The sequence below is a fragment of the Actinomadura meyerae genome (genome assembly GCF_900188445.1).
Classification (GTDB): Bacteria; Actinomycetota; Actinomycetes; order Streptosporangiales; family Streptosporangiaceae; genus Spirillospora; species Spirillospora meyerae.
In genome coordinates this window covers 1-45037 of record NZ_FZOR01000056.1, presented here as the reverse complement: position 1 = coordinate 45037, position 45037 = coordinate 1, and the positions used below count along the sequence as shown (strand labels likewise).

At 66.7% G+C, this 45037-nt stretch carries 38 protein-coding genes, 2 tRNA genes and 1 pseudogene; 21 read left to right on the top strand and 20 right to left on the bottom strand.

The features are described 5' to 3' along the window. Window positions 1-631: 631 nt before the first annotated feature. Genes CHF16_RS35825 through CHF16_RS39890 form a run of 3 tightly spaced genes read right to left on the bottom strand, consistent with a single transcriptional unit; the run spans window position 632 to window position 9226 of the window. The gene (locus CHF16_RS35825; RefSeq protein ID WP_245869744.1) at window positions 632-6172 is read right to left on the bottom strand and encodes a DEAD/DEAH box helicase; all 5541 of its coding nucleotides are present in this window, start codon (window positions 6170-6172) and stop codon (window positions 632-634) included. Further along, the gene (locus tag CHF16_RS39895) at window positions 6165-7133 is read right to left on the bottom strand and encodes a hypothetical protein (protein ID WP_143228262.1); all 969 of its coding nucleotides are present in this window, start codon (window positions 7131-7133) and stop codon (window positions 6165-6167) included. Before CHF16_RS39895 ends, CHF16_RS35825 begins: the two co-directional genes overlap by 8 nt. Then, complete coding sequence (locus CHF16_RS39890; RefSeq protein ID WP_143228261.1) at window positions 7130-9226, bottom strand: hypothetical protein; 2097 nt, start codon at window positions 9224-9226, stop codon at window positions 7130-7132. Before CHF16_RS39890 ends, CHF16_RS39895 begins: the two co-directional genes overlap by 4 nt. A 582-nt stretch (window positions 9227-9808) precedes the next feature. Here CHF16_RS39890 and CHF16_RS35820 point away from each other — a divergent pair. After that, window positions 9809-10318: a very short patch repair endonuclease gene (locus CHF16_RS35820; protein WP_089330626.1), complete on the top strand. Its 510-nt coding sequence runs from the start codon at window positions 9809-9811 to the stop codon at window positions 10316-10318. On the opposite strand, the gene CHF16_RS35815 is transcribed toward CHF16_RS35820, so the two are convergent. Genes CHF16_RS35815 through CHF16_RS35805 form a run of 3 tightly spaced genes read right to left on the bottom strand, consistent with a single transcriptional unit; the run spans window position 10288 to window position 14352 of the window. Beyond that, window positions 10288-11121, bottom strand: a complete 834-nt coding sequence (locus CHF16_RS35815) for a protein NO VEIN domain-containing protein (protein WP_089330625.1) — start codon at window positions 11119-11121, stop codon at window positions 10288-10290. The genes CHF16_RS35820 and CHF16_RS35815 overlap by 31 nt on opposite strands. Beyond that, window positions 11111-12967 carry a DEAD/DEAH box helicase gene (locus CHF16_RS35810; RefSeq protein WP_089330631.1) on the bottom strand — a complete coding sequence of 619 codons (1857 nt, stop codon included), beginning with the start codon at window positions 12965-12967 and terminating at the stop codon, window positions 11111-11113. Before CHF16_RS35810 ends, CHF16_RS35815 begins: the two co-directional genes overlap by 11 nt. Next, on the bottom strand, window positions 12937-14352 hold the full coding sequence (locus CHF16_RS35805) for a ParB/RepB/Spo0J family partition protein (protein WP_089330624.1): 1416 nt from the start codon (window positions 14350-14352) through the stop codon (window positions 12937-12939). Before CHF16_RS35805 ends, CHF16_RS35810 begins: the two co-directional genes overlap by 31 nt. Before the next feature lie 113 nt (window positions 14353-14465). Between CHF16_RS35805 and CHF16_RS35800 the strand changes: the two genes are divergently transcribed. Next, window positions 14466-15164, top strand: coding sequence for a hypothetical protein (locus CHF16_RS35800; RefSeq protein WP_245869743.1), 699 nt, complete (start codon window positions 14466-14468; stop codon window positions 15162-15164). Between the two features lie 192 nt (window positions 15165-15356). Further along, entirely contained in the window at window positions 15357-16691 is a 1335-nt protein-coding gene (locus CHF16_RS35795) for a DNA cytosine methyltransferase (protein ID WP_089330622.1), read from the top strand. 107 nt (window positions 16692-16798) lie between these two features. Here the strand turns inward: CHF16_RS35795 and CHF16_RS39885 are convergent, their stop codons facing one another. From CHF16_RS39885 to CHF16_RS35775, 4 genes are all read right to left on the bottom strand, one after another. Continuing rightward, on the bottom strand, window positions 16799-17392 hold the full coding sequence (locus CHF16_RS39885) for a hypothetical protein (protein ID WP_143228259.1): 594 nt from the start codon (window positions 17390-17392) through the stop codon (window positions 16799-16801). A 55-nt stretch (window positions 17393-17447) separates the two neighbouring features. Further along, window positions 17448-18785 (bottom strand): PIN-like domain-containing protein, encoded by a 1338-nt coding sequence (locus CHF16_RS35785; protein ID WP_089330620.1) that lies wholly within the window; start codon window positions 18783-18785, stop codon window positions 17448-17450. A 419-nt stretch (window positions 18786-19204) separates the two neighbouring features. After that, window positions 19205-19399: a DUF397 domain-containing protein gene (locus CHF16_RS35780; protein ID WP_089330619.1), complete on the bottom strand. Its 195-nt coding sequence runs from the start codon at window positions 19397-19399 to the stop codon at window positions 19205-19207. Further along, the gene (locus tag CHF16_RS35775; protein WP_089330618.1) at window positions 19396-20211 is read right to left on the bottom strand and encodes a helix-turn-helix domain-containing protein; all 816 of its coding nucleotides are present in this window, start codon (window positions 20209-20211) and stop codon (window positions 19396-19398) included. Before CHF16_RS35775 ends, CHF16_RS35780 begins: the two co-directional genes overlap by 4 nt. Window positions 20212-20320: 109 nt before the next feature. On the opposite strand from CHF16_RS35775, the gene CHF16_RS39880 reads away from it, so the two are divergent. Genes CHF16_RS39880 through CHF16_RS35765 form a run of 3 tightly spaced genes read left to right on the top strand, consistent with a single transcriptional unit; the run spans window position 20321 to window position 21725 of the window. Beyond that, window positions 20321-20959 (top strand): hypothetical protein, encoded by a 639-nt coding sequence (locus CHF16_RS39880; protein WP_143228258.1) that lies wholly within the window; start codon window positions 20321-20323, stop codon window positions 20957-20959. Then, window positions 20956-21372, top strand: a complete 417-nt coding sequence (locus CHF16_RS35770; RefSeq protein ID WP_179271863.1) for an ATP-binding protein — start codon at window positions 20956-20958, stop codon at window positions 21370-21372. The genes CHF16_RS39880 and CHF16_RS35770 overlap by 4 nt, the downstream gene beginning before the upstream one ends. Then, on the top strand, window positions 21360-21725 hold the full coding sequence (locus CHF16_RS35765; RefSeq protein WP_089330616.1) for a hypothetical protein: 366 nt from the start codon (window positions 21360-21362) through the stop codon (window positions 21723-21725). Before CHF16_RS35770 ends, CHF16_RS35765 begins: the two co-directional genes overlap by 13 nt. Window positions 21726-21729: 4 nt before the next feature. On the opposite strand, the gene CHF16_RS35760 is transcribed toward CHF16_RS35765, so the two are convergent. After that, the gene (locus CHF16_RS35760) at window positions 21730-22596 is read right to left on the bottom strand and encodes a sigma-70 family RNA polymerase sigma factor (protein WP_342750152.1); all 867 of its coding nucleotides are present in this window, start codon (window positions 22594-22596) and stop codon (window positions 21730-21732) included. A gap of 335 nt (window positions 22597-22931) precedes the next feature. Between CHF16_RS35760 and CHF16_RS35755 the strand changes: the two genes are divergently transcribed. The 4 genes from CHF16_RS35755 to CHF16_RS35740 all read left to right on the top strand — a co-directional run bounded on the left by CHF16_RS35755 (window position 22932) and on the right by CHF16_RS35740 (window position 26276). Beyond that, the gene (locus CHF16_RS35755; protein ID WP_143228256.1) at window positions 22932-23507 is read left to right on the top strand and encodes a hypothetical protein; all 576 of its coding nucleotides are present in this window, start codon (window positions 22932-22934) and stop codon (window positions 23505-23507) included. A 49-nt stretch (window positions 23508-23556) separates the two neighbouring features. Beyond that, the gene (locus CHF16_RS35750) at window positions 23557-24213 is read left to right on the top strand and encodes a hypothetical protein (protein WP_089330614.1); all 657 of its coding nucleotides are present in this window, start codon (window positions 23557-23559) and stop codon (window positions 24211-24213) included. Window positions 24214-24229: 16 nt separating this feature from the next. Then, window positions 24230-25267, top strand: a complete 1038-nt coding sequence (locus tag CHF16_RS35745; RefSeq protein WP_089330613.1) for a helix-turn-helix domain-containing protein — start codon at window positions 24230-24232, stop codon at window positions 25265-25267. Between the two features lie 142 nt (window positions 25268-25409). Next, on the top strand, window positions 25410-26276 hold the full coding sequence (locus CHF16_RS35740; protein WP_245869742.1) for a helix-turn-helix domain-containing protein: 867 nt from the start codon (window positions 25410-25412) through the stop codon (window positions 26274-26276). Here CHF16_RS35740 and CHF16_RS35735 read toward each other — a convergent pair. Then, a complete protein-coding gene (locus CHF16_RS35735) occupies window positions 26263-27435 on the bottom strand; it encodes an MFS transporter (protein WP_179271862.1) in 1173 nt (390 codons plus the stop codon). The two genes, CHF16_RS35740 and CHF16_RS35735, sit on opposite strands and share 14 nt — an antisense overlap. A gap of 99 nt (window positions 27436-27534) precedes the next feature. Between CHF16_RS35735 and CHF16_RS35730 the strand changes: the two genes are divergently transcribed. Both CHF16_RS35730 and CHF16_RS35725 read left to right on the top strand, forming a co-directional pair. Then, entirely contained in the window at window positions 27535-28155 is a 621-nt protein-coding gene (locus tag CHF16_RS35730) for an alpha-ketoglutarate-dependent dioxygenase AlkB (RefSeq protein ID WP_089330611.1), read from the top strand. 60 nt (window positions 28156-28215) lie between these two features. Continuing rightward, window positions 28216-28827 carry a VOC family protein gene (locus CHF16_RS35725; RefSeq protein ID WP_089330628.1) on the top strand — a complete coding sequence of 204 codons (612 nt, stop codon included), beginning with the start codon at window positions 28216-28218 and terminating at the stop codon, window positions 28825-28827. A 36-nt stretch (window positions 28828-28863) separates the two neighbouring features. Here CHF16_RS35725 and CHF16_RS35720 read toward each other — a convergent pair. After that, window positions 28864-28956: pseudogene (locus tag CHF16_RS35720) on the bottom strand (helix-turn-helix domain-containing protein); the annotation flags it as partial. Between the two features lie 74 nt (window positions 28957-29030). Between CHF16_RS35720 and CHF16_RS35715 the strand changes: the two are divergent. From CHF16_RS35715 to CHF16_RS35705, 3 genes are read left to right on the top strand one after another with little or no spacing between them, the layout of a single operon-like run. Next, window positions 29031-29696 carry an SDR family NAD(P)-dependent oxidoreductase gene (locus CHF16_RS35715; RefSeq protein ID WP_089330610.1) on the top strand — a complete coding sequence of 222 codons (666 nt, stop codon included), beginning with the start codon at window positions 29031-29033 and terminating at the stop codon, window positions 29694-29696. Window positions 29697-29719: 23 nt separating this feature from the next. Then, window positions 29720-30547 (top strand): NmrA family NAD(P)-binding protein, encoded by an 828-nt coding sequence (locus tag CHF16_RS35710; protein ID WP_089330609.1) that lies wholly within the window; start codon window positions 29720-29722, stop codon window positions 30545-30547. Further along, the gene (locus CHF16_RS35705; protein WP_089330608.1) at window positions 30544-31227 is read left to right on the top strand and encodes a maleylpyruvate isomerase family mycothiol-dependent enzyme; all 684 of its coding nucleotides are present in this window, start codon (window positions 30544-30546) and stop codon (window positions 31225-31227) included. Before CHF16_RS35710 ends, CHF16_RS35705 begins: the two co-directional genes overlap by 4 nt. A 173-nt stretch (window positions 31228-31400) precedes the next feature. On the opposite strand, the gene CHF16_RS35700 is transcribed toward CHF16_RS35705, so the two are convergent. Both CHF16_RS35700 and CHF16_RS35695 read right to left on the bottom strand, forming a co-directional pair. Beyond that, the gene (locus CHF16_RS35700; protein WP_089330607.1) at window positions 31401-31613 is read right to left on the bottom strand and encodes a DUF397 domain-containing protein; all 213 of its coding nucleotides are present in this window, start codon (window positions 31611-31613) and stop codon (window positions 31401-31403) included. Window positions 31614-31917: 304 nt separating this feature from the next. Continuing rightward, window positions 31918-32790 (bottom strand): helix-turn-helix domain-containing protein, encoded by an 873-nt coding sequence (locus tag CHF16_RS35695; protein ID WP_089330606.1) that lies wholly within the window; start codon window positions 32788-32790, stop codon window positions 31918-31920. 866 nt (window positions 32791-33656) lie between these two features. Here CHF16_RS35695 and CHF16_RS35690 point away from each other — a divergent pair. Next, window positions 33657-35444, top strand: a complete 1788-nt coding sequence (locus CHF16_RS35690; protein WP_089330605.1) for a cyclic nucleotide-binding domain-containing protein — start codon at window positions 33657-33659, stop codon at window positions 35442-35444. A gap of 70 nt (window positions 35445-35514) precedes the next feature. Here CHF16_RS35690 and CHF16_RS35685 read toward each other — a convergent pair whose 3' ends face one another. Beyond that, window positions 35515-36846: a sensor histidine kinase gene (locus CHF16_RS35685; RefSeq protein WP_089330604.1), complete on the bottom strand. Its 1332-nt coding sequence runs from the start codon at window positions 36844-36846 to the stop codon at window positions 35515-35517. 259 nt (window positions 36847-37105) lie between these two features. Between CHF16_RS35685 and CHF16_RS35680 the strand changes: the two genes are divergently transcribed. After that, window positions 37106-37987: a LysR family transcriptional regulator gene (locus CHF16_RS35680; protein ID WP_089330603.1), complete on the top strand. Its 882-nt coding sequence runs from the start codon at window positions 37106-37108 to the stop codon at window positions 37985-37987. A 28-nt stretch (window positions 37988-38015) separates the two neighbouring features. Here the strand turns inward: CHF16_RS35680 and CHF16_RS35675 are convergent, their stop codons facing one another. From CHF16_RS35675 to CHF16_RS35665, 3 genes are all read right to left on the bottom strand, one after another. Further along, entirely contained in the window at window positions 38016-38927 is a 912-nt protein-coding gene (locus CHF16_RS35675) for a glycerophosphodiester phosphodiesterase (protein ID WP_245869741.1), read from the bottom strand. Window positions 38928-39316: 389 nt separating this feature from the next. Further along, window positions 39317-40978: an adenylate/guanylate cyclase domain-containing protein gene (locus CHF16_RS35670; RefSeq protein ID WP_245869745.1), complete on the bottom strand. Its 1662-nt coding sequence runs from the start codon at window positions 40976-40978 to the stop codon at window positions 39317-39319. A 57-nt stretch (window positions 40979-41035) separates the two neighbouring features. Then, window positions 41036-42451 (bottom strand): amino acid permease, encoded by a 1416-nt coding sequence (locus CHF16_RS35665; RefSeq protein WP_218826994.1) that lies wholly within the window; start codon window positions 42449-42451, stop codon window positions 41036-41038. A 288-nt stretch (window positions 42452-42739) separates the two neighbouring features. On the opposite strand from CHF16_RS35665, the gene CHF16_RS35660 reads away from it, so the two are divergent. Continuing rightward, a tRNA-Asp gene (locus CHF16_RS35660) sits at window positions 42740-42817 on the top strand. Between the two features lie 20 nt (window positions 42818-42837). Beyond that, window positions 42838-42911: transfer RNA gene (locus CHF16_RS35655), tRNA-Phe, on the top strand. 483 nt (window positions 42912-43394) lie between these two features. Here the strand turns inward: CHF16_RS35655 and CHF16_RS35650 are convergent. Continuing rightward, window positions 43395-43814, bottom strand: coding sequence for a hypothetical protein (locus CHF16_RS35650; RefSeq protein ID WP_089330600.1), 420 nt, complete (start codon window positions 43812-43814; stop codon window positions 43395-43397). 238 nt (window positions 43815-44052) lie between these two features. Here CHF16_RS35650 and CHF16_RS35645 point away from each other — a divergent pair, with 238 nt between their 5' ends. Together CHF16_RS35645 and CHF16_RS35640 are read left to right on the top strand one after the other, a co-directional pair. Beyond that, complete coding sequence (locus CHF16_RS35645) at window positions 44053-44427, top strand: type II toxin-antitoxin system RelE/ParE family toxin (protein ID WP_089330599.1); 375 nt, start codon at window positions 44053-44055, stop codon at window positions 44425-44427. After that, window positions 44424-44756: a helix-turn-helix domain-containing protein gene (locus CHF16_RS35640; RefSeq protein WP_089330598.1), complete on the top strand. Its 333-nt coding sequence runs from the start codon at window positions 44424-44426 to the stop codon at window positions 44754-44756. Before CHF16_RS35645 ends, CHF16_RS35640 begins: the two co-directional genes overlap by 4 nt. Window positions 44757-45037 lie beyond the last annotated feature (281 nt).

The following is a 45037-nucleotide window of genomic DNA, read 5'->3' as shown; positions in this document are numbered from 1 at the left end:
AGGTTCTTCTTCGTCGATGAACCCATCTACCGGAGACCTCACTACTTAGAGATCACGACACACCGTCACACACCCGACTTCGAGACACGCCCTAGGTGGCGCTGCGCTCGCTGTACTTAGCGCGCCATCAGACCCTTGCGAGCAGCAACCATGCGGTGAAGGACCAGGAACGGCCGAACTCACCGGCGTCGGCCTGGGAGCTGCCGGGCTCGCACTCGTCGCCATTCTTCTCGCCTGGCGGAACCGGCGGCTGTCAACCAGGATAAGAATCGAAACTCTGGCGTCCGGCATCGTGTTGACCGGCCTTTGGCTAGCCATCTGGCTCAAGCACTGGTCCTGAGCCATCCATCTACTTGAGTTTCTGATAAGAAAAAACCACTGCCCGCACGACCTAAACTCGTGTCCTCTACGAGATCGCAGCGGTCTACGCCGACCAATCCCACCCGGCCGGCTGCCTGACGATCAGCGCCGCCACCAACGTGACGCCCCGGGACGCAGAGGTGGATACTTACCTGCAAGACTTCGAAACACCAATCTGAAGCGCTTCGAGGTCCGCCTACGGAAGCCCTACCATTTCAGCGCTACCGGAAATTTAGAGCGCTCATCTTGCACAGCCTAACACCGACGACCCTCAATTAATCAAATCATCCACTTTCTCTACATGAGCGGTGACTGTACTTGGCGACCGGTCCAGGAGAAAGTCGTCGATCGCGATGACGATAGCGGCGCCTGGTACAGCACTTTGAGCATCAGCAAGCAGCTGACGCAAGCGAGGCCCAGCTGCCCCGTCCGAAGCCTCGAGGGGATGCTTGGTAATCACGGCTATCTTCTTGCCGCTCCCCCAGTCATTGTTGTAGACCGCAACGTGACCTGACGCAGTGGCCCTGAAATCACACCCGGTATCATCGGCCCAAGCTTTGAGTAGACCAGAGTGCTTGTCCACTTCCACGTTTAGGGGGCGACCCCGCAGGACGGTGAAGAGGTCCCGAGCCAGCCGCCAGTCCAGAAGGGCATGCGCTGACATATTGGCGTAGTCGCGTAGACATTCGTAGCAGGAGGCATTGCACTCCGAGCTGTGTCCAGGGCTTGCGAGATCCTCAAGGTACGCGCAAACGGCGTCGAGGTACGCATTGAGTTCCTCGGAGCTCGAGGCCAGGTGCGTGCAAAATCCTGCACCATTGTCTAGCGTATCGGCCATAAAGGCGTAGACCGGAACCTCACCGGCGGATCCGTAGAGACCAGAGACTAGTTCGTTGGGTTGAATGTCCAGGTGCGGACAAGCCGCTCGGCGGAGCAAAGTCGCTAGGGAGATCCAAGCGGCACGGCGGCCATGGACTGGCTCGGGCAGGTTTCCGACCTGGAATGCTCGCTCCAGGCTGAGGCGGAGACCATTAGCAACGCTATGGCCTGGCGCTGGTCCGAGTAGGAAAAGATCTGTCTGCTGGCTCGACCCCAGTGCGACGCCCGGCAGCGGCGGCTCGCTGCCGAGGCGGCCCTTCAAGTAGGGGTGCTCTTCGACCAGGTCACTGTTGATTAGACCGCCCCAACTGCTCCAGCTGGCCGATGGCCTCTGGAACTTGTAGAGTCGGCCACTGTTGTCGTTGATGCTGTACTTGCGCCCCGGCCCTGATAGAACCGTCATGTTCTCCGTCACCTTCTCAGCAAGCTGCTCGAGGTTGGCAGCGGCGCGACTGACGGACGAGCGTGAAGACCAGGAAAATGTTCCGTCGAAATCCTTGGGTTTTCCGGCTATAAATCCCTCCGGCTCGGACATATCTACGATATTGAAGTCCGAGTCCCCGCAAGCCGGGCAAGGCTCTGGAGCGCTTTCGGGGGCCGACGCCCCCACCGTATCATCAAGATGACCGCAGGAAAGGCAGTATCCAACTGCCCGGACCACGCCGAGAGGGTTTTCAATCGGGACCACTCCCGGACCAGCCGGCCGGTAGGAGCCGACACCGATCGCAGTGTGGACCCAACCGTCACGGACAGTCTCCGCTCCTGGCGCAAACTGAGAAACAGCTATAGGGAGCGCACGGTCGATGGCACCCTTCGGAGGCCACGGGTACGACTTGGATGGCTTTTGTGTATACAGGTATCGGACGTTTGTTGGAAAACCGAACATCGGTAGCAGCCCAGCTTCAGCGAGCCGCTGACTCAGGTCGGCGTGGCCCGTTTCAGCTGCGGCATGCCGGTCGATAGCTGGCAGCAGCACCTGTAGGACGTAGCCGACAGGATCTATTGCAGCTACAGATCCTTTTGCTTCAAGCTTTAGGGCGTCAGCGACTGCACTGATCCTCCGCTTGTTGCCTAGGATCCACGCTTCGATGTGAGGCCTAATTGTCTGCCAGTCCCGCGCCAATCCGAACTGACCGTGAACATTGATCGTGGCTGCCAGCTTATTGTCGACCAGGACGACGCTGTTATCCGAGAATGCGGCACGCATGACCTCCGCAGCCAGGACCCTCTGAAAGACAGCGGCCATATCCATAGCGAGATAAGGTTTCGGAGTCGGCTCATTCGTAATGAGTTCCGGCCGGGCGAAGTAATAGTCATCGTGGCTGCGACCACGGCAGACAGTAAGCGCGACTGCAATGGGCGATCCGCGTCGGCCCGCTCGGCCAACCCGCTGTTGATAGTTGAATCGGGTCGGCGGCATGTTTGACATATTGACAGCTGTGAGAGCACCAATGTCGACGCCGGCCTCCATCGTTGTGGTTACAGAAAGCAGATCAACTGCATCGGCGAGTTCGTTCTCCGAGTCTTCGAGAAAGACTTGTTGGAAACGCGCCTGGCGTGCCTGTGCGTCGATGCGGTCAGTTTGCCCAGTGAGTTCAGCAGTGTGGAGTCGGATGGGTTCAAGGTCGCGTGACGCCTGCCAGGTGTAGTAGTCAGCCTCCGCATCGCCGATCCGGAACGGTTCGGGCTTGGCGGGAAGGGCCGCGTAGCACTTGGTGCAGGTGAGAGTTCCGGGATGTAGGTGACGCCGCTGGCATCGCTCACACGTCCAAGATCTGCCCTCGGCAGGCCGAAGGCCAACCGTATCAGGCTTGATCAGCCATTCAACGAGGATGTTCCGTAGTGCGGCACGGGCACGGTCTGCGACATGGTCCGGATCCAACCCATGCTGCTCAGCGACCTTTGCCCAGAAGTCCCGAACCTTCTTCGGCGGGTCTTCCTGGCCGTGGCGGAGTCCTGTAAAGCGTCGCGCGTGGCCAAGGACACGCAGGGTTGACCTAACAAGTGCTGAGTCCGACGTGGGAGATACATCTGCACCTTGCAGATCATCGACCGGGGCCAGCCACCCGAGTCCGAGTGATTCAAAGTCTCGTCCAGCCCCGGAGTAGAGGCCGTAGAGTGTTTCTTCGCGGAGCTTCGCATCGATCCTCTCACGGAGGTCTTGCTGACCGCCATCGAGCTGCAGGACCGACCACCGCTCCGGCGGCGTAGTCGTCCAGTCGTACAGAGAAGTCCACGGCTTCTCCTCGGCATCGGCCACATTGGTATGCCGCTTGTCCGCCTTGCGGAGGCTAGCCGCGGGCCCCCCGGGATTGACCCCCAGAGCGAGAAGTTGGGTCTCTAGCTCGCTGATGTGCGCCTGAATCGAAGGGGTAGCCAGGACCTTCGCTACCAGCAGCCGCTCTTGTTCTTCCTGCTCCGGATCCGGAACATCAGTCTCCGCCATCTCGCTCCAGAGCAGCGAAAGTTCTGTGACCGGCCCCTTAAGCCCTCGTTCAGCCATACGCTGCTTGGCGGCCTTGACCTCCTCCATCCTCCAATCCGACGTGGTGTAGCGCTTCTTGATGATGTCCAGGTCAGCCGACCGATCCCCATCGCTCGTAACGAGGCGGAAGAGCAGGAACCTCAGGAGGTCCTGGTAGTGGCGGAGCCCCAGGCCACTGGCTAGCTTCGCTGCATCGGCGCGGCTATCCGAGAACACGACAAGCCCGCGCTGCCCCTCGGGAAGCCAAGCTAGGAGTTCGTCAGTGAGCACCTGGTTGAACTTCTCGAATCCAGTACGCATCGTGCGGACAGCAGGGCGGAGTCGGGACGGATCCGTAAGTGGTAGGGAACGACCCCCCTTCACCTTTTGGAGTTCCACATCGTCACCGCATGCGATGCACTGGGAAGGATAGGCAGGCAGCTTCGCTAGGAGCCCCCGCGGTGCGTCCCTACCGACTGCGACATGGAAGGACCAGCCGGTATAGCCGTCGCGACTATTCTCGAGACGGCCAGTCTGGGGGGTGTATACGCTCCGCTGCCAGGTGAACGAGGCACTAATGCCGTTGGCGCTTCGGCGCCAGCGCGTGTCGCTTAGTTCTGGCTTCTTGTCGTGGCGGGGCCAGTAGACAACGTAGTTGGCCGCGCTGGGCCCGTCGCCACCCCGGTCCGGGAGACGGTCGAGTTCGGAGTGATCAGCGAGCAGCCCGGCATCGAAACGCGCTGCCGCCTCCTCTGCCTCCGGGAAGTAGCCACCGAGAAAGACGTCGCCACAGGTCTGGCAGTAGAGCAGTTCCAAGACTCGCGCGTTGCAGAAGGCGCATCGGGTAGCCGGTTCAGAGTACAGGCGCCCCACGCGCCTGTCGCCTGAACGGATATCGACTCCCGAGCACTCCGGATTGGAGCAAGCCCACATGCCGGTGATGTTGCGAAAGAACAGGTGTACGCGCAACTTCACCATGTTCGGATCACTGGACCACCGGAGTGCTGAAAGCAGTCCCCTGAGCGCTTTTTCTTTGTCATCGACACCAGAGAAGAGATGCGATGCGATCTTGTCGTCAGTTTTGGCGACCGGATGGCCATCTTCGTCAGCAAGGCAGTTGCACAGGGCATCTGCCGCCTTGGACTCTCTGAGAAGGGTGTCAGCTACTTCCTCGGGCGGGTTGTGCGGTAGGCTTGCGAACCGATGCGCATAGGGAGTCAAGTCCAGCGCATTAGACGAAGGCTTGACCGTCTCGCCAGGTAGGATAGTGAAGCGATCGCTGTCAACGCCGAAGAATTGCCCGAGAAATGCACGGTCCCGGTCTTCGTCTAGTGAAGCTGAGGCAGCCAGAATCTGCAGGCGATCCGGTTGGGTGTCAAGACCCAGACGATGACGGAGCGCCCGGATCAGATAAGCGATCTCAGTGCCGGCGGTCCCCCGGTACATGTGTAGTTCGTCGACGATCAGAGTGAACTTCACATCTGGATTTTCTTCGAGCCACTTGCGAGTAAGATCGAACATGCGGCTTTCACGAGGCCGGAGTAGCATCACGTTGAGCATCGAATAGTTGGTGACGAGAATATCGGGCGGGTTCAAAAGCATATCCCACCGCGAACGCATTTCCGCACCATCGAGTCGCGGCACAAAGAAGGCGGCCTTACCATTGTCGCCGTCGACTCTGGCCCTACTATTGCGGGCATCGGTTGCCCGCAGATAGCTGCGTAGATTTTTCAGGGCTTGGCCGCCGCGCTTACCCGGTTGAGGGAGGTCCCCGGGGACTGGTGTCGCGCCGGTATAGCGTCCAAAATAGAAACGGTGGCCTTTCCGGTGCCTGGCGAACCAATCGCGAGCCGCATCGCTGTCCAGCGCACGCCTCATGCGCATCATCTGGTCATCGACGAGTGCGTTCATCGGGTAGAGAACGAGGGCGCGGACCGCGGCCGGACGCCCCTGCTCGCCGTGCCGCTGGGCACAAAACTCGTCGTTGTAGCCACTCCACCATCGGTCTGTGTGAGGCGCCGGAGTGCCCGTCCACGTTGAGGACTCCTCAACGAGTGAGGCAAGGACGGGAAGCATGAAGGATTCGGTCTTGCCTGACCCAGTTCCTGCGGTAATCACCACATCTTTGCCAGCACCAACTGCTGCAGCAAGTGCATCATGCTGATGCTTGTACAGTTCCTCAACGCCGCTTACCAGTCCCAGCGAGGCCAGTTCAGCGAACTCCGGTGGCGCTCCTGCCGCACTTGCCGATGCTGCTACTGACATCCCGCTCGACACATAGCGAGGGCGGAGTTCGATAAGCGGACGCCGCCATGCACCGCCGTCCCGGTTCAAAAGCTCACGTCTCTCATTCTGGAGCGATCGATCAGCCAGCCCGAAAGGCGTGTCGTAGTAACGGAAAAGCGCCTCTCTGAGCGCTTCAAATGTCCGAATTCCGTCGAATGATCGAATATCGACATTCTTAGCCACGCCTACCCCCAGACACGTCAAGTATTTCCAGTTCTTGTTTCAGACTCTCAGCGATCGCCGCCGCAAGCACATACGGCACATTATAATAAACTGCGGTTTCCGCTGTCGCTGAGAACCAGGGTGCGAGGCCACTGCTTAGGACCGCAGCCCGCGCATGCAATGGTGGCAATGGAGCCCCCCAGTCCACTGCCAGCCGCCCGATCAAGTTCCTCTCACCGTTAGATTCTGCACCCCACCGCATGGTATCGCCTGGTTTGCTTGGATGGTCAGCGCGGATCAGATAGAGGGCTTCCTCGTGCGAGGTCTTATACCAGGTGCCGTCGCGAAGCAATCGAACTACCTGCCTGTGGTCCGCAGTCTTAAAGCGGTAGATCCCATCCACCCGAGACGAGAGCACCTCTTCATACCTCCTGGTTTCCTCGACATACCGCTTTAGAAGGGTTCCGGGCACTGGCCCCGCGGCCTCGGGACCGAGAGCAAGCTTCGGCAAAAAAGGAATCACTTGAAGAGCGAAACACGGTACCCAGTTAGCCTTCAGGGCGGTGGCTAGTCTCTCCATATCAGTACCCGGATCGGTCATAAAGATGACCGACTTTGGGAGGGGGATATCCCCCTCCTGCACATGGCTGATCGCCAAATAATACTCAAGGCCCATATCCTGGGCGGCGTCTTCAATCCGGCTATCCATTGCCCGATTTCGTGTACCTGTCAGCAGGAGAAGGCCTCCAGACATGGGCAGGGCAGTAAGAACCGCAGGGGCTACCGACCACTTCCCAGCCTGCCAGTCGACATCTAGGTACCCGAGCGAGGAGGCATCACGCACCCAACGACCGGGCGCACCACTTGTCGTCGTAATGCGGAAACGACGTGAAGCCCACTCCACTGTACTGAGCATCACGCTGAGGTCGCCGGCGCCGTTCTCGCTGGCCCAGTTCAGTAGCAGATCTCCGACAGGGCTCACTGGCAGATTTCCTCCGCCAAAGTCACGTACTCCCCCCACATCGGGTTCTGAGAGCAGCTCCGTGCGTCAAGAATCGCCAAGGCCCACTCCTCCCTGTTCGGCGAGGACAGCACAGCACTACGGTCGGGTCGGCGTGGCGCTACTGGGGTGACGCGGGGACAGGTACGTCGCCACTCAATCATCCACCCGGACCACCCAGCAGGCGGGACAACATCGGTGTAGTAGAAGGCGTCATCCCCGAGACCGAGCTTCTCGTACAGCACGGGCAGCTCCGGGGCACCTGGCTCGTAGCCGCGTCCGTCATAGGAGACCAAGTAGCGATCGGACGAGTTCTTAAAGGCCAGTACAGTCAAAGGTAGTTCCTCGGCTGCCTCCGGAAGCAGAGCACCCCGGATAGCTGGCGCGTTCGGCTCAACCTTTTGGGCTCGGTTCTGAACTTGCTCCCCAACAGCGAAGGCCACTGTTCCGGTCCCTGGCGCCTCGCCGTCCGCAAGAACATCTACCAACTCATATGAAAGTGGGGTGCCGTCAACAGTGAGGCTATGGCGTCCTGATTCCCAAGCCGCTTCTTGCGTCAGAGGGATCGGGAACCCACCAGTCAAGACGTCTTCATATCGCCCGCTGCCAAAATCAAGACGCACTAGGCGTTCGGTGTGGGCACGCATATCGACAAGCAGGTCTGGGGAACCACCAGTGAGATAGAGGTTCCGCGCAAGCTTCTGCTTCAACTGCAGGCCACCAACAAGTTTCGGCTTGGAAACGCCTTGAACTCCAATCGCGTTGAGGACCGATCCTCGCTTTCCTATCGCCCTGATGAGTTTTGACTCTTCACGCAGCACAACGCCGATGAACAGGCTCCACCCCGGGGCAAATGCTGCCTTCACGTTCTTTGGCTGCGCAATCCCGGCCTCCTTTAGCTCACTGATCATCTGTGGCACAGTTTGGTCTAGCACTAGGATCATGTGCTCGTCGAAAGCAGTTGCCTTGCCTTGGCTCACCCAGCCGAGATCGCGGTCCTGGCGGAAGTAAACACTTTCGGACGGCTGATAAACAAAAGCGATCTTTTCCCCTGTGGCAGTGATGCCGTTCAGTGTCACTCCTGCGGCAAGATATGAAGGCTGAAAGGAGACCGCTTCTAGGCCTTCATAGAAAAAGCCGTGATCGAGACCGAAGGAGTGCTCTTGACCGTCGCGGTCGATAATCGTCCCGCCATCGATACCGCCGACAGCCTCTGCGGCCCAACCGATACTAATGTTGCGCCGGTCCTTCCGGAGCCGCACCCGTAGCCGCACAGCCCGTTGCCCACTGACGGCATCGCGCACCACGCCGTCCCATACCCGGGCACAGCCCAAAACGAGATCGTTGACGAACGCCTGGAGGTCAGGATGCCCATAGGCTGCGACAAACGCTGGGGAGAGTGCCTTCGGATGCCGACGCAGCCAAATTGCAAGTGCGCGCTCAAGGTAGTCAGAACTGATGGACTTGCCTGGATGGAGCCCGGAATCACGGAAGAACTGGCTTAGCACTCGCCGATCGGCGGCCTTCAGAACTGCCTGAGAGATCGGGTACCCGATTCGAGTCAGAGTCTCATGCCCCTTAATCGTGCTTATACCGAACTGGCCATGCTGTGAGGCAAGCCATTGTTCGAGCTGGACCCATAGTTCGGCTAGCTGATCCGAACTTTGGACGAGGACACGATGCTGTTCCTCACTGAAAGAATCACCGAAGAGATACTTGACGAACGGAACATAAAAGTTGGAAACTCTGATTTTGCCGTCAGAGGCCATCATGGATGCCGCGACAACTGAGGCGGCCAGCAGTGGCAGAGAGGGGGGCGGACCTCCCGGCCTGTGACTGCGCTCGCACCATGATTTGATACGACTAAATGCCTTCGAACGTGACGCCATGTCCAGTGCATCACGCACTGCATCAGAGAGTGGCGCTTCCAACTTGTGCTGCTTCTGCAACTCTTCAGCTGTATCCCGATCCACCCAAAGAATCACTGGCGTATCGGCATGTGCATTGCTGAAGAATTCAGCAGCCAGCACCTTGTTCCATGCGTCGTACGCTGTCGGCATCGGAGGTACAGCCATTGCCCGCTCCTTGATACCTACAAACGCTCCTGCGCCACGCACCGCACTTACCGGCAGACACCCGCCATCAGCGGCGGACTGGCGACCAGCGAGACCTTTACGTGTAGTTGCCGTAAGTTACCATGGCTAGGCGCTGCAGCGAGCCCTGACCTGCTGCGAAAAGGTTGCCACAACTGGCCGGTCGTCACCAGGTCACCCGCCCGAGAACGCCATCCGTAGTCGGGTCGCGACTCAGAGTATCCAGGGGGACATCTTTGCCCTTTTCTGAACTGACCTCACAGCACCAGCAACACCACACCATTCTGGCTTCGGTTGGTTGCAATCAGGGCTTCTTATAGGCGGCCCGCCGGGGCAACGGCACGAACCTACCTCGCCATCGGTAGGGGTTCAGGTAATTTGAGACGGGCGTTAGGAGTACGCTGACAAGCATCATGCGTCCAGGTGGTGCCCCTTTTCTCGGGTCGCCTGTCGGTACGGTGGAGTGGATCGTTTCCCAGGACGAATTGCGCCCCTCTGTGTGCGGCGACAGGAGTGCTAAGGGGTTGGGTTTTGGTGCGGCCATCTCGAGAGGAGTGAGTACGCGTGGCTGGTGGTGACGCGGCAGGCGGCGAGGCCTGGCAGGCACCGGAGGGCTCGTGGGCATCGTCGGCCGCCAACCGGCGCAGCATGCTGGGCAACCGGAACCGCGATACCTCGCCTGAACTCGCGTTGCGGTCCTTGGTCCACGCCGCTGGGCTGCGCTACCGGGTGGCAGCCAAGCCGCTCGCGGGGATGCGCAGGACCGCAGACATGGTCTTCCGGCCTACTCGCGTCGCCGTCTTTATCGACGGCTGCTTCTGGCACGGCTGCCCTGAGCACTTCGTGCCGCCGAAGACCAACCCGGAGTACTGGCGCGACAAGATCGGCCGCAATATGGAGCGCGACCGGGACACAGATGCCCGCTTGGAGGAGGCCGGGTGGCTGGTGCTGCGTTTCTGGGAACACGAGCCAGCTGCGGGCTGCGCACGCACAGTCTGCGAAGCAGTGCTGTCCCGCCGCCGCTTGGCTGAAGGCCGGTCCCTTCAGCCGCGCAGTAGCGGCGAAGCGCCCTGAGCTAGGACGGGACGGAGCCGCGGTATTCCATCGACCACCTGCTCAGGCGGCACATCAATCCTGCACGACTCCCAGCGTCCGAGGGGCCCCTGGTCGTCCGGGACTTGGGTATGGATCCAGTTCGGGTCGACGGTACCGACTGCGCTGACCGCAAGGTCATCCGTGAGCTGGACGATGACCAGCTGCCATGAGAGGTCGTACCTCATGACTTCGTACTCACGCCGCGATAGGAAGAACGTGAGGCGGTTGCGCCGCGTGGTCGCCTTAGCTTCGATGTGCAGGCTGTGCTTGCCGGCAAGCACAGCGATGTCATAGCCGTAACCATCGGAATGGGTAGCGACATGCTCAACCGTCGCGGTCGTGGATCTCATGAGCAGCCGCACAAGAGCTGCCTCGCCGGCAGAGCCCACCTTCAAGCGGGCAGCAGCGTCGACCTTGCCCCACACAGCATGGACCTCTTGGAAGGCCTCCAGTTCGCTGAGCCCTAGCACCGCTGCAGCTCGTGCCGCATCGATGGGCAGTTCGGCAGGCTCGCGCACATGAAGGTCGGCATCCGGGAACCACGGAGCGCTTCCCGCCAGCAGGACGGCCTGAAAGACCCTCTTCCCCACTGGAGTGGTGTCATCCAGTCCCCGTACGAGCCCCGTCTCTTCCAGCCACTTGTAGGCCTCCTCGTACTGGGAGGGACTGATGTCGCTGTACTCGGCATGAGTGGTGAAAAGGGCCCGGCACCTCGCCCGGCCGTTGGCGGGTAGCTTCTCCAGCCAGCGTGCAGCGGCCCGTAGGACGGGGTCAGGTGGCACGGGCACGGAAATGGCCCATCAGTGCCTGGAGGTCGGCTTGGTCCAGGCCGCCGCCGACGGCCGGCTCCTCGTCGAGATCGGAAAGCTGCCGCACACTCGGATCGTCCAGCACCGACCCCATGAAGTGGAGCTTCTGTTCGAGCCTCAGCCTGACAACTTCGTCAATGGTTTCTTCGGACGCGAGCACTGTGATGCGGGTTTCGGTCTCCGGAGCCAAGCCGAGGCGGTGGATCCGGTCCAGACTCTGCAGGAAGCGCCCAGCCGCGAAGTCCCTGTCGATATAGACCGCATCGTGGCAGTGGTGATGGAGACTGATTCCCTCGCCGAGGGTGGCCGGGTTGGACAGGAGCACCATGCAGTCGGGGTCGTTGCGAAAACGGGCGATCTCTGCCTCGCGGTCCTCTGTACCACCGTGGACTAGTGCCGGCTGGAACACCTTGAGCATGCGGTCGAGAGTGTTGAGGCTGCGGATGAAGGTAGACCACACCAGGGTCTTGCGGCCCTCCGCGGCATTGGCCTGCACGATGGCCAGGGCCTCGCGGTACTTGGGTGAGAACTCATAGCTCGGCAGATCCCGCAGCAACTCGTACAACCGAGATCCTTGCGGCACCTGCAGAGGTGGGACCCGGTACTCAAGTGGTTCGTACCGAGTGGTCCCCGCGTGGAGGAGCGCGGGACTCGTCGCGGCCATCAGCAAGTAGACCGTGATCTTCCCCCAGGCAAGGAAGTCGGCCTCTGACCCGGTAGCCCGGGACGAGAACCTGCCTAGAAGCGCTTCATAGACCTCGCCGTGAAGCGGTGGCAGCTTGAGCGGCCGAACCGTCGTCCTGACCGGCGGAAGGCCCAACTCCCGCTTCGTCGTACGAACGAACAGCGGGCGGAGGACCGTGCTGGCCTTTGCGAGGTCGCCGCCCCCGACAGCTTGGATTACCTGCTGGCGGCCGTAGCCCGGCCAGACGAACCCGAACAGGTTCTCCAAGTCTTTGGCGCCATTGGGTGCCGGGGTACCGGTCAGAATCAGCCTGCGCCGAGCCAGCGGGCCGAGAGCCAGGCATGCCGCTCCGTAGACTCCTCGGGCGCCTGCCTTCATGCGGTGGGCTTCGTCGAGTAGAAGCAGCGATGGCCGCGCCGAAAGCCAGGCGCTTAGCCCCTCGATGGCACTGTCGAGTCGTTCGTAGTTGATGATCACTACATCCGCGGATGGATCCGGACTCTTGTCATATACGGACATCCGCAGCGGTCGACTGAAGCAGACTCTGTTCTCGTACTGCCATGCTTCGTAGGCGGGCTTCGGGCTGACGACCAGCATCCGCTCGACCTGCCCGCGCATCCTGAGCGCCTGGAAGACCGCCAAACCTACGCGTGTCTTCCCGGCCCCAGGGACAGAAAAGTTCGCGCCATGGCGCAGCGACAGAAGCTTGGCGATGTCACGACGCTGGAAGGAGGTGAGGTCGCCTGCCCAACCGGGACCGAGGAGGTCCTCAATGTCCGCACTCTCCGGCTCGGCCACCGCAGCTGACTCCAAGCGGTGGGCGACAGTCTGCGCGTCGGCGGCGGAGTCTCTGACAAGACCAGCCAGCTGCGGATCCCACTCCACGGTGCCGGGCTCCGGCCATCCGCGAAGTGCGCGGAGGTTACTGAGCAAGTCATCGATCTCGATGTCGAGGATCGTCGGGGTCCGCTGGACGCCGCTCTGGAATCGCAGAGCGAGTCGGCGCAGATCAGCGATGCGATCCGTACGCACATGCAGTCGGACTGTGACCGCGTCGTCGCCAAAGCCGAGTTCAAGGCTCGGCCCGGCCACCTCTCCCACCGCTACCGGTCCTTTGTCGCGTTCAGCAGCCATTCGACTCCGTCACCGGGGGAGGTGAAGGTCCTGCCGGCCTGCTTCGCCAGACGCGCCAGGCTGTCGCGCAAGGTGATGAGAGCATCGTCGAAGGCTTCCTCATCCAGAGCCCGTCTGGCTCTCGCCTCGGCGAACTCGGCTGCGCACTGCTCGATGTACTCTGCTGCGTCCGTCACCCTCACCGGGACCGCGGTCTGGCGCTTGCGGAGCTGGGCATCCTTCCCGGCGAGGGTGGTCGCTGTACTGAACACCTCCTTGGCTGCCTCAAGGACAGTGTCCGCAGCCGAGACCTCAGTGGAGGAGACCTTGTCCGCTGCCTTTTTGGCGGCATCCGCTTTCAACAGTTTGTCCGTGAGGTCACGGACAGCCTTGACTCCAGCTGCTTCGTCGGGGACGACAACGTCGTCGAGCCCGGGGATGCCCAGCGAGGCCGGGCTCTCCCCTGCTGTCGGCAGCAGCGGCTCGGGGAGCCGCTGCTCCAGGTAGCGGCTGTAGAAGTCAGGCTCTGCCAGACGGAGCGTGGTCTTGGGGAGGTCGAGCACCACCATGGCGAGACGTGCTTCTTTCAGGCGCTCGGCTGCCTCAGGATCTGTTGCGGCCAGGTTGGCGTAGTCGCGGGCCAGTTCCCGCAGCTTTTCCTGATGGTCCTCGAAGTCAACCAGCCGGAGACTGGCACCATCGTCCGTCTTGCTTCGCTCGATGGCATCGTTGATCAGTTCGAAGACCCAGCGGTCCCGCTTCAGGGTCGGCAGCTTGATGTTGAACTCTTTGGCAACGTCTTCTTGCTTCCGCCCCGCTGCCAGCTCCTCCTCAACCGCTATGAGCCGGTTGATGTAGGAGTAGTCGCGGCGCTTGTCGCGGCGCAGCTGCAGGGATAGCTCAACCCGATTGATGTCGTGCCGGCTGGTGTCTTCGGGAAGGACACCGACACGGATATGCTCCTTCCCCAAGTCTCGGAGTGCAGCGCAGCGAGTGTTGCCGTCGACGAGGATGCCGTCCGGACTAATGATCCCAGGGTCCCGCTGTCCGAACTCGTCCAGCTCGTCAAGGAGCGCTAGATAGTCGGGGTCGGTCTTGCTGACGTCCTTCGGATCCCGGGTCAGCAGGTAGCGGAGGTACTCCTGGCCCTCCTCGCTCCACGGCCGCTCGTCGAGGACTCGGTTGCGCTCAGGGTCAAGGGTGCGCTGGGCGCGGACCCGATGGGTGTCCGGGTTGAAGTACAGCATGCTGACTGGCATGGAGATCACGTAGAGGTGCCGCTGCCCGGCGCCTCGCCAGTCGACGGTCACCTTGGCGCCGTCCTCAGCCGCAGCCTGCTTCAGCCGCTCTTGGACGAGCTCTCTGATCGCTTCGCCCTCGGGTGGAATGCCGTACCTCGCAACCATAAAAAAGTCCCTCCAACCAGCTAGCGTAGCGATCGCCGTAAGCTTCGCGATACCGAGCGGCTACGGCTCCTAGGACCAGCCAAGTTGTCGCTTGGTAGTGAGGAGGAGACGGAGTGAACGCACCTGCCTGGAACGCCCCGGACCTCAAAGCTGGTGGCATGGTCAAGGCCGCTCTCTGGCTCGTCCAGGAGGTAGGCGAGGGCAACACCTTCACCAAAGGGCAGCTGAGGGACGCCTTCCCTGGTATGTCGCAGATCGATCGCCGGGTCCGCGATCTTCGGGACTACGGCTGGATCATCTGGGCCAGTACCGAGGACGCCAGCCTGGTGGCAGAGGAGCAGCGCTTCGTCAAAGCCGGAGCAGCCGTCTGGGACCCGAAGGAGAGACGGGCCGCCGCTCCCCGCAACACCCTGTCTTCCAAGGAGATCAGGGCTGTCATGGAGCGTGACGACTACCTCTGCACCGTCTGCGGCATCTCTGGCGGAGAAGAGTACCCGGATGACCCGAACAAGACGGCGGTGCTGTCGGTAACGCGCCGCACCACAGTGCTCCCCGATGGTCGCGAGCAGGTACTTCTGCTCACTGAGTGCAAGCGCTGCCGGGCCGGCTCCTCCAACGCTCCGGCCAGAGCGGATGAGGTGGCGGCTGACATCCGCGTCCTGGATCCAGCAGACCGGCGGCGGCTCGCCCGGTGGATCGACCGCAACCGCCGGGTCTCTACCCCGCTCGACCGCGTGTGGTCTGCATACCAGCGTCTCCCAGCCGATGCCCAGGCCGAGGTCCTCGCAGAACTGAAGGCCGACCTGCAGTAGGGGTGCGGCGTAGGTCGACGGGAAGACCCCCTGACCGTAAACTTCCACATTGCTTGCGGCGGCACCGACCGGGACGCCGAACCGTACGGAGCCTCCGCTCCGGCTCTGCGGCCGCGCGGAAATTGGACTCCACGAGCAAAACACAATAAAGCCCGACATAAAGGTCCCCCGGGTGCTTGGAAGGAGAACAGCTTGTCCGAAGCAGCCGAGGACAACCCACTCGAAGTCGTCGAGATCTGCGCAGGCGCCGGCGGCCAGTCGCTCGGCTTGGAGCGCGCCGGTTTCCGCCACCGCCTAGCAATCGAGTTGGATAAAAACGCAGCCGAAACACTTCGCCACAACCTCGTCAAAGTCCTTGGCTACAAAGAAAAAGAGGCCGAGGACACAGTCCGCATCGGGGATGTAGCCGATCCCGGCGTGTGGAACCCCAGCGAACACGAGGGCGTGGACTTGCTGGCCGGCGGCGTCCCTTGCCCTCCCTTCAGTATCGCTGGAAAACAGTTGGGCGCCAGCGACGAACGCGATCTATTCGCCTGGGCAGTGGCACTGTGCGGCCGAATGAAACCCAGGGCTCTCCTGCTGGAGAACGTCAAGGGACTGAGCGGAAACCGGTTCACGGCTTATCGGCAGCATGTACTCGACCGCCTGCAAGAATACGGTTATGTCGCCGAGTGGCGGCTACTCCAAGCCGACCAGTTCGGAGTTTCCCAACTCCGCCCGCGCTTCGTACTCATCGCGCTGCAGCCCGAGTATGCAGAGTATTTCAACTGGCCGGTACCTCAATCTGATCCTCCCCCAACCGTCGGCGAACTGCTCAGCGACCTGATGGCTCAAGGGGACTGGAGTAAAGACAAGCTCGCGGAGTGGGTTAAGCGAGCGAACAGCATCGCCCCCACGATCGTGGGCGGGTCGAAGAAACATGGCGGAGCCGACCTCGGCCCTACCCGCGCAAAGGCGGCCTGGGCCGAGATGGGCGTTGACGCCAAGGGGGTGGCCGATGATCCTCCCGGACCGACGAACCCGAGGGTCAAGGGAGCCGAGCACCCGATGCTGACAGTGGAGATGGTCGCCCGCATCCAGGGCTGGTACGGTTCTGATTTCGCCGAATGGGAGTTCCTCGGACGAAAGACCTCTAGGTATCGGCAGATCGGCAATGCTTTTCCACCGCCAGTCGCCAAGGCGCTCGGAGAAGCGATCAGAAAGGCCCTCCTGAAGGACGGCGATGCACGATCGCTCGTTGAGAACTCCACAGCAACGCTTGATCCTGTCTACAAAACCCTGCAGGCTCAGAAGCGCCCTCTGACTGTCGAGCAGATAGTTGCCAGACTCGCAAGTGACGGCATAGCACTGGAGCAGCCGGAGGTAGAGCGCCGCCTTGTCCACCTAGGCCACGACTTCGAACTCACCAAGGAGCAGCGAGCCAACGGCGAGATCGCTTTCCTGCTGGGAGATTTCAAGGCATTCACAGGACAGAACGATCACCGTCGCCATCAGTTGTTTGCCGAACACCGATCCAAGATCAGCTGATAGCGGACGCGCTGAAGTCCGCACCACAGCCGAGAGGACAGACTCCAGTGCACCTGATCCTGGTCCCAGCGCCGCGCAAGAACCGCGTCAGCACACCTGGAAAGCGATCAGGAACGGAGCCCTAGAACCAGCCTCAACTCGTCCTTCGGCATCTCCTTGAACTTCTTCCGCTGGGCCACCTTCATGACAGCGGATGGAATCATCGAGAAATCCGGTTCGAGGGATTTCAGGCTGTAGAAGTCGACACCTTCGGCCTCGGAGCTCGAAACAGAGAAGCCGAGCTCCCGCAACTCCCTGATCCTGCGCTCCGTGTGCACGGAGTCTGCGGTGACAGTGCATAGCAGCGACCCGGGGACCTCCTCTCCAAGGCTTCGGTGGAGCAAGCAGTAGAGCTCTTCATTGACGCGGCTCTTGTAAGGAGCGATCAGATAGCCTTCCGGCACCATCCCGCCATATCGGCGCCGCATTTCTACTTCGATCGCTGCGCACCCCCTGCGGAAGTCTTCACAGCGCTCTGGGAGCTCCATGCGGACAAAAGCCCTCATGGATTCAGCCAAGAGCCGTTTAGCATAGAGGTAGGAATCTATGAGCTCCCGGCTGGAAGTAGTTCCCTGGAGCTTACGGGAAAGCTGTTCAACCGCGATTAAGGTGTCCGGCTTGAGACGCGCCCATTCCTCACTGGGCGGGTTCTTATCAGTCATATTTGCTCCGGGGAGGTTGCGTGATCTCGACCGACTAAAACGAGGATTAGTTGACTCAATCCCCCTTGAGTGGATTCTCGTCCTGCATGGAATGCGCATTGATCCGCCGCACTTCCAGACGCAGCAGGGAACCCCGGTCCGCCAGCGGAACTGATTTGACGGCTCCCACGAACCACGGTGCGATCCAAGATGAGGTCCGGTAGGGCCACTGGCCAGGCGGGAAGACCTCCCCGCCCACCCATGCATCGTCCGGGGGAGTCTCAGACACCACCGCGGCGTTGAGGTCCACGCCAAACTCGTCGTCCGATACCACGCGGAGATCCAGCAGAGCAGTGGTTCCGATTAGCCACCATTTGAACACGGGATCCTCTGTGCCGCTCAAGGCGTACCGTACGACCGACGGCGGCAGCTCCGCTGCAGTGCACGCCTTGAGGAGGAGCTCCTCCGGCGGCGTCATCGCGCGAGCTCTTTCTTCGGTCAGCACCGTCGCCCGCTCTCCCTGGGCCCCCCTGGCATCCGCTGCTTTTTCGATCTCCTCTACAGTGCTCTGGGCGATCGCTGCATGCAGGTACTCGCGAACGTCACTGAAGAAGTCCTGCGGCCGCACGATTAGCAGCTCCGCCTGCGACCGACTGCGCATCTCTTCGAAGAGGTGGGGCCACGGCTGCTTCCTCCGCCCGGGAGTGGAGGGCTCGTACCAGTCCTCTTTAGCATCGCTTGAGACAAATAGGACTCGCCGCGGGTGTGGCAGCGTACTGACACGCCGGACGACTTCATCCCAAAGCAGGAAGTCTCCAGCTGCCGCCAGATCAGTGCCCTTGCCGGAGTCGGCAAACCCTGGAGGAATTCGGTTGGGATAGCGGAACCGCGTGGCCTTCTCCACCTGCCGCTGCAGGTCGGAGTCTGAGGGAGGTTCTCCGATGCGGTCCTCGTATATCTCCGCGACCTGCTGCAGCACGCTGTCCGGCCCGGCCACCAAGGACCCGAGTTGGACGTCGTGGGAGTTTTTGATCTGCTCGGCTCGATTCAACAGCTCCTGCCTCCACGGGTCGGTCAGCTCTTGAAAACTCCGCAGATTGATAAGTTCGTCTAGCTCCCGTTGGCCGGCATGGTCGTTGGCATGATTGGCGAGAAGCTGTTTTACCTGCGCCAAAGCAGAAGCGATGTCCTGCCAAGCCTGGTCGAACCCTTGGCGGACCTGCTGTGCAACCGCGCTGAGCAGTCTTGTGCGGTCGTGTATGACCTTATTCCGGCCTCGGACGAACTCTAGCCCGACCTGGTACGGCATCCAGAGGTTAACGGCAACCCGCTTGAGCGCCTCGAGGACCTCGTCCCTGGCCTCAGGCGTATAACGGTAGAGGTCTAGCAGCACGTTCGTGTCCAGGACGATCATGCCGGAGGTGTAGAAGGGTTCTCGAGCGTCCTCGCTTACACCCCCGTCTGGTTCGATCCAGGCTTGATAGCGACGAAAAAGCGGTAGTTCTGCTGCTCCATCAGCCATGCGCACCTCACCCCCGTCCCCAGAGCGCCATGCTCGCCCTCTGCCTCTGATCCGTCAAGGACACTCGAACCGACCGGGCCCACCACACCGGTGGCGTCACCTGAAGTGATCTTTTCAGGCGACGGTGTGCGAAACTAGTGCATCTGAAGGCAGTCAACCGTCAGGGTCGCAGGCTCCCCGCAGCAAATGCGTCGCGGCATAGCTGGCAGATCCGTTCCTGGGACAATCCAGGCTTCGCTTCCGGATCTGGCCGCAGGACGCCGCGGGGGTAGATGCGTCGTAGTGGCGGAGGGGCGTGCGCCCGAGCCTTCCTAGGGGAGAGCGAGCGCCCCTTCCTTGACTTGCCGCACCAGATCGGTGAACACCGCACCGCTCAGCGAGACGTGGTCGCCGGTCGGGTTCTTGGAGTCGCGGATGCCGATGCCTGTGGGGAGTTTGGCCAGTTCAACGCAGGTTGCGTCGTTGGCGCCTCCGCTGTAGGAACTCTTGCGCCACTGCACGGTCATGGGTATGTCTCCAGGTAGCGTCGGATCAGCGAGCGTGAGTCGTCCTCGGACGCGGCTTTCGCGCCGATACGGTCGAATATAAAGCTCAGCTCCCTGGCCTCGCTCGGACCTTCGATCAATCGGCCGCCGATCTGGGCGCCCGCATACCCGATGTCCCTGTTGTCGAGGCCGATGACCTGGAAGTATCCGTCGGCGCCTCGGTGCGCGCCGGCCGTGAAGGGGACGACGCGGACGCTCGCGTGCGCGAGATCAGTCATCCTGTGGAGGTGCTCCAACTGCGCCTTCATGACGCTGGGGCCGCCGACCCGGGTGGCGAGTGCGGCTTCCCCTAGGAGGAGCCAGATGAACGCGGGCTCGGGGCGTCCCAGCATGGCCTGCTTGCGGCGGAGGCGCGCGGCGAGCTCCACCTCGTGGTCCTCACTGTCGCTGACGTGGACATACGCCTCGGTGTAGGCGTCCGTCTGGAAGAACAGCGGGATCAGGCTCCCGTGGTAGATCTTGGTGAACGTCGCCTGCTTCTCGTACTCGGTGTACTGGCGGAACCAGTCCGGGTTGTGGGCCGTCCGGGCGAACCAGAGGAGCAGCTCGAACAGGCGGCCGGTGCCGAAGTGGCGGTCGATGAGCTTGGCGTGGTCCTCGTGGATGCGGTGCCGACCGGCCTCCATGTTCGAAACAGTAGATCGAGCCGCGCCGATGATCTTTCCCCACTGGGTGAGGGAGAGTCCCTCCTTCTCGCGGAAGAACCGCAAGTAGTACGAGAGCAGATGCCACTGGGAGAGCTTAGGGTCGAGCGGATCACGGACGTTCGGCATGTCCCCTCCAGTGTTTTGCGTTCTCGGAAGTAAAGCCGAGACTAAACACATCGCCTCATTCTTGGGAAGCGGAAACGCCAAGCAAAGTCCCAGGAAGGAGGAGGTTAGCTTGATCGTCGCATTCGATTGTCCGCTTATGTCCATGGTTGCGGCATGGACGGCCCGCACTGTTTCGACAGCTCGTTTCGATCAAAGCGGACCCGCGGAGTCGCAGATCCGTCCATTGCGCCTTACGTCCGATTATCGCCGAATGGCGGTAAATGCGGCGTGGCGCTTCAGGGGCGTCGGCCACTTTCAGAGTCACGCGTGCGGCGTCGGGCTCATCGCCATCGCCTGGGCAGCCATCCCTGCCACGAGCGGAGGCGTGATCATGCCGTCCGACGAGACCGTCCCCATCGACACCGGGCCGATCGTCCGCGCCGAGATCCGGGAGCTTGAGTGCCGCTACGGCGTCGTGGCGTGGTTCGGGTTCCACACGCGGCGGTGGTGGGCGCTGGTCGAAGGCCGTCTCGTCGAGGCCGCCACCCCGGCCGGTCTGGCCAGCGCGGTCGTGGCGGTACTGGGTACCGCGAGCCGCCCGTCCCAGCACGTCCGCCCTTGTGGGGAGTCGCGGAGCGCGGGGCAGGTGAGGCCGGGCCGTCATCAGCGTTTTCGCCGTCGCATCCGGTCGCCGCGCCGAGGCCGTCACGGTCTCGGATGGCTGGACGCGTCCGGCGCCATATCGGGAACGGAAGGTGGTGTGCGTTGAGCGGCCACATCGAGGACGACGAGACGATCGTCCAGGTGGGCGACCTGGAGTTGCTCGTCTGGAGTGCGGATGAGCAGGCACCTGCGGCGGCGCGGCGGTTCGTCGGTGAGTGGTTCCGGGATCGGGGCTTCGAGGACGCCTACACCGCGCAGCTCATCGTGTCCGAGCTGGTCACGAACGCGCTCCTGCACGGGGTGCCGCCGATCGCCATCCGCGTGGTGCGGGACGCGGCGGACGGGCTGCCGATCGTCCAGGTCGAGGACTGCGGCGACGGGAAGCCTTGCGTCCAGCCGGAAAGTGACTCCGCGATCGGTGGACGCGGCCTGCTCCTGGTCGCCGCGCTCGCGGACGAGTGGGGCACTGATCCGCTGGCCGAAGGAGGGAAGGTCACATGGGCCAAGTGCGCTCTCTGATCGTCCAGATTGAACGACAGGTACTCCGCCTGCGCACCCGGCTGGGCAAGCGGACGGCCGTCCAGCACCTGGACGCACTGGCCGAGGCCCTCCAGCCCCAGGGGTGGCGCTTCACCAAGTTCTACCGTCCCGAGGAGTTCCCGACACCGCTCCCCTTGCTGTGGGTGCACGCCGGGTTCGCTAAGGAGATAGGCATCGTGGTCTCCGTCCGGGCCACCCCGGGCGGGACGTGGGGCTACTACGAGACCCTGCGCGGGAGACAGGGCTACCTGTGGCCGTGCGGAGACGCGAAGGCGGCGGCCGAGCAGATCGACGCCATCCTCAAGCACCAGATGTTCCCGAGCACCTGGTAGCGGGCTAGTTGAAGACGGCTGGGTCCAGCCGGGACAGGCGGTCCGGGTCGGCGTAGATGTCGAGTTCGGCGATCTTGTCGTTGACGACCGTGAAGGCCATGACGGCGATGGGTTCGTCTTCGGTGGCGACCACAAGGCCCGCGGTGCCGTTGATCAGGGCTGGGCGGGCGAACTCGGCGCGGAAGGAGAAGGCGATCGCGCGCTGGGCGATCGTCCTCGCGCCGCGCAGATGGATGAACTCGCCGTCCACCTCCGTGTGCAGGACGATGTCCGGCGCGAGGGTCGCGACCAGGGCCTCCAGGTCGCCGTTCTTGGACGCCGTCAGGAACGCGTCCACGACGGCGCGCTGGCGGGTCATGTCGGGGTCCGGGACGGGGGCCGAGCGCACGCGGCGCCGGGCCCGGCTGGCGAGCTGGCGGGCCGCGGTCGGGGTGCGGTCGAGGATGCGGGCGATCTCGTCGAACGGCATCTGGAACATGTCGTGCAGGACGAAGGCCAGGCGCTCGGCGGGCGACAGGGTGTCGAGGACGACGAGCATGGCGACCCCCACCGCGTCGGCGAGGAGTGCCTCCTCTTCGGGGTCGGTGCCCTCCTGCGTGATCACCGGTTCGGGGAGGCGCTCGTCGAACGGTGCCTCCTGGCGGGCCCGGCGCGCGCGCAGCATGTCGACGCAGATGTGGGCGACGATCGTCGTCAGCCAGCCGTTGAGGTTCTCGATGCGCTCGGAGTCGGCCTTGCTCAGGCGCAGCCACGCGTCCTGGACGGCGTCGTTCGCCTCGGTCGACGAGCCGAGCATCCGGTACGCGAGTGCCGCCAGGCGGGGCCGGTTCGCCTCGAACCGTTCCGCGAGCTGCTCGTCGTCCACCGTCACGTCCTTCCCCTGGCGTCCGTCATAGATACGACGAAGCGGGCAGGACGGATGTGACGGCTTCGGGAGGAGAGATGTCCGCCTTCGTGAACAGCATCGAGATCGGACGGCCGGCCGACGTCGTGTTCGCCTACGTGGTCGATCCCGCGAACCTCCCCGAGTGGCAGCGGACGTGACGAACGTGCAGGTCGCAGGCAACCGGTCGGGTCGCGCCCGCGAGCCATCGGCGTTGAAGGAACTCCCTGAGGCCGGCGGGTAGGCGCCCCCTCTAGCGTCGGGCACGTGCGGGGGTGTTTGCTCTCGCTGGACGCCGGCGCGGAGGGAGGCTGGGTGCGGTGTTGACGCCTGAGCAGGTGCAGGGGCTTTCCGCCGAGCAGCGCACCGAACTGCTGCGGGCACTCATCGCGGCGGAAGACCTCGACCCCCTGGACGAGCCCCGGAACCGGCGGCACCGCGCCTTCGCACTGGTACTGCTCGTGGCCTGCTGCGCCTGGCTCATCCCCTGGACGGTCGTCCTGGCCTTCACGCTCCCCCAGCACTTCACGGCCGAGCGGTGGGCGGTCGCCTGGATCGGCTTCGACGCCGGGCTCACCCTCGCGATCGCGGGCACCGCATACGCCCTCTGGAAGCGGCTCCAGATCGCCATCTTCGGGCAGATCGTCAGCGGGACGCTCCTCGTATGCGACGCCTGGTTCGACGTCTGGCTCTCCTGGGGTTCGGACGAGTTCCCCCTGAGCCTCGCCACCGCGCTGCTCGGTGAACTGCCGCTCGCCGCCTTGTTCTTCTACGGGGCCCGGCAACTCGTACTGCTGACCGTCCACGCCTTGTGGGTGCGGGAAGGGCGCAACGGCCCCGAGCCACGGCTTCGGCAGGTGCGGCTGTTCGCCACTTACCGGCCGGTGAGACGCCAATAGGGACGTCCGACGCCTCACGAGTGTCAGTACCTCTATTTACAGTGGACGGGTGGCTGAAGACCGGGATGCTTGGGACGACCTTCTGGCCGTGGGCTTCCTGCATGCGGTGCGGGAGGCCCACCGTGACGCGACCGTTGCACTCTTCAACGCGCTGAGCCGGGCGGCGGGCTTCAAGGAGCGGACGTACGGCGTCGGCGCCTTCGAAACACTGGCGAGTGCCCTCGACGACGTCTTCGGACGCGGCGAGCTGGCGAAGCACGTCGTCCGGGACGCCCTCAACGGCTCGCCCGGATGGCGGTACGGCCGCTACCGCGTCCTGCTCAAGCGGCACGAGTTCGGAAACGTCCGGGCCATCCGGTGGGACCGCGCCAGCCCCACCAAGCAGGCCGTCGCGCGGCAGAGCTACCTCGAAGACCCCCAGCTGGCGCTGCCGCTCGGGCTGGACGCGCACGACACGCCCGGCGTCGTGACATTGGTACTCGCGCACAGCGCCAGTGAAGAGCCCCTCGAAATGGAGCTCTTCCTGGGCCGCCCCAGGTGGAACGCGGACGGCGGCACAGCATGGCACTGGCTGAAGCAGGTGGACGACACCCTCGGGCCCGATCCACGTCGTAAGCTCGTCGAGCGAACATTGCCGCTCTGGGACGATCGGGACGACCAGGAAGACGTCCCCATGCGGCTTCGCGGGGAGACGAAGACGGCTTAGCAAAGGGTGGCGCAGGGTGCTGTTCGACTGCGAGCGGCTGACGCTGGCCCGGCGGCTCAGGGGACTGCGCAAGAACCAGCTCGCGGACGCCGTCGGCACCACGCCGAAAGCGATCGGGCGGTACGAGGCGGGCGTCCAGCGGCCGGACGAGATGACGCTGAAACGGCTCGCCATCGCCCTCGGCGTCCCCGTCGCGTTCTTCCACGGCGGCCGCAGCCCCGTCTCCCTCGACGGCGCGCACTTCCGGTCGCTCCGGTCGACCAGCCAGATCGAGCGCGACCAGGCCCTCGCCTACGGGCGCATCGCGACGGACGTCGTCGCCGCCCTCGAAGACCTCGTCGACTTCCCCGAAGTGGACCTGCCCGAATACCCGGTGTCGCCGGACGAGATCGCCGGGCCCGGCCCCGTCGAGGCCGCGCGGCTGACCCGCAAGGCCCTGCACGAGCAGCCCGGGCCGGTGCCGCACGTCGTCCGGCTCCTGGAGAAGCACGGCGTGATCGTCCTCGTGCTGCCGCGGGCGGCGGAACGCGTCGACGCGTTCAGTGTGGGCGTGCATCCGAGGCCGATGGTGTTCTTCAACCCCGCCAAGGGCGACTACTGGCGCAACCGGTTCGACGCCGCGCACGAGCTGGGGCACCTGGTGATGCACGCCGACGCCGAACCCGGTGAGAAGGTCGTCGAGGACCAGGCGCACCGGTTCGCCGCCGAGTTCCTCATGCCCGAGCAGGACATCGCGCGCGAACTGCCCGGCACCGCCGACTGGGAGCGCCTCGGCCGCCTCAAGGCCACATGGGGCGTCAGCATCGCGGCACTCCTCTACCGCGCCCGCACGCTCGGCGTCATGCAGGAGACCGCGTACCGGAACGCCATGAGCGCGATGAGCTCCCGGGGCTGGCGGCGGCACGAGCCCGGCCCGGCGCGCCCGCTGGAGCAGCCGACGATGCTGACCCGCGCGATCGAGATCGTCGGGCAGGCCGGGACCGACCGCGACGGCGTCGCCGAACGGGCGCGGGTCCCGCGCGGCGACCTGGACCTGCTGGTTCCCGCGCGATGAAGTTGCACCGGAAATGGTCCTGTATGCCCAGGCCATCCGGGCCCTGAGTTACATACCTCTGTCCGCAGGTCTCCTGCACGCCCGCGGGCGCCTGTGAGAGCCTCCGAGAGTTGTCACGACGTACGAGACCCCTGGAGATCTTGTGCTGGACAATCGGCGGGCAGGCCCGACCGCGCTGCGCATGCAGATCGGGGCACGGCTCCGGCGGATGCGCCAGGACAAGGGCATCGGACGGGCCGAAGCGGGCTACGCGATCGGCTCGTCGGCGTCCAAGATGAGCCGGCTCGAACTCGGACGGCACGGCTTCAAGGTCCGGGACGTCCTCGAACTGCTCGACCTGTACGGCGTCCACGACGAGGACGAGCGCGCCGGCTTCATCGACCTCGTCCGGCAGGCGAAGAAGCCCGGCTGGTGGCAGAGCTACGGCGACGTCATACCGAGCTGGTTCGAGCAGTACCTCGGGCTGGAGCAGTCGGCCGCGACGATCCGCACCTACGAGGTGCAGTACATCCCCGGCCTCTTACAGACGCGGGACTACGCGCGCGCCGTCATCGGGCTCGAACACTACGACTCCCCCTACGACAGTCTCGAACGGCGGCTCACCGTGCGGATGACCCGGCAGGAGATCCTGCGCCGCCCGGTCGGCGCGGCGCGGCTGTGGGCGATCCTCGACGAGGCCGCGCTGCGCAGGCCCATCGGCGGGCCGGACACCATGCGCACCCAGATCGAGCACCTGATCACCGTGTCGGAGTCCCTGCCCAACGTGCGGCTGCAGGTACTGCCGTTCTCCGCCGGCGGGCACGTCGCCCTGGGCGGGCCGGTCACGATCGTCCGGTTCGCCGAGCACGACCTGGACGACGTCGTCTACCTGGAGCAGCTGACCGGCGCCCGCTACCCCGAAGGCGACGAGGCCGCCCGCTACCAGAAGATCATGGACCTGCTGGCGATCCGCGCCGCCCGCCCGGCCCGCACCACCACCTTCCTCGAAGACCTCCTCAAGGACTTCTGACCCCGCCCCCCGTTTCGTGCCTTCGCACCGCCCCCACAGCACCCGTCCCGGCGGCGCCCGGGTCGACCGGGCGGCGGCGGCCGGGGCGGTGCAGGAGGACGGGGGTGAGCAGGAACGCGACCGCGCCGACCGGCATCGCCGCGCCCGCCAGCGCCACCAGGCCCGGGACGGCCGGTTGCGCCACACCCCACGACGAGCCGAAGAACGCGAACCAGCGCGGCCGTTCCGGCTCGGGCGCGATGTCGGCGATCAGCGCCTGCCAGCGTCCCTGCAGGACGCTATCGGTGACCGCCCACGCCAGATAAGCCGCCACCGTGAGCGGCACGGACCTCCCGGCGGCGAGCACGACCGCGAGGACGCCGAGCGCCGCGCACCCAATCGCGAGGACGTGCTCGTGCTGGTAGGCGTTCAACCGGCGTCGCCCGAGGAACCCCGTCAGGGGCGCGAGCAAGGCGGCGCCGGTCAGGGTCAGGCCGGGCAGCCACGGCGGCGCACCGCGCTGAAGCAGGACGAGCGGCATGAACATCAGCACGGCCAGGTAGCCGCATCCGAACGCGGTGCCCGCGGCGGTCAGCCGGAACAGCCGCCGGGGCGGCCGCCACCGGACGCTCCGCTCCACCCTCCGCACCGGCGGATCGCGCGCCAGGAAGAGCGCCGCCACGCCCGCCGCGAGCAGGCATGTCAGCCCGTCCACGACCGCCAGCCAGCGCGGCCCCAGCGGCAGCAGCACGGCGGCGAGCAGGCCGCCGATCGCCCCCACCGCCACCGCCAGCGTGCCGAGCAGCCCGTACAGGTCGCTGCGCCGCCCGCCGACCCGGGCCAGCGACTCCTGGGTCGCGGGCTCGTAGATCTCGAACGCCAGGCCGACCAGCGCGACCGCCGCCAGGAACTCGCCGGAACCGCGCGCGGCGGCGAGGAGCAGCAGGCCCGCCCCCGTCGAGGCCAGGCCGAAGACGATGAGGGTGCGCGGCGCGAACCTGTCGAGCAGGAGGCCGCCGATCCAGCGCGAGGCCAGCGCCGCCAGCCCGAAGACCGCCAGCGCCGCCGCCGCGAGGCGAGGGCCGGCCAGCACGGCGAGGAACGACATCACGTAGGCGCCGAGCTGGTTGATCAGCCGGACGCCGATGAGCGCCTTCACCGCCCGCGGGAGATCTCGCATCACGAGCATCACAGGGGGAGGCTACGGTCCGCCACCGACAGAACACGTCACCCGATCTTGATCGAACACATGTTTGACCGAAACGGGTACAGTGGCGACATGTTCCAAGGTTCGCTGCTGGACGACACCGACGAGAGCGGCCCGCGCCCGCTGGCGTCGGCGCGGCGGACGCACCTGTCCCGCGGCGCCTGGGTGGACGTCCTCCCGGGCTGGATCCCCGGCGCGGACGCCCTGTTCGAGCGGCTCCTCACGTCCGTCCCGTGGCGTGCGGAGAGGCGGCGCATGTACGAGCGCGTCGTGGACGTCCCGCGCCTGCTGGCCTTCTACGACGAGGGCGCGCCGCTGCCCGACCCCGTCCTGGACGAGGCGAAGGCGGCGCTCGACGAGCACTACGCCGGCGAACTGGGCGAGCCGTTCCGCACCGCCGGGCTCTGCCTCTACCGGGACGGCCGCGACAGTGTGGCGTGGCACGGCGACACCATCGGCCGCGGCTCGACCCACGACACGATGGTGGCGATCCTGTCGGTCGGGACGCCGCGCAGCCTGCTGCTCCGGCCGCGCGGTGGCGGCGGCCAGTCGATCCGCCATGAGCTGGGCCACGGCGACCTCATCGTGATGGGTGGGAGCTGCCAGCGGACGTGGGAGCACGCCATCCCGAAGAGCGCGCGCGTGACCGGCCCCCGCATCAGCATCCAGTTCCGCCCGCGCGGCGTCCGCTGAACGTCACCCGGTCAGGAATCGAGAAGCCGCGACGCGTCGCCGCCACCTAGCGTGGGCACCATGGCTTCCGTCGAGTACGTCACCCTTGAAGTGGCCGATCCCACGGCCGCCGAACGCTTCTACACCGCCGCCTTCGATCTGGGCCCGCTGGTCCGCGTGCAGGCGTCGGACGCGGCGACGACCGGCTTCCGCGGGTTCACGATGTCGCTCATCGCGTCCCAGCCGGCCGACGTCGACGCGCTGATCGGCGCCGCCGTCGACGCGGGCGCCACGGCGGTGAAACCGGCCGCGAAGTCGCTGTGGGGGTACGGCGGCGTCGTGCAGGCCCCGGACGGCACGATCTGGACGGTCGCGTCCTCGTCCAAGAAGGACACCGGCCCGGCCGACCGGAAGATCGACGACGTCGTGCTCCAGCTCGGCGTCGAGGACGTGGGCGCGAGCAAGCAGTTCTACATCGGCCGCGGCCTCGCCGTGACGAAGAGCTACGGCCGCAGGTACGTCGAGTTCGCCGGCTCGTTGAGCCCCATCAAGCTGTCGCTCAACAAGCGCCGCGCCCTGGCCAAGGCCGCGGGCGTCGCCCCCGACGGCACCGGATCGCACCGCATCCTGATCGGCGGCGAGGCGGGGCCCTTCACCGATCCGGACGGCTTCGTGTGGACTGCCGCCACCTGACTCACGTCCAAGCGGGCTGGAGGAGGTCAGGGCGGGCTGCGACACGAACAGCCGCTCGGCGGCGCGGGTGAACGACAGCTCCTCGGCGACCGCCACGAAGTACCGCAGATCCCGCAGATGGACGTCCATAGCCAAAGGTAATCACGGGAGGTATTGGACGCGCCGCCGTCCGACAGCTGATCATTTCCGGGAAGGGGGACGCCATGACGGTCACGCTGGTCACCGGGGGCAACCGGGGCATCGGACGCGAAGTGTGCAGGCAGCTCGCCGCACGCGGCCACAAAGTACTCCTGGCCGCCCGGTCACTCGAAGCCGCCGAACGCGCCGCCAAGGAGGTGGGCGCCACGCCCCTCCTCCTCGACGTCACCTCGGCCGGGGACATCGACCGCGCCGCCGCCTCCATCGACCGGCTGGACGTCCTCGTCAACAACGCGGCCATCACCTACGACACCTGGCAGCGGGCATCGGACGCCGACCTGTCGGTCGTCCGGGAAGCGGCGGAGACCAACCTCTACGGGCCGTGGCACCTGACGCAGGCGCTGCTGCCGGCGCTGCGCCGAAGCCCCCACGGCCGCATCGTCAACGTCTCCAGCGAGGCCGCCTCGCTCACCAACATGGGCGGCGGCACCCCCGCCTACACCGCGTCCAAGGTCGCCCTCAACGCGCTGACCCGGATGCTCGCCGCCGAACTCCGCGCGGACGGCGTCCTCGTCAACGCGGTCTGTCCCGGCTGGGTCGCGACGGACATGGGCGGCCCCGGTGGACGTCCCGTCGCCGACGGCGCGGCCGGCGTCGTGTGGGCCGCGACCCTGCCCGACGACGGCCCGACGGGCGGCTTCTTCCGCGACGGCCGCCCCCTCCCCTGGTGACGCCCACCTGAAAGGACCACCCGATGATCCTCGTGACGGGTTCGACCGGAAACATCGGCTCCGAGCTGGTCGACATCCTCGCCGCCGGCGGTGAGCCGGTGCGGGCGCTCGTCCGCAAGCCGCCCGCCTCCCCGCGCGACGGAGTCGAGTACGTCACCGGCGACCTCGACGACCCGGCATCCCTACGCCCCGCGCTGACCGGGGCCACGGGCCTCTTCCTGCTCCCCGGCTACCGCGACATGCCCGGCGTACTGGCCGAAGCCCGGCGGGCCGGTGTCTCCCGGGTCGTCCAGCTTTCGGGTGGATCGGCGGGCAGCGGCGACCTGTCCAACGCGGTCAGCCGCTACATGATCCTCACCGAGCGCGCCGTGCGCGACTCCGGCCTGCCCTGGACGATCCTGCGCCCCTCGGCGTTCATGTCCAACGCGCTCCGCTGGCTGCCGCAGCTCCGCGCGGGCGACACGCTCCGCCTCCCGTTCGCGCACGTCCGCGCCGCCGCCGTCGACCCGCGCGACATCGCCGCCGTCGCCGCGAAGGCACTCCTGGAGGACGGCCGCGAAGGGCAGATCTACTACCCGACCGGCCCTGAGCCGCTCCTACCGTCCGAACAGGTCGCCATACTGGGCGAGGTGCTGGGACGCGACCTGCGCTTCGAGGCCCAGCCCGACGACGAGGCCCGCGCCGAGATGCGGGAGCAGATGCCGATCGAGTACGTCGACGCCTTCTTCGACTTCTACGTGGACGGATCGCTGGACGAGTCGGTCGTCCGCTCCACCGTCCAGGACGTCACCGGCGTGCCGCCGCGCACGTTCCGCCAGTGGGCGCGGGCGCACGCCGCCGACTTCGCATGATCGGCCTCGACGAGATCACCGCCGCGACCCGCGACCTCCTCGCCACCGCGGCACGACTCACCGACGCCGACGCCCGCGCACCGTCCCTCCTCCCGGGCTGGACGCGCGGGCACGTCCTCACCCACGTCGCCCGCAACGCCGACGGCGGCACCCGCCTGCTCACCTGGGCGCGCACCGGCGTGGAGTCCTACGAGTACCCGAGCATGGAGGCCCGCGCCGCCGAGATCGAGGCCGGCGCGGACCGCCCGGTCGCGGCCCTCGTGGCGGACGTCCGGCAGAGCGCGGACCGCTTCGCCGACGCCTTCGCCCGCATGCCGGACGACGCCTGGGACCGGACCGTCCAGTGGACGACCGGCGCCCGCCACCCCGCCGCCCGCGCCGCCGACTCGCGCCTCACCGAGGTCCTCATCCACCACGTCGACCTGGACGCGGGATTCACCCCCGCCGACTGGCCCGCCGACTTCACCTCCCGTTTCCTGACCAGCGTCACCGCGTCGTTCGCGCGCCGTGACGACGGCCCCGACCTGCTCCTGCGCGCCACCGACACCGGGCAGCAGGCCGGCACCGGCGAGCACCTCGTCAGCGGCCCCGCCGCGTCCCTCCTGGCCTGGCTCCTCGGCCGCTCCCCCGGCACCGGCCTGACCGGCGCCGAAGGCGTCGACATCCCCTTCCTCTACTGACCGCGCGCCGCGCCGGCATCAACGGCCGGACGGGCGCGCGCGGGGGCAGGGCGGCGGGTAGTTCGTTTCGCGTCGCATCAACCGGTGCGTTGTCAAAGATCGCCAGTAAAGGGGGTGGTGGGGAGCAATGGTCAACAATATTAAAGGGGGGCGGGAGAAATGAGTCTGGTGACTCAGCGGCGGTCGACGGCTCCGTCCCGGAGCGCGTCCATGAACGCATTCCACTGTGCGCGGCCGAGGACGATGACACCGGCGGAGTGGTCACGCGAATCGCGGACCAGTACCGACGGGCCGAACGCCGCCACCTCGACGCACGCGTTCTCGTCGGCGCTCGCGCTGCTTTTTCGCCAGTTCAGCGCGGCTTCGCGATTCGACCCGTAGACCATCCAGCAACCTCCGTCCGTTGCCGGCGGGTGCCGTCTCGCCAACCGACCGGCCGAGGGGCACCCACCGGAGAGCACCGAGCAGGGCACGACAAACCACGACCTTGTGGATAATTTCCCGATCACGAGTGTAAACGGTTCTAGTTATCCCGCCTACATGGGAACACAAGATCACGCTGCGTGTTATGACGGCCACTCGCCTTGTCGGATGCTCGCCGCGGCCTTCACCTCCGGTCGGGTCGAGTTGCGATTCGCCAGTAAGGCCGGCCGCCGCTGGAGCGGGCGGCCGGCCGGGCGGTGGACGGGGTCAGGACATCAGGTCCTCGGCGGCCTGGCGGATCAGCGCGATCGACTGGTCGGCCGGGAGCGCCTGCTCCACCAGGAGCTCGAAGGTGTCGCGGTACTCGGTGATCTTGTCGGTCTCACCGTTGATCATCATGCTGGCGCCCGTGCGCCCCTCCAGGTAGAGGACGTCGTCGAGGTCGCCGTCGAACTCCAGGATGGTGAAGGGGCCCTCCAGGCCCAGGTGCGCGCCCGTGCTGAAGGGGATGACGCGCACCCGCAGCAGGTCGTCGCGCTCGGCGGTGTCGGCGATGTGGTTGAGCTGGGCCGGCATGATCGCCGGGTCGGTGCCGATGCCGACATGGCGGCGGATGACGGCCTCGTCGATGATGTAGTCCTGGCGCGGAGGGTTCTCGCGCTTGGCGAACTCCTGCTGCCGCTGGATGCGCAGCTTGGCCGCCAGCACCCGGGCCGTCTCGGACGCCTTGCCGGTGGAGAGCACCTCGGCGTACTCGGGCGTCTGCAGCAGCCCCGGGACGACCGTCCCGTGGAACTGGCGGATGAACGCCGCGCCCGCGGAGTAGCCGACGTAGTTGAGGAAGGTGGGGTCGAGGTCGCCGCGGTAGGCGTTCCACCAGGCGGGCTCACGGGCGCCGCGGGCCAGTGCCTGCAGGCGCTCCTGGCGCGACTCGGAGGTGACGTCGTAGACGCGGAGCAGGGCCTCCAGGTCCGTCCGGCTGATCGCGTTCTTGCCGCCCTCGACCCTGATGAGCTTCGAGGGGGACCATTCGAGCTGCCGCGCCACCTGCTCCTGCGTCAGCTTCTTCCCCTTGCGCAGGCGGACGAGTTCCGCCCGAAGCAGCGCACTCTGGACGATCGGCCCCTGGTCACTGGACATCCTGTTCGCTCACTCTAGGTAGTTGGTGCTACCAGCCTGGATGCTACATGGCATTCCGGAACTTGACATCCCGCTTGCCGCCACTCCGCCACCTGCCTGGGCGCATGCGACCTTCGCTCCCCGCGCAGATGCCGCTATAACGCCCAAAACTCGCATTGGAAGCCGCCAGACTGCTGCATACCGCTCGACTATGTTGTAATGTGCTACATGGCAGACTAGCAGACGCCATCTTGCGACGGGACTCGGTGCCACCTCCACGCAGCCGGGAATCCTGACGCAGGGTGAGGGATCCGGACGGGCCACGCGTGTCCTCCCGGCCGGGACCTCACGACGGCGGGCACGAGGAGCAGCACGGACGGAACGGGCGGCAACGGGGCAGCGCGGCCGACCGGGAACGGTCTGGACACGCGAAACGGGGAGGTCAGCCACGTACGTGACTTCGGCATCGCCGGCGAGAACACGACCACGACCGGCCATAAAAGAACAGAGTCGCCCGCCACTTTCCGCTGATCTCCGGTTGGCAGCCAGCAGGATCGGCGGAAAGTGGAGAGCGACTCCCTGAGCCGCACGAAAGCGCGCCGGCGGGCCCGCACGGAACCCTGCGAAAACGCAGAAAGATCCGGGCTGACCTGCCAAAACGTTTTCTGCGGACTCACCCAGTCTAACCGCGATCACGCGGTACGGGCTATAGGTGATGTGACTTCGGCCACGGCGATCGGCGCCGGGCGATCCCGGGCACCGCGCACGGGCCGGAGTCGCGATTCGAGGCATGGGGTCCCTGACATGTCAAGACAGCAGATCCATCCCCCGACCTTCGACGTCCACCCCACGAACTCCGTCCCCTCGGTCGCGGGCCGGGTGAGCTGATGGACGCACACGCGCGCCGGCACGACCCGGACCAGTTCGTCCCTCCGCGGCCGCGGGCCACCGTCGTCCGCCCCCGGAAAGCCCGCGACGAGCACTCGACCGAGAACGCCGTAGAGCTGGAGGACCTGCCCGCGGAGCCGTCCATGGCCGTCCGTCCGGGCGCATCGTCGCGGCGGCCCGGCTTCTGGGCGGCCCTGACGACCATCGAGAGGGCCGCGCTCCTCGCGATCGCGCAGGAGGTCGCCTACCCGGCGGGCGCCGTGCTGTGGGAGGAGGACGAGTCCGCCGACCAGACCATCGTGATCAAGACCGGCACGGTGCGGGTCACCGTGCGGCGCGACGGCACCGAGCGGATCATCGCCTTCCGCGGGCCGGGCGACATCATCGGCGAGCGCGCCGCGCTGCTGCTGCGGCGCCGCTCGGCGACCATCGTCGCGATGGAGCCGCTGAGCGCGCTGCTGCTGACCACGCAGCAGTTCGTCACCTACCTCAGCGACCATCCCCGCGTGGTCGCCGTGCTGGAACGCGAGATGTACGAGCGGCTGACCGAACAGGCCGGGGCGGGGCCCGGGCCCGCGCAGGGCGGCGGTACGGGCGCGCCGTCCCCTGGGGCCGGCGGCGCCCACCCCTACAGGGCCGCCGCACGGGTGTGCGCGGCCGCCGTCCAGTACGGCTTGTCTCGCGCCTACGCGACGGCGTTCATCCCGCTCCCGCTGCCGAGGCCCAACAGCGGCCACCCCACCGCGATGGACCCGAACATGGCGATGGACCCGTACGCCGTAGCGGACCCGTACGCCGTAGCGGACCCCTACGCGGTGGCGGACCCCTACGCGGTGGCCGACCCCTACGCGGTCATGGACCCCAACGTCGCGATGGACCCGTACGGCGTGATGGACGCGTGCGACCCTCACGACCCGTTCGACCTGCCCGAGGGGGTCTGCACGTGCCCCGAGGCCGTGCCCTTCCCCGAGGCCGACCCCCGAGCGGCCGGTGCGGGCCGGTACGCGTCGGTCGGCACGGGCGCGCACCCGGAGCCCGGGCCGCGCCCCGGACGCGCGGGCTCCCGGCCCTATGCCACGGAGGCGTCCGACCTGGCCTGGCCGCCGCGTCCGGTCGCGACCGTGCGCGTCCAGCCCCACGGGCGGGTGGCGCGGCCCGCGTCCCTCGCCTCGTTCGGGACGTCCGCGGTCCCGTCGTGGGCCGGCCGGAACTGCACCGTCGTCTACACCGACATCGCCGGGTTCAGCTCGCGCGTCCGCGACGAGCGCGACCGCATCGAGGTGCGCCGCGCCATGTACGCCGCGCTGCGGGAGTCCTTCCAGGGGGCCGGGATCCCGTGGGACGCCTGCTGCAGCGAGGACCGCGGCGACGGCGTGCTGATCGTCGTCCCGCCGGAGATGCCGACCGCCGCCGTCATCGACCCGATGACGGCCCTGCTCGCGGCGCGGCTGCGGCGGCACAACCACCGGTCGAGCGAGGCCGTCCGCATCCAGCTCCGGGTCGCGGTCGACGTCGGCCCGGTGGCGCCCGACCCGCCCGGCCTGTCCGGCTGGGCGATCATCTACGCGTCCCGCCTCCTGGACGCCGCGCCGCTGAAGGAGCGGCTCGCCGCGACGGGCGCCGACCTCGGCCTGATCGTGTCGCGGTTCGTCCACGACTCCGCCATCGCCCACGGCCCCCACCGCGCGCACGCCGGCGAGTACGAGCCGGTCCGCTGCCGGGTGAAGGACACCGACGTCGAAGGCTGGATGCACGTGCGCGGCCTGCCCGCGCGCTTCGCCGCCTGACGGGCAGCCCCGCCGCCGCCCGACGCGGCCCGCCGCCGCCCGGCGCGCGCGCAAAGGACCTCTCCTCGGCTCAGGAGGGGTCGTCGGCGCGCTCTGGAACGTTCCGAGGAATGCGCAGGACGAACCGGGCCCCGCGCTCGCTGTCCTCGATGGTGAGGCTCCCGCCGTGCATCCGCGCGATCTCCCGCGCGATGGGCAGGCCGAGCCCCGTGCCCGACGGGTCCCGCTCCTTGCTGGCCTCCAGCCGCGCGAACCGCTGGAAGACGACGTCCCGCTGGTCCTCGGCGATCCCGGCGCCGTCGTCCAGCACCTCCAGGACGGCCTCGCCGTTGGTGCGCCGCACCGTGATGTCCACCTGCGACTCGGCATGCCGCTCCGCGTTGTCCAGCAGGTTCGTGAAGAGGCGAACGAGCCGGAGCCGGTCCCCGCGCACCGTGACGCCCTCCTGGAGGTGCGGGACGATCCGCTTCGTCCGGCTCGACCGCGCCACCTCGATGGTGACCAGCGCGCCGAGGTCGATCGTCTCGATGTCCTTCCACGCGGCGGCGTCCAGGCGGGCCAGTTGCAGCAGGTCCGTGACGATCGCCTGGAGCCGCTCCAGGCTCTGCAGGACGTTGCGTCCCACCTGTGGCCAGTCGACGTCGTCGGGAAAGAGCAGCGCCTCCTCCAGTTGGGTGCGGGCGGCCGCGATCGGGCTGCGCAGGTCGTGGGACGCGTCGGAGGTGAAGCTGCGCTGCCGCTCCAGGGCGCTGTCGAGGCGGTCGAGCGTCGCGTTCGCGGCCTCCGCGAGCCGCCTGATCTCGTCCTGGCTGTCCGGTACCGTCACCCGGCGGCCCGACTGCTGCGCGGTGATCTCCGCCAGCTCGGCGCGGATCGCGTCCACCGGGGCGAGGGTCTGGTCGACCGTCCCCCAGGCGCGCAGGCAGGCCAGCAGGATCACCAGCAGCGAGACGCTGACCAGCAGCATGATGAGGCCCGGGCTGACGTACCAGGGGACGTTGGAGGCGGCGGCGTAGACGAGCCAGTCCCCCGCCGGCTGGAAGACGCGGAAGCCGATCACCCACGCGCAGCCGCTCAGCTCCTGCGACGAGCACACGTCCCGGGTGGCGTACACCCTGGTCTGGGAAGGGAGGAAGGTCGCGATCGGCGGCCCGTCCCGCCCGGGGCCGGGGGTGCCGGCGATCACCGCCCGGTGCTCGTCCAGGACCTGGATCACCAGGTCCTTCGGCGCGTCGACGCGGCTGTGGACGGGTCCCTGCCGGATCTCGTAGGAGACCCGCAGGGCCGCGGCCGTCGCCTCGCTCCGCTTGGAGTCCATCTCGGAGCCGCGGACCTCCAGCAGGATGAGCGTGGTCACGATGACGCAGATCATGGCGGTGACCAATCCGGCAATGACGGTCATCCGCACCCGTATGGACCATGTGCGTCGTCCGAACACCCGACCTCCCGCAGGTGATGTCTTCACCGCCCAGACCGGAATCAGTCCTCCGAGCGGCCGCGACGCACCCAAGAAGGGACAAAGAAATGGTTGCCGGCCGGACTCGCCCCATCGGCCCCGGCCGTCCCCGCCGTCCCTTTCGCGCGCCCCCGAGGCCCCGGTCCGCGGGGAGGTTCGGCAGAAGCCGGGGCGCTGCCCGGACGCGCGGCTAGCATGGCCGCTTATGGAGCTGCGCCAGCTGGAGTACTTCGTCGCGGTGACCGAAGAGGCGAGCTTCACCAAGGCCGCCGCCCGGCTGCACGTCGCCCAGCCGGGCGTCAGCGCCCAGATCCGGCAGCTGGAACGCGAACTCGGCCAGCCGCTGCTGGACCGCTCCGGCCGCACCGTCCGGCTGACCGAGGCCGGCGCCGCCGTCCTCCCCTACGCGCGGGCGGCGCTCGTGGCCGTCGGCGGCGCGCGGTCCGCGGTGGACGAGCTGACCGGGCTGCTCCGCGGGCACGTCACCGTCGGCACCATCGACTGGATCAGGTCGCTCGACCTGCCCGGCCTGATCGCCGGGTTCCACCGCGACCATCCGGACGTGGAGATCTCGGTCATCCAGGAGGACGCCGACACCCTCACCGAGGGGATCCGCTCCGGACGCGTCGACCTCGCCTTCCTCAGCATCGGCGCCGACGCGCCCGCCGGCATCGCCACCAAGGTCGTCATCGAGCAGGACCTCTGCGCCGCCGTCGCCCGCGACCACCCGCTGGCGCGGCGGACCACGGTCACGCTGCGGGTCCTCGCCGGCGAGGCGCTGATCAGCCTGCCGAAGGGGACGGGCCTGCGGTCCGTCCTGGACCGGGCCTTCGCCGACGCCGGGCTCCGCCCGCGGATCGCGTTCGAGGCCGGCGAGCCGCCGGTCGTGGCGCAGATCGCGGCGCACGGCCTCGGCGTCGCCGTCCTCCCCGAATCCGCTGCCCGGGACGCGTCGGACGCGCTGCACGCGATGCCGATCGTCCGGCCCCGGTTGACCGGCCGGATCGCCCTCGCGTGGCGCGCGGAGGGCCCGCGCAGCCCGGCGGCGCGCGCGCTCACCGCCCACGCACGCCGCCTGCTGCCCTGATCAAACCGCGCTCCGCCGCACGGCCCGGTTACCTGGCGGCCGGACGGGCCGCTTGCCCAGGGTTGGCCTGCCCGATACGGCCGTCCTGGCCGGTGGGGGCGGCTTGCCCGTTGCGGGTGGCCTGCGCCAGGCGGGCCGCCCTCGCGATACGGGACGCCTGGAGGACATGCCGCAAGACGTCCGGCTTGTTGGTGATGATCCCGTTGACCCCGAGCCGGACGGCCTGCTCCATCTCGCCGCGGTCGTCGACCGTCCAGGTCAGCAGGTCCATCCGGGAGGCGTGCACCTTCTTCACATACGCCCTGGTCAGGCCGCGGAACTGCGGGTTGATCTGGTCCGCGTACCCGGCGAGCTTCCGGAACTGCGCGGCCTTCGGCTTACCGATCAGCCCGGTCGGGACCTCCGGCAGGACGGCGTGGAAGCGGCGCACCGACCCCCAGTCGAACGACTGCACCACGAGGCGCCGCTCGAGCGGGTCGTGGCGCAGCCAGGTCGGCGAGCGCCGCAGCGCCGCGGCGATGCGCTTCTCGATCCCCGGATAGAGCTCGGGACTCTTGATCTCCAGCAGCATGCCGATCCCCTGGCCGCCCATCGCCGCCAGCACCCGCGCCAGCGTCGGGACCCGCTCGCCCGCGTACTTCTTCGCGAACCAGGACCCGGCGTCCAGCCGCTCGATCTCGGCGAGGGTGAAGTCGGCGACCCGCCACGGCTTGCGGCCGGGATAGACCTGCTCGGCGTCGGTCGTCCGGGCCAGCGTGGTGTCGTGCACGATCACGAGCTCGTGGTCCTTGGTCTCCTGGACGTCCAGCTCGAACATGTCCGCGTTCTGGGCCTTGGCCAGCATGAACGCGGCGAGCGTGTTCTCCGGCGCGTACGCCGACGCGCCCCGGTGCGCGACGTCCACGACCTGTGGCGGCGCCGCGGTCCGAGCCTGCGGCACGGTGCCTTCGGCGGGCGCGTCCGTGGCGGCCAAGGCACGCGGCCGCGGCTCGGGTGCGTCCGGCCGCGGCTCAGGCGCGTCCGGCGGCGGAACCGCCGGCCGCGGAACCGCCGGCCAGGGAATCGCTGGCAAGGGATCCGCCCGGCCGCCCGGATCGGCGGAGGCCGCCGCCGGGGCGGCGAGCGCCGCGGTGACGGTGACGGCGATGAGCGCGAGACGTGTCCGTCGGTACATCTGTCAGCCTCTCGGGAGCCGGAGCTGTCCGCCCCCACCCTCGGACCGTCCGGTGACACACCCGTTACAGTCAGGTAGCGGCCCATGTACACTCAGTGACGATACGTGATCAGGCCGTCCACGCCGGGGACGGCAAGGCTCTTCTCACGAACCCGCTAGCCGGACTCGTCCGACTTGTCCGGCGTCTGGGCGTTCTTGGCCGCCTTCGACAGGATTAGCGCCCCGAGCACCAGCCGCCGGCTCCGCCGCAGCGGACGCGGGAACCGGACCCGCCGCGCCGCCCGCTCACCGCCCCCGCCCTCGACCGCCGGCACGGGAGCGGGCGCGGGCAGGGCGGCGAGCGGCCTGGCGAGCCGGGTCGGACGCCTCCGGCCGCGCAGCGTCACCGCCCCGCCCGCGTCCCACTCCTGCGACTCGGCCAGATGGGCCAGGTCCAGGACGGCGGCCGAGGCGAGCACCCGCCCGTCCTCCGCCTTCGCCAGGTCGCTGAGCCGCGCCGCCTCGTTCACCGGGTCGCCGATCACCGTGTACTCGAACCGCTCCTCCGCACCGATGTAGCCGGCGACGACCGGACCCGCCGACACGCCGATCCCCGCGTCCAGCATCGGCACCTCGGCGCGCAGCCGCACCGCCAGCTCCCGGGCCGCGCCGAGCACCGCGCCCGCCGAGTCCGCCAGCTGCGTCGGCGCCCCGAAGATCGCCAGCGCCGCGTCCCCCTCGAACTTGTTGATCCAGCCACCGTGCTTCGCCACCACCGCGACCACCACGCCGAAGAACCGGTTGAGCAGCCCGACGACCTCGTCCGGGCCCCGCGTGTCGGCGAGCCTGGTGGAACCGGTCAGGTCGACGAACAGCACCGCCACCTCGCGCGTCTCCCCGCCGAGCGTGATGTCGCCGCGCTCCAGCGCCAGATCGGCGACCTCCTCGCCGACATGCCGGCCGAACAGGTCGCGGAGCCGCTCGTTCTCCCGCAGCCCCGCCACCATGTGGTTGAACCCGGCCTGGAGCTGCCCGACCTCGCTCGCGTCGTACACCGGGACCTGCGCGCCGAGATCGCCCCGCTCGACCTGCGCCATCCCCTTCCGCAGCGACCTGATCGGGTCCGCGATCGCCTGCGTCGCCATGTAGATCACGCAGACGCCGGCCAGCAGCGCCACACCGCCGAGCCCGAGGATCGTGATCGCCAGCTGCGTCACGTTGATGTCCGGCGCGGCCAGCGCGGCGATCGCGACGCAGATCAGCCCGAACACCGGGATCGCCGTCCCGAGCGCCCACGCCAGCATCACCCGCGTCGTCACCCCGGGCAGCCGGAACCTCTTCGGCGGCTCCGCGCCCAGCACCAGCGCCGCCGCGGGCCGCAGCAGCCGCTCCGACAGCAGGTACACGATCGTGCAGGTCGTCGCCGCGCCGAGCAGGCACGTCAGGCTCGTCTTCACGGCCAGCCGCCCGGTGAACAGGGCCAGGTCGAGCACCGCCCAGCCGAGCGCGCCGACCGTCCACATGGCGCCGATGAGCAGGGTCAGCCGGAGCGGCCCCAGCAGGACGGCCCGCCGCTGCCGCGGGTCGGGGTCTCCCCCGTCCCGGACGAACGTCACGACGGGCCGCCACAGCCACAGTCCAAGGAGCAGCGCCACCGGAGCGGCCACCACCGGGTAGCCGAAGAACGCCACCGCGTTCACCAGATGGGCGTAGTCGCGGTCCTCAAGCGGCGGGTCGGGCACCACGAACGTCGCGAACAGCAGCACGACCAGCGAGCCGACGGCGTTCGCCACGCCCACGACCACCAGCAGAACCCAGCGCACGCGGATCTCTAGCATGCTGGTCACGCGCGCCTCCGGAGGGATGGAACCGCCTGGAGGGATCATCCCATGAGGTCAGGCGCTCGTGGTCTCCACCGCGACCTTCATCTCCGCCTCCTGCGAGCTCCGCCGGACGAACGGCCAGCCGATCACGACGACCGCCACCCACGCCGCCATCACGTACAGCGCCACCCGCGTGTCCGCCTCCCACGCGATCGTCACCGTGACGAACGCGAAGAACGCCAGCACGGCCCAACTGCTGTACGGCGCCCACGGCATCCGGTAGGTCGACTTCGCCAGCCGCCCGGCCGCCGCGCGCCGCCGGTAGACCATGTGCGCGACGAGGATGACCGTCCACACCAGCAGGGCACCGCCGGTCGACACCGACGTGATGTACTCGAACGCCTTCTCCGGCACGATCGCGTTGACGACGACCCCGATCCCCATGACGAGCGCCGAGATCACCACCGTCAGGACGGGCACGCCGCGGCCGTTGAGCCGTCCGAGGACCTTCGGGCCGTCGCCGTTCACCCCGGCCGTCCGCAGCATCCGGGACGTCGAGTACAGCCCGCCCGCGTTGCACGACGACAGCGCCGCCGTCAGCACCACGAAGTTGACGATGTCCCCGCCGCCCGGAATGCCGATCTTGTCGAACGCCAGCACGAACGGGCTCGCCCCGCCCTTGAACGCCGTCCACGGCACCACCGCCAGGATGACCAGCAGCGACCCGAGGTAGAACAGCGCGAACCGCAGCGGCAGCGCGTTGATCGCCCGCGGGATGTTCTTCTCCGGGTCCTTGGCCTCGCTCGCCGTGACACCGACCAGTTCCACGCCGAGGTAGGCGAACATGACCATCTGCAGGGTCATGATCGTGGCGCTGTAGCCCTCGGGGAACACGCCGCCGTGGTTCCACAGGTTCCCGACCCGCGCGGTCTCCCCCGCGTCGCCGAACCCGAACGCCAGCACCCCGATCCCGACCAGGATCATCATCACGATCGCCGCGACCTTGATCATCGCGAACCAGAACTCCAGCTCCCCGAAGAGCTTCACCGAGATCAGGTTCACCGTGAACAGCACCAGCAGCGCCACCAGCGCCGTCTGCCACTGCTCGACCCCCGGCCACCACTTCTGGATGTACGTGCCGGCCGCCGTCAGCTCCGCCATGCCGGTCGTCACCCAGATGATCCAGTACGTCCAGGTCGTGGCGTATCCCCAGAACGGACCGAGGAACTCCCGGGCATACCCGGCGAACCCGCCCTCCGCCCTGCGGTACGTCAGCAACTCACCGAGCGCCCGCATGACGAAGAACACCGCCAGCCCCGCCACGGCGTACATCAGGATCAGGCTCGGCCCCGCCTTGGCGATGTTCTCCCCGGCCCCGAGGAACAACCCGGTGCCGATCGTCCCGCCGATCGCCAGCATCTGGATCTGCCGGGTGCCCAGCCCCCGCTGGTATCCCTCGGCGCTCTGGTCTGGGAGCTTCGCGACCACGCCGCCTCCTTCACGTCCACCGGCCGCCCCATGGGAACGGCGCAACCCTCTGGTCACGCACAGTCGCGCAACCCGGACAGACTAGGACCCCAGGTCGCAAAAACTCACAGCAACCCGCCACCAGTCCGCAATCACCCAGTACCTCTCCGTTACCGCCCTATCCCCCACAGCCTCGCCCGTTAACGAGTTGGCGCTGTACTCGGCCATCGCGTATGCTCTCGGACGTGCCAAACGCCGGGTCGCACCGGCCGAGACACCCCTCCGGAGCCGCTAGGCTCGGAGCAGCAAGGTCCTGTGGAGCAGTTAGGAGTGCTCGCCACCCTGTCAAGGTGGAGGCCGCGGGTTCAAATCCCGTCAGGACCGCCAGACGCGCCGACGCGCGTCCTGGGCAGGTAGCTCAGTCGGTACGAGCGTCCGCCTGAAAAGCGGAAGGTCGGCGGTTCGACCCCGCCCCTGCCCACAGCAGATGACCAGCCAAAAGGCCCGGAACCGGACCAGGTTCCGGGCCTTTTGACGGCAGTCCTGACGACAACGTCCCTATCCGAGGGCATCCCCCGGCTTTCGGAGCGCTGCGCGTTTCTCATCGAGGCCGCGTGAGCGTAAATCGCCATGGTCACCTCGCTGGCGCTGTGTCCGATGATCTCTCGCACGACGTGAGGCGGGACGCCCAGGTCCAAGACGAGCCTATGATCCTGCCAGTTAGGCCAGGCATCGGCCCGTTCGGCGTCCTGTTTCACCCGGTGCTCACAGAGCGCCGTGACGCACAGGCCCAGCAACGGGATGGTTCACGATAGCTCGTCAATCTTGGGCCAAAGAGTTCGGCGTCCCACCGGTCCTGACAATCGTCCAGGATGTCGCCTGATGCCACCACTCCCCGTGGTCTCCGGCGCGGAAGTGATCAAAGCGCTGGAGAAGGCCGGTTTCTGACCACCTTCGGAGTCGATCAGCAAGAGGGCACGCACCGGGGACGGGTTCGGAGCCGGTAGGAGACGGCGGCTGTGGACAGGGCCCAGCCGTATCCCCCGAAGGCCAGCGATGCCGCACCGCCGAGGAGAGGCGCATGAGGCTCATCTCCGACGATGCCGGTGCCGACGAGGACCGCCAAGATCATGCCCACTGTGCCGTAGAGGAGCAGGGTGGGAGCGATCACCCAGACCGGCGTCAGCGGCAGGATCGTGGGCACCCGCCTGCCCGCAAGCCACAGCGTCCAGCGCGGGAAGGCCATGCCCCACGGACGGACCAAGCCCAGCAGCAGGAAATCAGCGAGACCAATGCCGAGGGACAAGCCCAAGAGCGCGTACCAGGGCGGGGAACCATCGGTGTAGTGCTCTTCGACCTCGGAGTAGCCCCCGAGAACGCCCATGGCGTGGATCCGGGCTTATGGCACGGCCTCAGCCGAGCGCATCCCCAGCCTCCACAGCGCCGTCCGCTTCTCGTCGACGTCGGCTTGAGAGGCTCATGCGCCGCGAAGGGCGGGCGGGGAGCAGCGTCTGGGCCGCCGGCGCCGTCTAGGCGGATGACCGCGTGGAAGGGGTGGCCATTTACTGCGTTGCTGTGGCCGACCGCCCCGGGCGATATGACTCATCAGTTATACTCGCACTGTGAGTTGGGAGATCAGCCTGCACCCCGAGGTCGAGGCGTGGTTCCTCGCGATCTGCGTGAGCGACCCGGAGACCGCGGATCTGATCAAGGAGGCGATCGACCAGCTCGCCGAGGAGGGGCCGACAGCACGCCGCCCCTTGGCCGACCGGGTACAAGGCAGCCGCTTCCACAACATGAAGGAACTACGGCCACCCTCGTCTGGGAACAGCGAGATCCGAATGCTGTTCTGCTTCGACCCGGCCCGCGAAGCGATCTTCCTCGTCGCCGGTGACAAGTCCGGCAACTGGAATCAGTGGTACCGCGAAGCGATACCACTGGCCGATGAACGCTTCACCCAACACCTAATCGCTCTGAAGGAACAGGAGGGACAATGAGTACCGGTTACAGCAAGTGGTCCGACGTCAAGGCCAAGGCTGCCGAACTCGACCCTCGAACCTCGGCCGAGCGCGCCGCAGGCCAGGCCGCAGCGCGGGAACGTACGGAAGCCTACATCCGCGGCTACCAACTGTCCGAGATCCGCAAGGCCGCCGGAATTACCCAGGCCGAACTGGCGGAGATACTTGGTGTCAGCCAGGCCAGGATCTCCAAGATCGAGCACGGAGAGGTCTCCGGCATCGACGTCGTCCGCGACTACGTCACCGCTCTGGGCGGTCACCTCGACCTCGTGGCCTCTCTCGGCGACCGCACCTGGAAAGTCGCCTAAGCTCACGCTGCCGCTACCGACCGGAGCACGCCGGGCCCGTCCTGCTACTCAAGACAGTCGACGATCGGCCTTGGATCCAGCGCGCGGTAAGTCCTGCGGTCGAAGACCGATCTGACACTTCGAAGGTGACGTCGACCCTGACGGCAACGTCGGCCACCGACCACGGTCACCCGCACACGTCCGACACCGCCTGACAGTGATGATGTAGGTGAGCGCCTCCCGCTGGGGTCTGGCCCAACGCCTGACTGGCCTGGTGCCTTCAACGGGATCTGCCGACCCTG

Excerpts from the sequence above, each read along its gene's own strand:
- CHF16_RS39890 (WP_143228261.1), bottom strand. The coding sequence starts at position 9,226 with ATGGCTGTACCTCCGATGCCGACAGCGTACGACGCATGGAACAAGGTG.
- CHF16_RS35685 (WP_089330604.1), bottom strand. The coding sequence starts at position 36,846 with ATGACCGTCATTGCCGGATTGGTCACCGCCATGATCTGCGTCATCGTG.
- CHF16_RS39885 (WP_143228259.1), bottom strand. The coding sequence starts at position 17,392 with ATGACTGATAAGAACCCGCCCAGTGAGGAATGGGCGCGTCTCAAGCCG.
- CHF16_RS35650 (WP_089330600.1), bottom strand. The coding sequence starts at position 43,814 with ATGGGCGTTCTCGGGGGCTACTCCGAGGTCGAAGAGCACTACACCGAT.
- CHF16_RS35725 (WP_089330628.1), top strand. The coding sequence starts at position 28,216 with ATGGCTTCCGTCGAGTACGTCACCCTTGAAGTGGCCGATCCCACGGCC.
- CHF16_RS35715 (WP_089330610.1), top strand. The coding sequence starts at position 29,031 with ATGACGGTCACGCTGGTCACCGGGGGCAACCGGGGCATCGGACGCGAA.
- CHF16_RS35680 (WP_089330603.1), top strand. The coding sequence starts at position 37,106 with ATGGAGCTGCGCCAGCTGGAGTACTTCGTCGCGGTGACCGAAGAGGCG.
- CHF16_RS35735 (WP_179271862.1), bottom strand. The coding sequence starts at position 27,435 with ATGCGAGATCTCCCGCGGGCGGTGAAGGCGCTCATCGGCGTCCGGCTG.
- CHF16_RS35700 (WP_089330607.1), bottom strand. The coding sequence starts at position 31,613 with ATGGTCTACGGGTCGAATCGCGAAGCCGCGCTGAACTGGCGAAAAAGC.
- CHF16_RS35785 (WP_089330620.1), bottom strand. The coding sequence starts at position 18,785 with ATGATCGTCCTGGACACGAACGTGCTGCTAGACCTCTACCGTTATACG.
- CHF16_RS35730 (WP_089330611.1), top strand. The coding sequence starts at position 27,535 with ATGTTCCAAGGTTCGCTGCTGGACGACACCGACGAGAGCGGCCCGCGC.
- CHF16_RS35775 (WP_089330618.1), bottom strand. The coding sequence starts at position 20,211 with ATGCCGAACGTCCGTGATCCGCTCGACCCTAAGCTCTCCCAGTGGCAT.
- CHF16_RS35710 (WP_089330609.1), top strand. The coding sequence starts at position 29,720 with ATGATCCTCGTGACGGGTTCGACCGGAAACATCGGCTCCGAGCTGGTC.
- CHF16_RS35810 (WP_089330631.1), bottom strand. The coding sequence starts at position 12,967 with ATGGCTGCTGAACGCGACAAAGGACCGGTAGCGGTGGGAGAGGTGGCC.
- CHF16_RS35695 (WP_089330606.1), bottom strand. The coding sequence starts at position 32,790 with ATGTCCAGTGACCAGGGGCCGATCGTCCAGAGTGCGCTGCTTCGGGCG.
- CHF16_RS35805 (WP_089330624.1), bottom strand. The coding sequence starts at position 14,352 with ATGGTTGCGAGGTACGGCATTCCACCCGAGGGCGAAGCGATCAGAGAG.
- CHF16_RS35780 (WP_089330619.1), bottom strand. The coding sequence starts at position 19,399 with ATGACCGTGCAGTGGCGCAAGAGTTCCTACAGCGGAGGCGCCAACGAC.
- CHF16_RS35670 (WP_245869745.1), bottom strand. The coding sequence starts at position 40,978 with ATGCTAGAGATCCGCGTGCGCTGGGTTCTGCTGGTGGTCGTGGGCGTG.
- CHF16_RS35640 (WP_089330598.1), top strand. The coding sequence starts at position 44,424 with ATGAGTACCGGTTACAGCAAGTGGTCCGACGTCAAGGCCAAGGCTGCC.
- CHF16_RS35705 (WP_089330608.1), top strand. The coding sequence starts at position 30,544 with ATGATCGGCCTCGACGAGATCACCGCCGCGACCCGCGACCTCCTCGCC.
- CHF16_RS35690 (WP_089330605.1), top strand. The coding sequence starts at position 33,657 with ATGGACGCACACGCGCGCCGGCACGACCCGGACCAGTTCGTCCCTCCG.